Source organism: Gaetbulibacter sp. M235 (assembly GCF_043876835.1).
Lineage (GTDB): Bacteria > Bacteroidota > Bacteroidia > Flavobacteriales > Flavobacteriaceae > Yeosuana.
This window is the reverse complement of record NZ_JBAWJZ010000001.1, coordinates 403,142-460,812: the sequence shown is the minus strand read 5'-3', so window position 1 is coordinate 460,812 and position 57,671 is coordinate 403,142. Positions and strand designations below refer to the sequence as shown.

The following is a 57,671-nucleotide window of genomic DNA, read 5'->3' as shown; positions in this document are numbered from 1 at the left end:
ATGAAGCTAATGGAACATTAGTTAGCTTATACGATAAAATGGCAGAACTTTATATGGCGGAATTTACACAAGATGAAATTAAAGAACTAGTAGCATTTTATAATACTGATTTAGGAAAAAAATTAGCCGAAAAACAATTAGGGCTTACACAAAAAGCTATGATGTTTGGTCAGTCTTGGGGAATGGAAGTGTCGGCCATAGCTCAAAAATACAATTAGTAAAATTCTCACCAGGCAATCAATTAAGATTGCCTAATTTTTTATTTTCAAACACTAATTTAAAATTATGATTAAACGTTTTTTAAGTTTAGAGTGGAAACAGTTTTCAAGAGCATCATACTTTCAAAAGGGGATTGCTATAAAAATATTGTTATTTTTCGCAGCCATATATTTTGGTGGAGCCGCAATTTTTCTTGGAATAGGTATGTTTTTTATCTTAAGAAAAGCAGTTCCAGATGTTGATCCCATTATAACAATAAACAATTTTTTAGTTTACTGGTTTTTATTTGATTTGGTAATTAGGTTTTTTATGCAGCAATTACCAGTTATGAATATAAAACCGTTAATGACGATTCCCATAAAACGAGAAACGGTTATTCATTATTTACTTGGTAAAACAACCCTTTCTTTTTTTAATTTTTTACCGCTTTTCATCTTCTTACCATTTAGCATAGTGCTTTTAGCAGAAGGGTATCCTGTTATTAACGTATTATGCTGGTTTTTGTCAGTAATGGTTTTAACTCTAGCCGTAAATTTTATTAACTTTTTAATTAATAAAAACAACACATTTTTCTATATAATAGTTAGTGTTTTAGCGTTATTTATTGGTTTAGAGATATACCAAATATTTAAAGTTTCTGAACCTATTGGTGTTGCCTTTAATACGTTATATAGTAAACCATATTTAGTCATAATCCCAATAGCTTTAACGTATACGCTTTATAAAATCAATTTTAACGACATTAAAAAAGGGTTTTATTTAGACGGAGCCATTTCTAAAAAAGTAGAGAAAGTTAACAATATTGATTTATCATGGATGAATCGTTTTGGAAGTATTGCCGTTTTTCTTAAAAATGATGTTCGATTAATTCTTCGTAATGCCAGACCAAAACAGGTTTTAATGATGTCATTTTTGTTTTTATTTTACGGGTTAATCTTTTATACCCAAGAAGTATATCAACAAATGCCGGCATTTTTAGCTTTTGCATCTATGTTTGTTACAGGTGGTTTTTTAATGACCTTTGGGCAATTAGTCCCTTCATGGGATAGTGAATATTATAAACTACTTATGAGCCAAAACATTCCATATAAAAAATATTTAGAATCTAAATGGTATTTAATGGTTGTTGCCGTAGCTATTTCGTTTGTATTGAGTACACCTTATTTATATTTTGGATGGAAAATATTTGGTATGATAGCAGCTGGTGCCTTATTTAATATTGGTTTAAATTCATTTATCACCTTATTTGGAGGTGCATTAAATCGAGTTCCTATTGAATTAAATGTTAAAGCGAAAGCATTTAGTAATACCAACGGTTTTAATCCTACTCAAATGCTAATTGCATTACCAAAACTAGGACTTCCAATGTTATTGTTTTATATACCGTATAAGCTAATAAATTTTGAAGCAGGGCTTCTTGTTTTAGCGTTAAGTGGCGTGTTGGGTATTGTTTTCAGAAACTTCTTTTTAAGTAAAATTGAAAGCATTTATCAAAAAGGCAAGTATAAAACCATAGCTGCTTTTGCAGAAAAAAAATAATCAGTCATTAAATTTGTTTAAGTTATGATAACAACATCAAATCTTTCCAAAAAATATAATACCAATCTAGTTTTAAACATTGAATCACTTGACATTCCAAAAGGTCAAAGTTTTGGTTTAGTAGGAAATAATGGTGCCGGCAAAACCACTTTTTTCAGCTTGCTTTTAGATTTAATTCAGCCAACATCAGGATATATTAAAAACAACGAAATTCTTGTTAATGAAAGTGAAGACTGGAAACCTTTTACATCATCTTTTATTGACGAAAGTTTTTTAATAGGTTATTTAACCGCTGAAGAATACTTCTATTTCATAGGAGAATTACGAAATCAAAATAAGGCAGATGTAGATGCATTATTAGCTCAATTTGAAGATTTCTTTCACGGAGAAATTTTAAACCAGAAAAAATACCTGCGCGATTTAAGTAAAGGAAACCAGAAAAAAGCAGGCATTGTGGCAGCTTTAATAGGCAACCCAGAAGTTATTGTTTTAGACGAACCTTTTGCTAATTTAGATCCAACAACACAAATTCGATTAAAACAAATTATAAAAGAGCTTGCCGAAACAAAAGGCGTAACCGTGCTCATTTCAAGTCATGATTTAATGCATGTTACAGATGTTTGCGAACGCATTGTAGTTCTTGAAAAAGGAGAAATTATAAAAGATCTTGCTACTAATGAGGCAACTCTAAAAGAACTAGAAGCTCACTTTGCTAGTTAGCACTTTATCCAAAAGTCGCTAGGTTTTATAGGTTAATCAAAAAAGATGCTTATTTTTACCTTTTACATAATATATGTAAGAGTTTATAGTTATTTATTAGACTAAATAGACAGGTATTGAAAACATCATTCAAATTCATACTAATAATAGTTGTATCTTCTGTTTTTGTAACTAGTTGTTCACAAAAAAAAAACAGTTTTATAAACCGCAATTTTCATGCTGTTACTGCAGAATATAATGCACTTTATAATGGCTATTTAGCTTTAGAAGAAGGCAGAAAAACACTTAATGATGCATACAGTGATAATTATTGGGATATTTTACCCATAGAGCGTATGCAGATTAGTGAAGAGATTATACTTCCTGGTCAATCTAAAAATGAAAATTTCAACAGAGCAGAGGAAAAAGCTGTAAAAGCCATTCAAAAGCACAGTATGAATCTTCAGGGGAAAGAAAGAAACCCGCAAATTGATGAAGCTTACTTGCTTTTAGGAAAAGCGCGATATTTTGATCAACGTTTTGTGCCCGCATTAGAAGCTTTTAACTACATTCTTTATAAATATCCGGCAAGTGATAAAATTAATCAAGCAAAAATTTGGAGAGAAAAAACCAATATCCGCCTTGATAATGATGAGTTGGCAATAAAAAACTTAAAACGTCTTTTAGAAAGAGAAGAGTTAAGCAGTCAGGATTTGGCTGATGCTACATCCATGTTAGCCCAGGCTTATTTAAACACAAAATCTGTCGATAGTGCCATCACGCAATTAGAAATCGCAGCCAATGCAACTAAAAGTAATGATGAGGTTGGCAGATATCGTTTTATTCAAGGGCAGCTTTATAATACATTGGGCTATAAAGACAGCGCTAACATCGCTTTTGATAAGGTTATTGAACTTAACAGAAAAACGCCTCGAATTTATTTGATAAGTGCCCAACTGGAAAAAATCAAAAATTTCGACTATGAACATGGCGATAAAACAGCTTGTTTAGAATTATTAACCAAGCTTGAAGAAGATAGAGAAAACAGACCATTTTTAGATAAAATATATCACCAAATAGGTGAATATCATAGAAATAATAAATCGGAATATTTAGCTGTTTCATATTACAATAAGTCATTACGCACCAACTCCAGAGACAAACAGTTAATGGCTAGAAACTATCAAATTCTTGGAGATATTAGTTTTGATAATTCTATTTATAAAGAAGCCGGTGCTTATTACGATAGTACCATGACTAATTTAGTGGTCGACTCAAAACCATATCGTATTATAAAACGCAAAAAAGATAACCTTGAAGATGTTATTTATTATGAAGGGATTGCTCAGGTTAACGATAGTATTTTAAACTTGGTCAATTTATCAGAAGAAGATAGAATTTCATTTTTTGAAACTTATATTGAAAAATTAAAAGTTAAAGCTGAAGAAGAAAAACAAAAACAAGAAACAGCGAAACAAAATACAGGATTAATCACCGTTAATAATACACCTGGCGGAACAAACCCAATGACTCCAAGAGGTGGTTTACCTAATCAAGAAAGCATGTTTTATTTTTATAATCCAACAACAGTTGCTTACGGTAAAAATGAATTTGTGAAAATTTGGGGAAACAGGGCCTTAGAAGACGATTGGAGATGGTCAAGTAAAGGGAAATCAAATACTAATGCAGCGGTTTCAAACAATGAAGTATTTGCTGACGCAACCGCGGATGAATTATACAACCCAGAATTTTATATTTCAAAAATTCCAACCGAAACAAAAGAAATTGATAGTATCTCTAAAGAAAGAAACTATGCCTATTACCAATTGGGATTGATTTATAAAGAAAAGTTTAAAGAATATGAATTGGCTAAAAGCAAGTTTGAAACAGTTCTTGAAAGCAACCCAGAAGACAGACTAATACTGCCTTCAAAATATAATTTATACAAAATTTACGAATTATTGGGGCAAGCCGATGAAGTATCAATAGCTAAAAACGATATTATTTCAAACTTTCCAGATTCCAGATATGCCACTATTTTAAGTAATCCAGAATTGGCAACTTTAAAAGATGAAAATAGTCCGGAAAATGTATATGAAAGTATTTATCAGCAACACGAAAATCAGGAATATGCTCAGGTAATAGCTAAATGCGAAACGTATATAAACGCTTTTGATGGCGAACCAATTGTTCCTAAATTAGAACTTTTAAAAGCAACTGCTACAGGACGTTTATATGGCTTTGAACCATATAAAAAAGCCATCAATTATATAGCAATAACATATGCCAATACTCCCGAAGGACAACAAGCTCAAGAGATTGAAACTAAAATGTTGCCAAGTGTTCAAAGCAAAGAATTTGTATTAGATAGTGTTGCTAATAATTACAAAGTGGTTTTCCAATTTAACAAAGCTGAAACATCAGAAATAAACACTTTCAAGGATACTTTAAATAAGGTTTTAAAAAACATTAAATATTATGATTTGTCATCATCGGTTGATGTGTACAATCCAGACACAACGTTTGTAATTGTTCATGGATTAAAAAACAAAGTAGTTGCTAAAACTTTTGACCAACTCTTTATTAAAGAAGATAAAAACAAAATTAAAAAACTGTTTTTTGTTATATCCTCACCTAATTACCAAATCATTCAAATCCATAAAAATTTGGAGGATTATTTAAACACTGATAATAACTAAATTAATAGCAAAATTATGTTTACTGATAATAAAAAATCTAAACACATGGAAGAATCAACATCGAGTCAAAATATTATTGCCCAAGGAACCAAAATTAACGGAGATTTTAATAGTGAAGGTGATTTTAGAATAGACGGAACCGTAGAAGGAAATATTAAAACAACTGGAAAAGTTGTTGTAGGTAAATCTGGTTTTATAAAAGGAACATTACAAGGTACCGATGCTCATTTTGAAGGGAAATTTTCTGGAAAGTTAAGCTTATCTGGCATACTAACTTTAAAATCAACTGCACACATTGACGGAGAGGTTGTTGTTGGCAAACTTGCTGTTGAACCTGGCGCTGCATTTAATGTAACATGTATTATGAAAGGAACTGTTAAAGAAATGAATAAAGGTGGACAACAAAGAGAGCAAGAAACCGGGAAAACAGCTTAAAAATGTTGCGGCTCTTTCTGGAATTACAATTCAAATGGGTGTTACTATCTATTTATTTGTGATTTTAGGAAAATGGCTAGACACTAAATTTAACAACGGAGACAAACTTTTTATAATTATCATGACACTATTAGGAGTAGGAATTTCTTTATACGCAGTTATTAAGCAAGTTAATAGAATAAAATATTAATGAGTAATCTTTTTATACGTTTTGCCATAAAGGCAACGGTTGTTTTAACAGTTGCTTTTTGTATTCATGTTGCAGTTTTAAACGTTTTTCAACTACCACTTTTTGAAAATAAAATTGTACTATCATACGTTGTTAACCTGCTATTGGTTGTTATTATTTTTGGACTCTTATATCTTTCCAAAAAAAAATTTAAAGACCAGTTGGGGTTTTTATTTATAGCAGGAAGCGCATTAAAATTCGGTGTGTTTTTTGTTGTTTTCTATCCTTTTTTTAAGCTTGACAATCACATTTCTAAATTAGAGTTTGCCGCTTTTTTTGTGCCTTATGGTTTAGGTTTGATTTTAGAAACAATTAGCCTTGTTAAATGGCTAAATAAGTTAGATTAAAAGTTGCCCAATATCTATCAAATCAAACCTTTGAAATAAAATAAAAATTTATTTTTGTTTTTGAGATAAAACCATACCTTTGCAGGAATTTTTAAGCCACTATTAGTTAGAGTGATATGCGTGTAAAAACATATTTAAAATCAATTACATTATTCCTGTTTTTATTAACCTTTATGTCGTATGGGCAAGAAGGTCATACAGAAGAACAATTACTTGAAGGGACAAAAACTGATAAAGAAGCAGAAATAAAAGAATATATTCTGCATCACTTAAAGGACTCTTATGATTTTGGATTGTATTCATATACAACAGATCAAGGTGAGACTAAGCATGTTGGGTTTCCTTTACCTGTAATACTTTGGGATAATGGTTTAAAAGTGTTTTTATCTTCTAAATTTCATCATGGAGAAGAAGTAGCTGAAGTTGGAGGTAATCATTATAAAGTTTATCATTCAAAAATTTATAAAGTTGATGGCCCGAATGGAGAGATAAATGAAGATGAACACCACCACGCTACCAATGAAAAACCACTAGATTTCTCAATTACAAAAAATGTTGTTTTGATTTTTATGGTATTTGCTATTTTGTTTTTTATGTTTAGTCGCATGGCAAAAGCTTATAAAAGCAACAATGGGTTGCCAAAAGGAATAGGTCGTATCTTAGAACCAATAGTGCTATATGTAAGGGATGAAATTGCAATTCCTAATATTGGTGAAAAGCACTATAAAAAATATATGAGTTATTTGTTAACTGTATTTTTCTTTGTTTGGGTCGTGAATCTTTTTGGTTTAACACCAATAGGAATGAATGTTACCAATAACATAGCTGTAACCTTATGTTTGGCTCTTATTACATATATTATCACAACATTTTCTGGAAACAAAAACTATTGGAAACACATCTTCTGGATGCCGGGAGTTCCTGTTCCTATGAAAATTATTTTAGCACCTATTGAATTATTAGGAACTTTTATAAAACCATTTGCGTTAATGATTCGTTTGTATGCGAACATTACAGCTGGACATATTGTGTTAATGAGTATCATTGGAATGATGTTTATTTTTAATAACTGGATTGGTTCCTCATTATCGTTTGTTTTAGCGTTTGTATTAGCAATTTTAGAACTGTTAGTAGCAGTATTACAAGCCTATATTTTCACTGTGCTTTCTGCCTTATACTTTGGTATGGCGGTTGAAGAGCACCATGATGAAGCACATTAAATAATAAAGAGTGCCATTCCCAATATTGGGAATCAAAATTGAATGTTTAATTTTTAATTATATATATATTATGGGAAATATTCCTGAAATCGTTGGAGCAGGTTTAATCGTAATAGGAGCAGGAATCGGAATCGGTAAGATTGGTGGTTCAGCTATGGAAGCTATTGCACGTCAACCAGAAGCTACTGGAAAAATTCAAACCGCTATGCTTATTGCAGCAGCGTTGATTGAAGGTATTGCCTTTGCAGCTTTATTTGCAAAGTAAAACACACAAAAGAACAGCTTTAACGGTTGGTTATAGCTGTTCTTTAAATTAAACAGAGTTTTTTAGAAATATAATTTATTATGGAAGAATTATTTGGAGGATTTTCTTTAGGGTTGTTTATTTGGCAAGCAATACTCTTTATAGCACTTATTTTATTGCTTAAAAAATTCGCTTGGAAACCTATTTTAGATTCAGTTAACGATAGAGAAGAAGGTATTAAAAATGCATTGGATGCTGCTGAAAAAGCAAAATTAGAAATGCAAAATCTTCAAGCAGACAACCAAAAATTGTTAAAAGAAGCAAGAGCAGAGCGTGAAACTATGTTGAAAGATGCACGCGACATGAAAAATAAAATGATTGAAGACGCTAAAGACGAAGCTAAATCTGCTGCAGGAAAGTTAATTGAACAAGCTCAGGCTGCAATTGAAACTGAAAAGAAAGCAGCAATTGCTGAATTGAAGGCTCAAGTAGCAAGTTTATCAATCGAGATTGCAGAAAAAGTAGTGCGTGAAGAATTATCAAACAAAGACAAACAAGTAAAATTGGTTGAGTCTATGTTAGGTGAAGCAAAATTAAACTAACAATAAATGGCAGGAGCAAGAGCAGCAATACGTTACGCAAAAGCAGTTTTAAGTTTGGCTACAGACAGAAATAAAGCAGAAGCAGTAAATAATGATATGAAGTTAATGGCTAAAACCATTGCAGAAAATATTGAGTTAGGCGATATGCTTAACAACGCTGTAATTAAATCTGAAACCAAAAAAGCAACTTTATTAGCTATTTTTCCTAATCTTAATGAAATTAGCACAAACTTGTTTGATGTTTTAATTTCTAATAAAAGAGTAAACATTTTAAATGATATTGCAATACATTACAGCATATTGTTTGATGTGCTAAATGGAAAACAAGTCGCAAAAGTAACCACAGCAATTCCAATGACTAAAGAGTTGGAAGCAAAAGTGCTTGCTAAAGTGAAAGAGCTAACAAATAAAGAAGTAAAACTTGAAAGCATAATAGATGAAACTATTTTAGGTGGTTTTATCCTTAGAGTTGGAGACAAGCAATATAACGCAAGTGTTTCCGATAAACTTAACAAATTAAAAAGAGAATTTACATTAAATTAATTATAAGATGGCAGAAGTAAAACCAGCTGAAGTATCAGCAATCTTAAAACAACAACTTGCAGGATTTGATGCATCAGCGTCATTAGACGAAGTGGGAACAGTGTTAACTGTTGGTGATGGTATTGTACGTGCTTACGGACTTTCAAATGTTCAATATGGAGAATTAGTTGAGTTTGAAGGCGGTTTAGAAGGTATTGTACTTAACCTTGAAGAAGATAATGTTGGTATAGTATTATTAGGGCCTTCAGTAGGTATTAAAGAAGGATCTACAGTTAAGCGTACTGGTCGAATTGCTTCTATTAATGTTGGAGAAGGAATTGTTGGACGTGTTGTAGATACTTTAGGAACTCCAATTGATGGTAAAGGTGCTATTGCAGGGAAAACTTACGAAATGCCTTTAGAGCGTAAAGCGCCAGGTGTTATTTTCCGTGAGCCAGTAACCGAGCCATTACAAACAGGTATTAAATCTATCGATGCAATGATTCCTGTAGGTCGTGGACAACGTGAATTGGTTATTGGTGACCGTCAAACTGGAAAAACTACAGTTTGTATTGATACCATCTTAAATCAAAAAGAATTTTACGATGCAGGAAAACCTGTATATTGTATATATGTAGCTATTGGTCAAAAAGCATCTACAGTTGCAAACATTGCTAAAACTTTAGAAGACAGAGGCGCATTGGCTTATACAACTATTGTTGCAGCTAATGCATCAGATCCTGCTCCAATGCAAGTTTATGCTCCAATGGCAGGTGCTGCAATTGGTGAGTATTTTAGAGACTCTGGTCGCCCTGCATTAATCATTTATGATGATTTATCTAAACAAGCAGTAGCATACCGTGAGGTGTCATTATTATTACGTCGTCCACCAGGACGTGAGGCGTACCCTGGAGACGTTTTCTATTTACACTCTCGTTTATTAGAGCGTGCTGCAAAAATTATTAATGATGATGATATTGCTAAAAACATGAACGATCTTCCCGATTCATTAAAACCAATGGTTAAAGGAGGGGGTTCATTAACTGCGTTACCTATTATTGAAACTCAAGCAGGAGACGTTTCAGCATATATTCCAACAAACGTAATTTCTATTACAGACGGACAAATTTTCTTAGATGGAGATTTATTTAACTCTGGTGTACGTCCAGCAATCAACGTAGGTATTTCGGTATCACGTGTTGGGGGTAATGCTCAGATTAAATCCATGAAAAAAGTAGCTGGAACTTTAAAATTAGATCAAGCGCAATATCGTGAATTAGAAGCGTTTGCTAAGTTTGGTTCAGATTTAGATGCTGTTACATTAAATGTAATTGAAAAAGGAAAGCGTAACGTTGAGATTTTAAAACAAGCTCAAAATGACCCTTTTAAAGTTGAAGACCAAACGGCTATTATTTATGCAGGTTCAAAAAACTTATTAAGAAATGTGCCTGTTGAAAAAATAAAAGAGTTTGAAAGAGATTATTTAGAATTCTTAAAAGCTAAACATGCAAATGTATTGGCAGATTTGAAAGCAGGAAAATTAACTGATGAAGTTACAGATACATTAACAGCTGTAGCAAAAGATTTATCAAGTAAATATAAAGCATAATTAGATTTTAGTTTGAGTAGTGAGTTATTAACTTGCTACTGAATACTCAATACTAACAACTAACATATGGCAAACTTAAAAGAAATACGTAATAGAATAACATCGGTATCTTCAACGATGCAAATTACCAGTGCCATGAAAATGGTATCTGCTGCAAAGTTAAAGAAGGCTCAAGATGCCATTACTGCTATGCGTCCTTATGCCGATAAATTAACGGAACTATTACAAGGCCTAAGTGCAACTTTAGATGCTGATTCTGGAAGTAAATTTTCTACTCAAAGAGAAGTAAAAAATGTATTAATTGTTCCAATAACTTCAAATAGAGGATTGTGTGGGGCTTTTAATTCTAACATTATTAAACAAACCCAAAGTTTAATTGATAATGAATATGCTGGAAAAAAAGTTTCAATTTTAGCTATGGGAAAGAAAGGAAATGATGCTTTTTCTAAGAAAAAGATTGTTATTGCCAACAATAGTTCTCTTTTTGACAATTTAACTTTTGATAATGTTGCTGAGGTTGCTGAAACTTTAATGGATAAATTTGTTTCTGGAGAGTTTGATAAAATTGAGATTGTTTACAATAAGTTTAAAAACGCAGCAACTCAAGAAGTTATGACAGAACAATTTTTGCCAATTGTTCCAGTTCAAAACGATGCAAATGTGAACTTAGATTATATTTTTGAACCATCAAAGGTTGAAATCGTTGAGCAATTAATTCCTAAGTCATTAAAAACACAGTTATATAAAGGTATTAGGGACTCTTTTGCAAGTGAACATGGTGCTCGTATGACTGCGATGCATAAAGCAACAGATAACGCAACAGAATTAAGAGATCAGCTTAAATTGACTTACAACAAAGCACGTCAGGCTGCTATTACTAATGAAATCCTTGAGATTGTTGGTGGTGCAGAAGCTTTAAATAATTAAAAACTTGCTGAATTTGTTTCAGCGCCCAAATAATTTTAGCCTCACAATTTTGTGAGGCTTTTTTATGGCATCAATTTTGAAATATTATCTTTATTAATATTAAGTAAACTGTTATGAGCTATTTTAAAAAGATTGGTTTCTTCATTATAACGTTTTTTATAGCAATTATAATTTCTCAATGCAGCAGCGCCCAAAAATTACAAACTTCATTGCCTTCCCAAATTGGAGATGTTTATTATCAAAATTGGGTTTCAGGCGTTAAAGAAGGAGGCTCTGGTACAATTATTTATATTCAAATTATTTCAGAATCAAATCAAATTGAATTAGACAATGTTTATTTTCAAGGAAAAGTAGCTAAACTCGAATTAACAGATAACATGTTTGCTGTAGGTCGATTTAATTCAATTATGAAATCTAAAGGTGATACTGTTATGAGTAGTGACCCTAATGCTGAATATGGTAATAAAGTTCCGGAATTACCTAAAAAAGCACCTTTTGTTTTAAAAGATAATCAGTGTGTTATTAGTTATAAAGAAGGAAATAAAATCAAATATTTTAAGATAGATAACATTAGAAAAAAAGAATTACTTGCCTACCCAAGCTCGCCTAATAATAAGGAATAATGTATTTTTGTTTTAGAATTGCTAAAAACGTATTTTTAGCAGAATAAAAACTTACTTACTTGAGCGTTTTAAAAAAGTTTTTTAAAGACACTATCATTTATGGTTTAGCCACGGTTTTACCACGTCTAATGAACTTTTTATTAGTCCCGCTTCATACTGGGAAATTAGAAACATCAAGTTACTCAGACAATACTACTTTTTACGTTTACGCTGCTTTTTTCAATGTGCTACTAACCTATGGAATGGAAACTTCTTTTTTTAGATTTTTCAATAAATCTGAAGAAAAAAACAAGGTGTTTTCTACTACATTTATAAGTTTGGCAATTTCCACCATTTTATTTTTAGTAGTAGTAATCATTTTTAATCAGGAACTTTCCGGGTGGTTAAATATATCACCAAAATATTTTAAAATACTTGTTGGTTTATTGGTGTTAGATACTCTTGTAGTAGCGCCTTTTGCCTACTTGAGAGCCACAGGAAGACCAATAAAATTTGCAGCAATTAAAATAGCTAATATTGTAATTTATGTTTTGCTTAATTATTTCTTTTTATGGGCAATTCCTGAATTTAATATAGATTTTCCTGGGTATGATAAATCAGATTTAGTGCAATATATATTTATCGCCAATTTAATGGCAAGTATTATTACTTTTTTAATGCTGATTCCTTATTTCTTCAAAACAAAATTAGAGTTTAGCATGTCTATTTTCAAACAGCTTTTAAATTATGGATGGCCCATAATGGTTGCTGGGTTAGCTTATGTAATAAATGAAAATTTTGATAAATGGATTCTTCCTTATTTATTGGGAAAAGACATAAATGGAGCTTATAGTGGTTGTTATAAAATAGCCATGTTTATGACCATTTTTATTCAGGCATTTCGTTTGGGCGCTGAGCCTTTTTTCTTTTCTCATTCAAAAGAAATAAATGCAAAACAGACCTATGCTTTAATTATGAAATACTTTGTAATTGTGGGCAGTTTTATGTTGGTTTTTATAATTTCTTATCTGGATATATTTAAAGAGTTATTAGTTAAAGATGAAAGTTATTGGGAAGCCATTACCATCGTTCCAATTGTTTTACTTGCCAACCTATGTTTAGGCATTTATTTTAATTTGGCTATTTGGTACAAGCTAACAGATAAAACTATTTATGGCATGTATTTATCAATAGTTGGAGCAATCATTACCATAGTCTTTAATGTTGTTATGATAAATAAAATAGGTTTTATTGCAGCTGCCTGGGCAACTTTAGCGGCTTATGGAATGATGATGATATTATCTTACGTAATTGGTCAAAGATTTTATACAGTTCCCTATGATATTAAAAGAATTTCTGGCTATTTGATGTTAGCGATAATACTTTCTGTTATCAGTTTAAATACAAATGCTAATTATTATATAAACACCGTTTTAGTTTTGTTATTTTTGGGGAGTTTTGTTTTGTTAGAAAATAGCGAATTAAAAAAATTATTAAAACGATGACATGCAAATAAAAATTATTAATAAGTCTTCACACGATTTACCAAGTTATGAAACAATTGCCTCGGCAGGAATGGATTTAAGAGCTAATATTTCTGAATCAATCACGTTAAAGCCTTTAGCCCGAACCATTGTAAAAACAGGATTGTTTATTGAATTACCAATAGGGCTTGAAGCACAAGTGCGTCCAAGAAGTGGTTTAGCCGCAAAAAAGGGAGTTACAGTTCTTAATTCACCAGGAACAGTTGATGCAGATTATAGAGGAGAAATAGGGGTAATTTTAGTCAATCTTTCAAATGAAGACTTTATTATTGAAAATGGAGAACGAATTGCACAATTGGTCATTGCAAAACACGAACGAGCTGAGTGGGTTCATGTCGAAGAGCTTTCTGAAACTTCTCGTGGAGAAGGTGGTTTTGGAAGTACGGGAGTGAAATAATCCCTCCCCAACCCTCCCAAAGGGAGGGGGAGTTGATAACGAAATTAAAATAAGAAAATAACATAAAAGTTTCTCCCCTTTGGGGAGATCAAGAGGGGATAATATGAAAATAATAGTACCCATGGCGGGAAGAGGTTCTCGTTTAAGACCACATAGTTTAACAGTTCCAAAGCCATTAATACCAGTTGCTGGACAGCCTATAGTTCACAGATTGGTTAAGGATATTGCTAAAGTTTTAAATGAACCAATAGATGAAATAGCCTTTATTTTAGGAGAACCTGCATTTTTTGGAGACGATGTTGTTGAAAGCCTTAAAGAGTTAGCAAACAATTTAGGCGCCAAAGCATCTATTTATCGCCAAGACCAGCCATTGGGCACAGGTCATGCCATTATGTGTGCTAAAGAATCATTATCTGGTCCTGCGGTTATTGCCTATGCAGATACTCTTATTAGAGCTAATTTCACTTTAGATCCTCAAGCAGATGCTGTTATTTGGGTAAAACAGGTAGATAAACCAGAAGCTTATGGCGTTGTAAAACTAAATAATAAAGAAGAGATTGTTGAATTGGTAGAAAAACCAAAAGACTTTATTAGTGATTTAGCTGTTATTGGAATATACTACTTTAAAGATGTTGGCGTTTTAAAACAAGAATTGCAATATGTTCTGGATAATAATATTGTAAATGGCGGAGAATATCAAATTAATGATGGTATTAAAGGCATGATGGCTAAAGGAAAAGTGTTTAAAACAGGGCAGGTTGATGAATGGATGGATTGTGGGAATAAAGCAGTAACAGTTGAAACTAATGCTAGAATGTTAGGGTTTTTACAAGCAGATGGAGACGAACAAATGATAGCATCATCTGTCAAAACAGTAAATTCTAAAATTATAGAACCATGTTTTATTGGTGAAAATGTGGTATTAAATAATTCAACAATTGGCCCAAATGTTTCAATCGGTAATAATTGTAAAATAGAAAATGCTACAATTAAAGACAGCTTAATTCAAACACATACAACCATTAAAAATGCTCATTTAGAAAATGCCATGATTGGCAATCATGTATCTTATGATGGGAATTTTAAAGCAGTAAGTCTTGGAGATTATTCAGTTTTGGAATAACTTTTGAAGAGCCCTTATTAACATATTCAATACATCTTAAATTGAAACATAAAATCTACATACTTCTTTTTTACTTCGGAATGATTTTCTTTCCTCAGAGTAATTTTGCTCAAGTAGATTTTAATAAGAAACCAAATGATGATTTAGGAGATTTAGATGATAAATTTCAAGAATTATTTTTTGAAGCTTTGAAACAAAAAGGCATTGAAAATTATGACCGCTCTGTCGAAGCACTTTTAAAATGTATTGAATTGGACAATTCTCAATCGGTTTTATATTTTGAATTGGGTAAAAATTATATTTACCTTAAAAATTTTGGTGCAGCAGAAGATGCTTTAAAAATGGCCGTAAATAAGCAACCAGACAACGAATGGTACTTAGATGCCCTTTATGGTTTATATGTGCAACAAAACGAGTCTGATAAAGCTATAAAGACCTTAAAGCAACTTGTAAGCTATCATCCTGATTATAGAGAGGATTTGGTAGCCTTATACATTTCAACAAAAAAGTATAATGATGCCTTAAAATTGTTGGATGAAATAGATGAAGAATTAGGGATTTCACCATCAAGAGATTACATGCGTAATCAAATTTATGCTGCAACGGGACGCAAGAAAGATCAAATTAAGAATTTAGAAAAACGTGTTGATGATAATCCAGATAAAGAGGCTAATTATTTGGCGTTAATTTACAGGTATAGTGAGAATAATGAAAACGAAAAAGCCTTTGAAACAGCAAAAGAATTACTAAAGGTCAACCCTAAATCGCAATTGGTTCATTTAGCGCTTTATAAGTTTTATTTAGAGGATAATGATGCTGAAAAAGCCATAGAATCTATGAAAATAGTTATTAAAAGTCCTCAAATAAAACCAGAATCAAAACTTAAAGTGCTTTCAGATTTTGTTGCTTTTGTTGGAAAAAATCCTCAGTATGAACCTGCATTAGTAGAAGCAACTACCTTAGCTGGCGACACTAAAAATTCTAAATCCGATATTGAAATTGCTCAATATTATTTATCTCAAGGTGATAAATTACATGCGCTTCAATATTATGAACAGGCTTTATCTATTGAAAGTGATAACTTTGCTGTTTTGCGTAATGTTTTGTTGTTGCATATAGATTTAAAACAGTTTGATTTGGCTGTTGAACAAAGCAATAATGCACTCAATAAATATCCGTCTCAACCAATTATTTATTTAATTAATGGCGTTGCTTTAAATGAATTAAAAAGAAGTAAAGAAGCTGCCAATATTTTAGAAGCAGGATTGGATTTTATTATTGATGACACTAAAATGGAAATAGATTTTTATAACCAATTAAGTATTGCTTATACATTGTTGAACAATGCTTCTAAAGCAAAAATGTTTAGTGATAAAGCTAAACAATTAGAAACCCCAAATTAAAAAGAGTTTATGCGATATAAAAATCATTTTACAGTTGTCATATTATTTTTTGTTTTTATTTTGTTTAGTTGTAAATCTTCTAAAATTTTAAATTCAAGCACAAGCAATTTAAGTTTAACCACTAAACAACTTATTAAAGAAAACACCCAAAAAGCGGCATCATTTAAAACATTATCAGCTCGTGTGAAACTTGACATTTCCCAAGGTGATAAAGAAAATGGTTATACCATTAATATGCGCATAGAAAAGGATAAGAAAATTTTATTAATGTCATCGCCTATTACGGTTGTAAAAGCATTAATAACACAAGATAAAATAAGCTATTACAATAAATTGGATAACACGTATTTTGAAGGGGATTTTAAATATTTAAGTGATTTATTGGGAACAGAGTTAGACTTTCAAAAAGTTCAAAATTTATTGTTAGGTGAAGCTTTATTTGGTTTAAAAGACAACGCATTTGATTTGTCTGTTAATGAAAAAGAATACATACTTCAGCCCAAGAATCAAAATGCTCTTTTTGAATTATTTTACTTGATAAATCCTTCACATTTTAAAATATCATCACAACAAATTTCCCAGCCACAAGAGCAAAAACATCTTCAAATTGATTATATATCGTATCAAAAAGTCGATAAACAAATTATACCGGAACATATAAAAGTAATTGCGGTTGAAGCTACAGAAGAAATGATTTTAGAGATGGAATTTAAAGCAGTATCTTTGAATGAAGATTTACGTTTTCCTTTTAAAATTCCATCAGGACTTCAAGAAATTAAGCTTTAATGAATAGTAAAAAACACATAGTTAAATTTGTATTGGGTTTACTGTTGTTTGTTGGCTCATTTGGGTTTTCTCAAAGCAAAAAGCAACAAGAACTTGAAGAACGCAGGCAAGAATTACGACAAGAAATCCAGAAAATTAATCAGCTTCAACAAGAAAACAAGTCTAAAGAGAAGTCTCAATTATCATTAATTGAAAACTACAATTATAAAATTAATGTACTTAACAATTTAATTTCTGTTACCAATCAGCAAGCAAATTTATTAACCAGGGAAATTAATTCAAATCAAAAGAAGATAACTAAACTTCGTGATGAATTGAAGGCACTTAAAGCAGATTATGCTGCAATGATTGTGAAGTCATACAAAAGCAAAAATCAGCAAAGTAGAATCATGTTTTTATTGTCTTCAAACAATTTTAGGCAAGCTTACAAGCGCTTACAATACATGAAGCAATATTCTGATCATCAAAAACAACAAGGGCAGGAAATAAAGTCTAAAAGTGAAGAACTTCAAAGCATTAATGCGAGTTTGTTAAAACAAAAAGACGATAAGCAAAAGTTAATAGCTGAGAACAGAGTTGTACAAAAAACGTTGGAAGACGAGCGCAAGCAACATGAAATACTCATGGCTTCAATTAAGAAGAATATTAATGTTTATGCTGCACAAATTAGGACGAAACAACAAGAAGCAGACAGAATTGATAAGGAAATAGATAGAATTATTAGAGAAGCAATAGTAAAGTCGAATAAAAAAGCGGGAAAACCAGCCACATCAACTGGATTTTCTTTAACGCCTGAAGAGAAAGTATTAGCGTCGAATTTTGCTTCAAACAAAGGAAAATTGCCTTGGCCAGTTGAAAGAGGACTTGTAACATTGAGATATGGATCGCAGCCTTCGCCTATTGATAAATCACTGACCATTAGAAGTAATGGTGTGAGAATAGCTACTGAAAAAGGAGCAAAGGTAAAAGCCGTTTTTAATGGTGAGGTAAGCAGTATAATTGTTATAAAAAATGCTAATCCAATAGTAATGATTCGTCACGGAAATTATATAACTGCCTATAAAAATCTTTCTAAAGTCTATGTAAAAGAAGGCGATAAAGTAACTACAAAACAAGAGATTGGAGAAGTTTTTACAAACCCTTCAAATGGTGAGACCATTCTAAATTTCATTATTTACCAAAACCTTAATACATTAAATCCATCAGAATGGATTTACAAGATGTAATTAAATAAATAAGGCCTTTAATTCGGTAGCATCATTTGGTTTCATTTTACCTGCTAACAGTAAACTTAATTGTTTTCTTCTTAAAGCAGCATCATAACGTTCTTTTTCAAGGTTAGTTTCTGGAGTCACTTCAGGAACAGCGATTGGTTTTCCAGTTTCATCAACGGCAACAAATGTATAAATCGCTTCATTAGCCTTAGTTCTGGCGCCAGATTCTCTGTCTTCAATCCAAACATCTATAAACACTTCCATTGAGGTGTTAAATGCTCTGGAAACCTTAGCCTCGACTGATACAACACTACCTAACGGAACGGCTCTGTTAAATGCCACATGATTTACGGAAGCGGTAACAACAATACGTCTGGAATGTCTTCTTGCCGAAATACTAGCTGCTCTGTCCATGCGTGCTAATAATTCACCACCAAACAAGTTATTTAAGGGATTAGTTTCTCCAGGAAGAACTATATCGGTCATTATTGTTTTAGATTGTTCTGGTGTCTTTGCTTCCATCATGTTATTTTTTATGATTGCGCAAATGTAGCTTCTTTTTAAAGATTAAAAAAACAATGTGTTTGAATAAAGCCGATATATGATTTTATAAAAAAGAAGAAAAATAAATTGGAAAAAATTGTTAATTTTCAACTTTAACAATAGCTATCTTACCGTTATATGTTAAGTTAGCTTTTGATTGTAATGCTTGTTTTGCCGTTTCAAGAGAGTCGAACTTTTTGTAAAAAACAAAATATTTATTACTCACAGAATCAAAGAAAAAACCAACATCATTAATACTACTTGCTTTTAATTCATCAATAAAAACATCTCTTTTTTCAGTATCTGAGTAGGCTCCAAGAACTAGATAATAACCACTCTCAACCGTTTTAATGTTTTTAATGATTTTTATAAGATTAGGGCTTTCTGCAAAATCTAAATTATTTGATTTTTTTGTTTCAGAACTAGAAGGATTGTTTTCATTATCTGAAGAATTATTATCCTGATTTGTTGCTACAGCTTTTGTTTGCTCCTTTTTATAAGAGATTGTTCCAAAACTATCTTTTGAATCTGAATCTACTTTCAGCCAAGCGTCTTTATTACTGTTTTGTCTAATGGTGTGCAGTGCTTTTAGGGCTTCTTCGGCAGTCTCATAACTGCCATAAGCAACTTCATGTAAACCATACTTATTAACACCAAGTTTTCTTGCTTTAAATCCTTCGGCAACCAATTGCTCAATTTTTTTATCGCAGTTCTCTTCAACTCTAAAAGCACCAGCAACGACATGATAGTTGCCAGCCTGTTTAGTTACATTAAAAGTAACTGCCGGTAGCGGATTTTCTATAACAAAAGTGGCCTGTTGAATTTTATTATCAAGTTGATGTAGGGCTTCTTCTTGTGCTAATTGATTATGGGTTTCAATTTTATTTACGTAATAATTTGAAGCCACAAAACCACCTAAAGTTAAAGCAATGACTGCAACAGCTGCATATCTAAAATATGGAATAGACTTGCGTTTTTCTGGAGTAAAAACAATAGGCACATCTTTTTCAATAGCTTCAACAGTTTCTTTATAAACTTCGCGTGTTATTGCAGGTGATACAAATTGAGATAGCCCAAATGCATCAGTTAAATAATTATGATGATAAGATGGTTCAAATTGTATTTTGCCTTCATTGTTAAATACAACCTCGCCAATATTATTAAATGTAAGTGTTTCCCCTTGAGTTAAAAGTGCTTTTAGAATTTTAACTCGCTTTTGAATTTTTTCATTGGCTACTTCAAAAGGAATTTTTTCAACATCAGCAATATAATGGGCCAATAAACCATCATTTTTTTGAATTTGTTCATTAAATGATATTGTTTTATTTGGTGGATAAAACGTATTGGTTGATACATTAATAGTAGCCGAAGCACGTTGTGTTAAAAACGCACCAAACTCAGGTACAGTAACACATTCATATCTATAAAGTAAGTCGCTGATGTAGGTCTCTAATTGCATAAAAACAAAGTTAAAAAATTATGATGATGGATAACATTTTGTTAAAACTATTTATTAACATCATAAAAAATTACTTACTTGTATCCTTTAAATCAAAGTTTTAGAATGACAGAAAATAACCTACTAAATGTTTTGGCTTTACAACATGTAACCAATATTGGTGATATTACCGCTAAAAAACTCATTTCACATTGCGGATCAGCCGAGGCGGTTTTTAAAGAAAAGAAACATAATCTTCTTAAAATTGAAGGTATTGGGAGTTCAATTATTAACGATGTGTTTGAACCAATTCATTTTAAAGCGGCAGAAGAAGAACTTCATTTTATAAATAGCAATAATATCACCTGTTTATATTTTAATGAAGAGGACTATCCAGATAAACTTAAACATTGTTTTGATGGTCCCGTTTTATTATTCCAATCAGGAAATATAAACTTAAAACAGCAACATATTATCAGTATTGTAGGAACCAGAAAAATTACAACTCAAGGAATGGCGTTTTGTGATAATTTGGTTGAACAACTTACGCCATATAATCCTGTAATTGTTTCAGGGTTTGCTTACGGAACAGATATAACGGCGCATAAGGCCGCGCTAAAAAATAATTTGCAAACCATAGGATGTTTGGCCCATGGATTAAATCAAATATATCCAAAAGTGCATAAAAAATATATGGTTGATGTTGAAAACAATGGCGGGTTTTTTACTGATTTTTGGAGTAGCGATGCTTTTGACAAAAACAATTTTTTAAAGCGGAACAGAATAATTGCAGGTTTAAGTGAAGCTACAATAGTCATTGAATCAGCAGAAAGAGGAGGAAGCCTGGTAACCGCAGATATTGCCAACTCCTATAATCGTGATGTATTTGCGGTTCCTGGTAGAACAACAGATTCTCAAAGCATTGGATGTAATAATTTAATTAAATATCAAAAAGCACAAATACTAACAAACCCAGTAGATATTCCTTATGTTTTAAACTGGCAGCTAGAAACTTCTGTAAAACCAAGTATTCAGAAACAATTGTTTGTAGAGCTTGATGACCAAGAAAAAATAATTTACAACTACCTTAAAGAGAATAATAAGCAACAACTTGATACCATAGCTTTAAGTTGCCAAATGCCCATTTTTAAAGTAGCAAGTGTATTATTGAATATGGAATTAAAAGGAGTTATTAGACCTTTGCCGGGGAAATTATTTGAGCTTATTTAGTTTTTTATATTCAACAAAAAAGTGAATAATAATCCCTATAATTATCAGAACTCCAATCAACACAATCCAATTGTTACCTTTATCGGACAGAAAATGTGATATAATCATAAATACTTGAGAAAGAGTCATTAAAACCGTAAACCAAACAAGTTTTTCATATTTAATACCCAACTTTTTCTCGCACTCTTTTCAAAACATCATTAGCTACCAATTTAGCTTTAGAAGCTCCAATAGCTAATGCTTTGTCAATTTCATCTAAGTTATTAATGAAGTAGTTGTAACGTTCTCGTTGTACGGCAAACTTATCAGTAATAAGCTCAAAAACAGCTTGCTTTGCATGACCATAACCATAATTACCGTTTTCATAATTGGCCTTCATAACTTCAATTTGCTCCTTGTTTGCCAGCAAACTATAAATAGCAAAACAGTTACAGGTTTTCCAATCTTTAGGATCTTCAAGAGGTGTACTATCTGTTTGAATAGACATAATCTGTTTTCTTAACTTCTTATCATCTAAAAAGATATTGATGATGTTTCCTCTACTTTTACTCATTTTTTCACCATCAGTTCCAGGAATCAGCATATTGTTTCCTTGAATTTTCCCTTCTGGCAACACAAAAGTGTCTCCCATTTTGGCATGAAAACGAGAAGCAACATCTCGTGTCATTTCTATATGTTGTAATTGGTCTTTTCCAACAGGAATAATATTGGCGTCGTACAATAAAATATCGGCAGCCATAAGCATTGGGTAGGTAAACAAACCAGCATTTACATCTTCAAGTCTATCTGCTTTATCTTTAAAACTATGTGCCAAAGTTAATCGCTGATAGGGAAAAAAGCAGCTTAAATACCATGATAATTCAGTTACTTGAGGCACATCACTTTGTCTGTAAAAAACGGTTTTTTCAATATCTAAACCAAAAGCTAACCAAGTAGCCGCTGTAGAATAGGTGTTATCACGTAATTCGTCAGCATCTTTAATTTGCGTAAGTGTGTGTAAATTTGCGATAAACAAAAAAGAATCGTTTTCAGGATTGTTAGCCATCTCAATAGCTGGTATTATGGCTCCTAAAATATTGCCTAAATGTGGTGTTCCTGTGCTTTGTATTCCTGTAAGTATTCTTGCCATAATGTACCTCACATGTGTGAGAATCTTATTAAAATTAAATGAACCCTTTTTATTGGAGCAAAGGTAATTTTTTTAGTAGAATTGCTCAATACAAATGTGTATTTTTGGGAAACATGAAGATTTTTAAATATATTTTTTGGATTTTTTACCGCATTTGGTTTTACATAATTGTGGCGATTCCAATTATAATTTTGTTTCCAGTGCTTATAATTTCTATTTTAAAAGAATCATGGTATCCTTTCTTTTTTAAATTAGCTCGCATTTGGGCCAGATTTATTTTAATTGGCATGGGGTTTAAAGTAAAAATTGAAACCCAACAAATTCCAGAAAAAGATAAAAGCTATATGTTTATTGCCAACCATACCTCCATGGCAGACATTATGCTTATGCTGGTTTGTATAAAGAATCCATTTGTATTTGTTGGAAAAAAAGAATTGGCTAAAATCCCACTTTTTGGGTTTTTCTATAAGAGAACTTGTATTTTGGTGGATAGAAATTCTGCAAAAAGCAGACAAGCTGTTTTTTTAAGAGCTCAAAGGCGATTAAAATCTGGGTTGAGCATTTGTATTTTCCCAGAAGGAGGCATACCCGAGGAACATGTTTTGCTTGATGAGTTTAAAGATGGTGCTTTTAGACTTGCCATTAACCATCATATACCCATTGTGCCATTAACATTTGCTGATAATAAAAAGCGTTTTTCATATACTTTTTTTAGTGGTGGACCAGGAAGAATGCGAGTAAAAATCCATGAATTTTTAGAAACGAAATCATTAAGTATTAATGATACCAAAAGTTTAAACTCTAAAGCAAAAGAAATTATTTTAACCCAACTTTTGGTTTATTCAAAATAAAAACTGCTCTTGGGGAAGAGCAGTTTTCTTGATATTTCTTCAAGAGTTTTAAAGAAATATCGAGGCCTAACCAAAAACCTAAAACTTAAATCCAATTCCGGTATAAACACCTATAAAATAGGGTTTAAAATTGCCAGAAGTATTATTAAAAGTATTGATTTGATATTTAAACAAAGGTTCTAAATTCAAATCTATTTTTTTAGTTATTTTATAATTTATTCCTAAACCAAAATTAGCACTATAACTCACTTTGTTCAAGTTTGAAGCTTCACCAATTTTAGTTCGACGGCCTTCAAATTCAGAAAATAATTCATTGTTGCTTAATATGAATGAACTAAAACCACCAATAACATTAAATCCAAATTTTTTATTGATAATCGCGTATTCAATTTCTAACGGAATTTCAATATATCCTAAAGATTGATTAATTGATGTGTTTGAAGTTTTAATAAAGGCTTCATTATTTGCATTACTTAAACTTTCACCACTTATAAGAGAAATATTATCTGGATTATCGCCAGTATTAATGTTTTTTAAAGCACTAACACTTGGAGTTAGTCCAACTGACTCAAAAACAACTACATTATTGGTGTTGTAACCTAAATTCACCTTGTTAATACCAGAACGAATGCTGAGTTTGTTATTAATAGCATAACTGGCACCAATACCATAACTCATTGTAACCTCACCATTTTTTGCATTATCATTAAACTGAGCGTCTATGGATGAGCCTTTACCAAGACTATTAAAATAAACAGGAGCTGCATTAGTGGCTATACTCCATTTGTTTGATTTTTTCTCATTTTCATCTTTGTTTGCTTCAGCAATAGCCTCTTCAATAGATGGTTTATTTTTTTCTGATATTTTGTTTGTTAAAGCATTATCATCATCTTGGTTACTATTTTCTGCAATTACAGAAGTGTTATTTTTTACTGAATTTTTAAGCTCAGCTGTTTTATCAGTTTCTGAAATCGCTTCATTATCTTTATTTTTAATTAATTCTTTTCCATTTGAATTATTTGTCACTTTATTGTTTTCATGAGCTATTATTTGATTTGTCGAAGCTTTATTATTATTGATTATACTGTTCGTTTTATTTTTTTGATTTTGATTTTTTGATGAATTATTACTTGTTATAATGTTTTGATCATTGTTTACAGGTTGATTGTTTATTTTGTTTTTGTCCCCTTCAGAAGCAATAGTTGTATTTTTAATAGAATCTCTATTTTCATTAAAATCAATAGTATTATTTGGACTCAAAGATTTTGTCGAAGGTTCGTCTTTTGTGTCAACAACTTGGATAGAAGGTGTTACGTTTGTGTTTTTAAAATATTCTCTGTCAATGGTAAAAAATAATAATAGTAAAGCCGCTACTCCAGCATAACGCCACCATATTGGTATAACTCTTCGTTTCTTTTTGTTTTTATTAAGTTTGGCTTCAATATTTTGCCAAACAGCATCACTTGGTGAGACTTCAAAATCTTTAAAGCCTTCTTGAAACAACCTGTCAATATGTTTTTTTTCTTTCATTATAACGATTGTAAGGTTCTTGTTGTTTTATAATCCTCTATGGTTCTCATCAATATCTGTCTAGCACGAGCTAGATTAGATTTTGAAGTACCTATATTAATATCTAGCATGGTTGCTATGTCGTTATGAGAGTAACCATCAAGCACATATAAGTTAAAAACAAGCCTATATCTGTCTGGTAACCCTTGTATTATTTGTAAAAGATAGTCTAGAGAAATAGACTCGTCGTCAATTTCTATTTCAACATCATCTACAATGTCTTCATTAATAATATCAAAAACTTTTTCATTACGGTAACGCTGTAAAACGGTATTAACTGTAACTCGTTTTAACCAACCTTCAAAAGAGCCTTTGTGTTTATATTGTCCAATTTTTTTAAAAATAGTTAAAAAGGCATCTTGCAAATTGTCTTCTGCTTCTGCATAGTTTCTCGAATACTTCAAGCATATTGAAAATAGTTTACTCGAAAAGAGTTTATACAATTCGCTTTGTGCTTGGGTATCATTAATCTTACAATTTTCTATGAGCTGCCTCAAACTCAAATTAATATCGGTTTTAATTAATAATTTATTTAATTTATAACGGGCACTTCAATTATTAAATATTGGTCAACATCATTTTCGTCAACTCCTTGCCAAAATTTAAAAATGTAACTGCCATTTCCTGTTACAACAAAATTAAAGGTGGCTTCTACCAATTCATCTTCAAGATCTGTACAATTATTATCAATATAATCATAATTTATAACAGCTACTGTACGCTCATTGTTGTTTTTTAAATAGTAGAATTCTTTAAATGTGTGACATGTTGAAGGTTTTAAATAACTAACTGTAATAGGATATGTTTCTCCTAAAGTAAACGATTCAGGAATATCTACACTTTCAATTGGTAAAATTTCTAAATTGTAATCAACAGTTTTGTCATCCAAACTACAGGAAGCAAATAAAATTAGAAATAAACTTAATAAGATTAACTTTTTCATTGCAATATTGTTTAATATGATTTTTTATCCAATAGATGCGAAGAAGAAGAAAAGGTTGCGTATAAAAATGAAAAACCCCAATGATTTGGGGCTTTTTTTTAACTATTTTGAAGCTTTTAAAATAGCTTTAATTTTATTTTCCAGTTCATCTTGAAGTTCTGGATTATCTTGAATGAGAGCTTTAACAGCATCTCTACCTTGTCCTAGTTTTGTTTCTTCATAACTAAACCAAGAACCACTTTTCTTTATGATTTCATGTTCAACAGCAATATCTAAAATTTCCCCAACTTTTGAGATGCCTTCACCATACATAATATCAAATTCTGCAGTTTTGAAAGGTGGTGCCACTTTGTTTTTTACAACTTTAACCTTTGTTTTGTTACCAGTAACATTGCCATCGGTTTCTTTAATTTGTGTTGAACGTCTTATATCCAATCGTACAGATGCGTAAAATTTTAATGCGTTTCCTCCTGTTGTGGTTTCAGGGTTTCCGAACATCACTCCAATTTTTTCTCGCAATTGGTTAATAAAAATAACAGTACAATTTGTTTTGCTAATAGAAGCTGTTAATTTTCTTAAAGCTTGAGACATCAATCTGGCATGCAAACCCATTTTAGAGTCTCCCATTTCACCTTCAATTTCGCTTTTCGGAGTTAAAGCGGCAACAGAGTCAATCACTACAATTTCTATAGCACCAGAACGTATTAAATTATCTGTAATTTCAAGCGCTTGCTCACCGTTGTCGGGTTGAGACATAATTAAATTATCAATGTCTACACCTAATTTTGCAGCGTAAAATCTATCAAAAGCATGCTCGGCATCAATAAAAGCAGCAATACCACCAGCTTTTTGAACTTCAGCAATGGCATGCAATGTTAAAGTTGTTTTTCCTGATGATTCTGGCCCGTAAATTTCAATAACTCTTCCACGTGGATATCCACCAACTCCTAACGCAATGTCTAAGCCAAGAGAACCAGATGGAATCGCTTCAACGTCTTGAATGGCAGCATCGCTCATTTTCATTACGGTTCCTTTACCATACGCTTTATCTAATTTATCTAAAGTAAGTTTAAGTGCTTTTAATTTTGCTTCTTTTTCAGTGCTCATTTTTAATTTTTTTTTCTGTAGTTATGTATGCTAAAATAATACTTCTTTTGTCACAATACAATTTTATCACGCAACCTTTTTCCACATTTTGTATCTAATAAGAAACATGGGAAAATTTTTGCTATGAATAGAACCAATTTTAAAATTTGAACTCATAATTTTAAATTAAAAAATAGGTTTTCTAATATATGGTGACCTTATATTAGAGTCCCAATGTTGACTAATTCAAATAAACAAGAAAGCACTTTATAGCTATAAAGTGCTTTTTTTATGAGATATAGCTAAGGTTTTTTAAAAAAATGTACCTTTGCCATTTATTTCATTTCCCTTCCCTTTGGGAAGGTTAGGATGGGAATTCTTTAACCTTAAAACGTTAGTATAGCATGCAACTGTACAATAAATTAAGCGCAAAAGAAAGAGCAGAATTAATTGACCAAGCAGGAAAAAGTCGATTAACACTTTCTTTTTATCAATATGCCAAAATTGGCAATCCTCAAGTTTTTAGAGATCACTTGTTTATTACTTGGAATGCTTTAGATGTTCTTGGTAGAATTTATGTGGCTCATGAAGGCATTAATGGGCAGTTATCGCTTCCAGCAGACAGATTTAATGAATTTAAAGAACACCTTGATAGTATTTCTTTTCTACAGGGTATTCGGTTAAATGTTGCCATTGAGCAAGACAACAAATCATTTTTAAAGCTAAAAGTAAAAGTGCGCGATAAAATTGTTGCTGATGGATTGAATGATGACACTTTTGATGTAACCAATAGAGGCATTCATTTAGCGGCGGAACAATTCAATAAAATTATAGAAGATGAAAAAACCATTTTGGTTGATATGCGTAATCATTACGAAAGTGAGATAGGTCATTTCAAAAATGCCGTTACACCAGACGTGGATACATTTAGAGATTCGTTGGACATTATTGAAGAAGACTTAAAAGACCATAAAGAAGATAAAAATTTGGTGATGTATTGCACCGGCGGCATTCGTTGTGAAAAAGCCAGTGCCTATTTCAAACACAAAGGATTTAAAAATGTTTATCAGTTGGAAGGCGGTATTATTGAATACACCAGACAGGTAAAAGAGCAAAATCTTGAGAATAAGTTTTTAGGCCAGAATTTTGTGTTTGATGATCGAAGAGCTGAACGAATAAGCCCAGATATAGTTGCTAAGTGCCATCAATGCGGAGAACCTTTTGATGTACATACCAATTGTGCAAATGATGCATGCCATTTATTATTTATTCAATGTGATACGTGTAAACTTGAGATGGATAATTGCTGTTCTACAACTTGTAAAGAAATACATGCTTTGCCTTATGAAGAACAAAAAGCCTTAAGAAAAGGACAAGGCAATAGTAATGATATTTTCAAAAAGGGAAGAGCTGACCATTTGCCATATAAAAAGGATTTAAGAAATATTTTCGAAACGCTTAAAATCAGTAAACAAGAATAGAAGATGATGCAGAGAATAGAATTAATGGCACCTGCTGGAAATTTTGAATCGTTACAGGCAGCCTTAGATAATGGAGCGGATTCTGTCTATTTTGGTGTCGAACAACTAAATATGCGTGCAAGAGCATCTATAAATTTCACTTTAGATGACTTGCCAGAAATTTCAAAGCGTTGCAAAGCTAAAAAGGTAAGAACCTATTTAACGCTTAACACAATTATTTACGATCACGACTTATCCATTGTAAAAACCTTAATAAATAAAGCTAAAGAAACGGGAATTACGGCTGTAATCGCCATGGATCAAGCTGTTATTATGGCGGCGAGAGAAGTTGGGATGGAAGTGCATATTTCAACTCAAATAAACATTACCAACATTGAAACGGTTAAGTTTTATGCTTTGTTTGCCGACACTATGGTTTTAAGTAGGGAATTGAGCTTAAGACAAGTTAAAAAGATTACCGAACAAATAGAAAAAGAGCAAATTAAAGGTCCCTCAGGAAAATTAATTGAGATAGAAATTTTTGGTCATGGAGCCTTATGTATGGCAGTTTCTGGGAAATGTTATATGAGTTTACATTCATATAATTCTTCAGCAAATAGAGGCGCTTGCAAACAAAATTGCAGAAAAAAATACACTGTAATTGAACAGGAGACGGGTTTTGAAATGGAGATTGATAATGAGTATATCATGTCTCCAAAAGATTTGTGTACCATTGATATTTTAGATCAGGTTGCAGATGCAGGTATTAAAGTCTTAAAAATCGAAGGTAGAGGAAGAGCTCCAGAATATGTAGCCAAAGTTATTTCGTGTTATCGTCAGGCTATTAACAGTTTAGAAACAGGAACCTATCAAAAGGAAAAAGTAATTGATTGGATGCTTGAGCTTGAAAAAGTATATAATCGTGGTTTTTGGAATGGGTATTATTTAGGTCAAAAACTAGGAGAATGGAGTATAGGTTCTGGCTCTCACGCTACTCAAAAGAAAGTTTACATAGGCAAAGGCACACACTTTTTCCCAAAACCACAAATTGGCGAATTTAAAATTGAAGCTTACGATATTTCAATAGGAGATACTATTTTAATTACAGGACCAACAACAGGAGCAAAAGAACTTGAAGTGAACGACATGATGGTGAACGACAAAAAATTGGCTAAAGGGGCTAAAGGTGATTTAGTTACAATTCCATTAGGTTTTAGAATTAGACCTTCAGATAAATTGTATAAAATTGTAGAAAATAAAGTGGAGGTGTAATGGTTGTTATCACATTACAGCGTAAAAAATGTATAGGTTGCAATTACTGTGTTGAATTAGCGCCAAAACAATTTCAAATGTCAAAAAAAGATGGAAAATCCGTTTTATTAAAAGCTAACGATAAAAAAGGATTTTTCACTTTGAAATCAAATGAGAACGCCATTTTTGACGAATGTGAAAATGCTTCAAAGGCTTGTCCTGTTAAGATTATTAGTGTTAAAATGATTTAGTATTGATGATAATAAAACTTCTATTTTAAAGTACACATAATAATCTTATCTTTACCTTTTAAAATAATTATAAACCTTCATTCGTAATAATTTTTATTAACGAATTCAATATAAAAAAATATGGCTTGTAACAGTTGTTCAACTGAAGATGGCAGTCCACCAAAAGGATGTAAAAACAATGGCACTTGTGGCACCGATAGTTGTAATAAACTCACGGTTTTTGATTGGCTAGCCAATATGTCGCTTCCTAACGGAGAAAAACCTTTTGATTGGGTTGAGGTTCGTTTTAAAAACGGAAGAAAACACTACTATAAAAACACTGAAAATTTAACATTAAGTATTGGTGATGTTGTAGCAACACAAGCGCAATCTGGTCATGATATTGGAATGGTTACCCTAACGGGCGAGTTGGTACGTGTTCAAATGAAGCGTAAAAACTTTTCCCAAGAAGGCGATGAAATTTTAAAAATTTACAGGAAAGCTGGACAAAAAGATATAGATATTTGGTCGGATGCCAGAGACAAGGAAGAGCCTATGAAGGTTAAAGCTCGTCAATTTGCTATCGACTTAAAATTGGCAATGAAAATTTCAGACATTGAATTTCAAGGAGATGCCAGTAAAGCCACTTTTTATTATACGGCTGAAGATAGAGTAGATTTTAGAGAGCTTATTAAGCTTTTTGCAAAAGAGTTTAGAACCCGAATAGAAATGAAGCAAGTAGGCTTTCGTCAAGAAGCTTCAAGACTTGGCGGTATTGGCTCATGCGGACGAGAATTATGCTGTTCAACATGGTTAACAGACTTTCGTTCAGTAAGTACATCAGCAGCAAGATATCAGCAGTTATCATTAAATCCCCAAAAACTAGCTGGACAATGTGGTAAATTAAAATGCTGCTTAAATTATGAGCTAGATACTTATTTAGATGCGTTGAAAGGTTTTCCTAAAACAGAAATTAAACTTCAAACAGAAAAAGGCACTGCTGTTTGCCAAAAAACAGATATTTTTAAAGGCCATATGTGGTATGCTTATGAAGGCGAATGGATGAATTGGCATAAAATTACTACCGACCAAGCCAATGAAATTATTAGTCTGAATAAAAAAAATAAAAAGGTTGCAAGCTTAGAAGAATACGCTTCAGAGTTGATGGAAGATACTAAAACCGAATTCGAAAACGTTGTTGGTCAAGATAGTTTAACACGTTTTGATAGTCCAAAACCTAATAATAAACGTAAAAATAAAAGGAACAATAAAAATAAGAGAAAACCTCAAAACGCTAAAAATGATGCGAAATAGTGTATTGTTATTTGTTTTAGTCTTTTCTTTTATTGTGATATCTTGTGATTCAAAGCGAGTTTATGATCAATATAAATCTGTCCCTAACGGATGGAATAAAGATTCAATAATTTCGTTTAAAATAAATCCGCCAGATTCAATTAAACCTTATAATTTATTTGTGAATTTAAGAAACACTAATAATTACAAGTACAGTAATATATTTTTAATTGTTGAAATGGTTTTTCCTCACGGCAAAACGATTAAAGATACTTTGGAATATAGAATGGCCGACCCAAGCGGAAAATTATTAGGCACAGGTTTAATGGATATTAAAGAAAACAAACTTTGGTACAAAGAAAAAGTTGTGTTTAAAGAAGCAGGAGAATACACAGTAAATATTCAACATGCAATGAGAGAAAACGGCAAAGTAAACGGCGTTGTTTCACTTGAAGGCATTACCGATATTGGTTTTAGAATTGAAAATTCAATAAGCAATTAATTTTAAGTATGGCAAAGGCAAAACAAACAGAAAACACTCAAGAGTTTGATAAATATGTACGTTGGTTTTGGATGTTGTTTTCAGCAGGAATTCTATTTATAATTCTAGTTTTTTCATTAGCATCATGGGGAGTTTTTGGAGAACTTCCAGACCATACACAATTAGAAAACACCGACACAAATTTAGCTACAGAAATAATTTCATCTGACGGAAAAACATTAGGTAAATTTTATTTAAATGATAACCGTACACCAATAGGTTTTGATGAATTGCCAAAACATCTGGTAGATGCTTTAATTGCTACCGAAGACGCCAGATATTATGAACATTCGGGCATTGATGCCAGAGGAACTTTAAGAGCTGTTTTTAAATTAGGTAAAGGTGGTGGAGCAAGTACCATTTCACAACAATTGGCAAAACAATTATTTCATGGCGAAGGGTCGAAAAATACTTTAGGACGATTAACCCAAAAAATAAAAGAATGGATTATTGCCATTCGTTTAGAACGTCAATATACCAAAGAAGAAATCATAGCTCAATATTTTAATATTTATGACTTTGGAAACAATGCCGATGGTATTAGAAGTGCTTCAAGAATTTATTTTGGTAAAGAACCTAAAGATTTAGATTTAAAAGAATCTGCCATGTTGGTTGGGATGTTTAAAAATTCATCCCTATATAATCCTAGGCCAAATAAAAACCCAATTGGAGTTAGAAACAGACGAAATGTAGTCTTGGCTCAAATGGAAAAGTACGATTATATAACTGAGCAAGTAAAAGATTCACTACAAAAAACGGAATTAGATTTAAACTATAATCCGGAATCTCATCGTGAAGGAATAGCCACTTATTTTAGAACCTATTTAGATGGTTTTATGAAAGATTGGATAAAAAATAATCCAAAACCAGACGGAACAAAATGGAGCTTATACAATGATGGGTTAAAAGTTTACACAACGATTGATTCAAGAATGCAACAATACGCCGAAGATGCTGTTCAAAAACACATGCCTAGGTTGCAAGCTGAATTTTTTAACCAGAATACACCTAGCAGAAACCCTACAGCACCATTTTTAGAACTTGACCAAAGTGAAATCGATGCTTTGATGAATCGTTCCATGAAACAGTCTGAACGTTGGAGAAAGATGAAATATGATTTAGACAAGTCAGACGCAGAAATAAAAGCATCTTTTTACAAGCCAACGGAGATGAGTATTTTTTCTTGGAAGGGAGAAATAGATACTATCATGAAACCTATAGATTCTATGCGATATTATAAATCATTTTTGCATACGGGCTTAATGTCTATGGATCCACAAACGGGGCATGTAAAAGCTTGGGTTGGTGGGATTAATTATAGGCATTTTCAATACGATCATGTAAAAGCAGGTAGTCGTCAAGTAGGGTCAACTTTCAAACCTTTTGTGTATGCCGCAGCCATTGATCAGTTACATTTATCGCCTTGTAATATTCTTCCAAAGTCGCAAATAACCATTGAAGCTGGAAAATATGGAAATCCTGAATCATGGTCTCCAAAAAATTCAGATGGTGATTATGGTGGATCAATGACTCTAAAAGATGCCTTAGCAAATTCTGTTAATACAATTACCGCCAGGGTTATGGATAAAGTTGGTCCACAGCCAGTGGTAGATTTAGTAAAGAAATTAGGGGTTGAATCTGAAGTGCCTCCAGTACCTTCAATAGCATTAGGAACGGCAGATTTAAGCGTGTATGAAATGGTTGGGGCTTACGCCACCTTTGCAAATAAAGGGGTTTATACAAAACCGGTAATGGTTACCACTATAGTTGATAAAAATGATACCGTTTTATATCAATTTACACCAGAAACCAGAGATGTTTTAAGTGAAGAGACGGCTTATGTAACCGTAAAACTTATGGAAGGTGTAACGCAATCAGGTTCTGGGGCCAGATTAAGAAGAACAGGAGAGCCTTATGGTGTTTATAAAGAAATTATAACAGGTTATCCTTATGGATTTACAAATCCAATTGCAGGTAAAACAGGAACCACACAAAACCAAAGTGATGGTTGGTTTATGGGTATGGTGCCTAATTTGGTGACTGGTGTTTGGGTTGGCGCTGAGGATAGAGCTGCTCATTTTAGAACCATTACCTATGGTCAAGGAGCCGCTATGGCATTACCAATTTGGGGTTTATACATGAAAAGCTGTTATGCAGATAAAGACTTAAATGTTTCTATTGAAGACTTTGATGTGCCTGTTGATCTTTCTATAAATGTAGATTGCACGAATGTTTCTGCAGAAAATGCTGATGGAACAAAGGTTAAGGATGATATTCCAGACGATTTAGATTTTTAAATTGTTTTTGCAAACTCAACAAAGAAATCAACTGATTCAGGATTCTTCATAGAATCTATATTAATCGATTTTTCAAAAGGCATTTTAAGTAAAATCTTTTTAATGGGAGCTTCCATTTTTTTTCCGCTTATGGTATAAGGTATATCTGGAACTTCAATAATCTCATCGGGCACATGCCTTGGTGTATATTCTTTTTTAAGCTGATTATTTATATCTGATTTTATTTCATTGGTTAATTTAAATGAGGGCTTCATCTTTACAAATAAAGGCATATAATGTAGTCCGCCTTCAAGCTCTAAATTCACAATAAGGGAATCTTCAATGGACTTTATTTTATTTATGCATCTATAAATCTCACTCGTGCCAATTCGAATTCCGTGACGGTTTAATGTTGCGTCAGATCTGCCATAAATGACAATTCCATGAGTTTTGGAATTAATTTTTATAAAATCACCATGTCTCCATTTTCCTGGATAATATTCAAAATAGCTTTCTTTATAGCGTTTGTTGTTATCATCGTTCCAAAAATATATTGGCATTGAAGGCATTGGCTCATCTATCACCATTTCACCTAAATCGTCTTCAATGGGTTGTCCGTTATCATCATAAGCATATAATGAAACACCCAAAGTCTTACATTGAATCTCTCCTGAATGAACAGCATAAAAAGGTGTGCCACCTACAAAGGCAGTACATACATCGGTTCCGCCGGCCATAGAACATAACCATACATCAGACTTTATATTTTTATAAACATACTCAAAAGCTTCAAAAGGTAAAGGGGCTCCTGTAGAACTTATTGAGCGCAATGTATTTAGGTCATATTGATTTTTTGGAGTTATGTTATTTTTCATGCTTGCTACCAAAAAAGGTGCGCTGGTACCAAAATGAGTTATCTTAATTTTTTCTGAAAACTCCCAAAGCTTGTTGAAATCTGGATACGTTGGACTGCCATCATACAATACTATGGATGCACCCATTAATAAAGCAGATTGTAAAAAATTCCACATCATCCATCCTGTTGTAGTGTACCAAAAATAACGTTCCTCTTGATGTACATCATTATGGAAAGCCATGTATTTTAAGTGTTCTAATAAAACACCACCGTGAGAATGAACAATGGCTTTAGGCAAGCCTGTGGTTCCTGAAGAATATAAAACCCAAATAGGATGATTAAAATCTACAGGTTCAAAAACCAGTTCATCTTCAAAAGTTTCAAAAATAGAATTGATGCTTATAAAATCTTTTGGGAAAGCAGATATATCATTTTTATTTAAATAAGGTAAAACGATAACTTGTTTTAAAGTAGGCAATGCTTTTGCAATATTTATAGCAATGCTGGTTTTATCATGAGGTTTTCCGTTATAAAAATAGCCGTCAACAGTTATAAGAACTTTAGGTTTAATTTGAGCAAATCTATCTATAACACTTTCAGTTCCAAAATCTGGCGATGTACTGGACCAGATGGCACCAATAGAATTTGCTGCTAAAAAAGAAATAGTCGCTTCAGGGACATTTGGTAAAAAAGCAACCACACAATCTCCTTTACCAACACCTATTGATTTTAAGTACGAAGCCATAGATGCTACTTTATCCTTTAAAGCCTTCCAGGACAATTCTAAATAATCACCTTGTTCGTTGCTAAAAATGATTGCTGGTTGGTTGTGGTGAGCATATCTAAAAATGTGTTCGGAATAGTTAAGTTTGGCACCATTAAACCATTTAAAATCTGGCATGGTGGTCATTGTTAAAACAGCATCGTAATTGCTATATGAAATGACATTGAAATAATCCCAGATGCTTTTCCAAAAATCACTGGTATTATTAACAGACCATTGCCATATGTCTTCATAAGAATTAAAGTTAAGTCCAAGTCTATTTTTCAACCACTTTTGATAATCATATAAATGGCTATTTGATTTAAAAGATTTAGAACCCTCCCAAAGTTTATTGTCTGACATTATTATGTGAATTAATGTTTAAATATAAGCAATCTTAAAAGAATTCAATATTTGAATAGTGTAATTAAAGCAAAATAAAGACGTTTAAGAAATTACTCGTTAAGTAGTAAAAACCTTTAATAAGTTAAAAAATATTGCATTTTATCGAAATTTATAAGTTTTTTGACGATAAAATAAAAATTTCACTACTTTTATAATCCTCAAATAAACCAATTTAAAAACTAATAGATTCCCAAATCTACCATAAACTAACAACTTATGAATTTTGCAGCAAATCTACCTGAACTACCTACAAATACTGAGAGTAAATTCAAAGAGACTTTACGTGAGAATTTACGATTTTTAAAAAGTTTAGTGTATTTAACCAAGAAAATATTCATGCTATAAACCTAGGGTTTAGCATAAAGTATTTTTTAAGCCTTTTATATATAAATAATTTCGTCTGAGGTCAAAATAGAATCGCCTCTTAGGCGTAAAAATATTTGAGCTACGGCAATCGTATCTTTTTGGCAATAGGTTATAATACGGTCTATTCCATTTTCTTCGTAATAAACGCGATATACTTCACTACCATCAATATCATCTTTTGGTGAAGGAATTCCTAAAACGTTAGTCAATAATTTTAAAGACGTATAGGTTTTATAATCGCCAAATTTCCACAATTCCAATGTGTCTAAATGAGGTACTTCCCAAGGTTTTTTCCCAAATAAGTTTAGCTTATAAGGAAGCTCAATTTGATTAATTATCATTCGTCTAGCAATATAAGGGAAATCAAATTCTTTACCATTATGGGCACAAAGCAAATGTTTGGGTTCACTAAAATGTGAAATAAGCAGGTTTTTAAAATCTTTTAAAATTTTAGTTTCGCCTCCATAAAATGATGTCACTCTAAAGTTTCTAATATCGCCTCTAAAAGTAAAATAACCAACGGAGATGCAAATTATTTTTCCAAATTCTGCCCAAATACCAGCACGTTCGTAAAAGTCTTCCGCTGTTTCATCTTCTTTTCTTTGATATTGAGATTTATGTTCCCATAAGGCTTGTTTGGATTCATCTAAATCTGAAAATGATTGGGTTTCCGGAACAGTTTCAATATCCAAAAACAATATATTTTCAAGATTTAGTTTTGAGATCATTTTTGCAGCATTTTATAAGCTTCGTCTATATAAGTAGTAATATCTTCTGTAAATGAAGCAACTTCAACATTTGAGCCTTTTGAATGGCCAAGCCTTACTATAATTACGTTATCATTAGGTTCTACAATTACATATTGTCCAAGATGGCCACGCATCATAAAAAAATCTTTCCCGTTTTGGTGTTTTAACCACCACCCATAACCATATTCTGGGCTTTCTTTGAAACGAGGCGTTACAGATTTTGCTACAAATGCTGAATCTAGAATTTGTTTACCATTCCACTTTCCATAGTCTTTAAAAAGTTTTCCATAGCGAGCAAAATCTTTAGCATTACTAGCAATACAGCAATAGGCCTTTACCAAATCGTGTTCTTTACTATCTACTTGCCATAAAGTTTCGTTTTCACATCCTAATGGTTTCCAAAAGCTTTCTTCCAAGTACTTATACATTTTTTTGCCTGTAGCTTTTTCAATTACTATGGCTAACATTTGTGTATCACCACTAGCGTATTTATAAACTTTACCAGGTTCATCAACTACTTTTAATCCAAGTATTACTTTTTCCAAATCATCATCAAAATAGGCGCGAGTCGTGATGGATAAAGGCGAATAGTAAGCTTCATCCCAATTTGTGCCAGAGCACATACTGGATAAATCCCCAACGGTCATTTTAGCCGCTAAGCCTTCACTAAATTCTGGAAGAAAATCACTAACAGGTTGGTCTAAACTTTTAATATAGCCTTCTTGAATGGCTTTCCCCATGAGTCCTGACACGTAACTTTTTGCCATGGAAAACGAATTGCTTTTTGAATTCTCACCAAATCCATCGTAATAGTTTTCAAACCAAATACTATCATTTTTTATAATAACATAAGCAATTGTTCCGTTTGTTTTATTTATCTGATTAAGAGCTTCGGTTTCTTTTACAGTGTTATAATCTTTATGGTTTGGCCAAGGTTGAGGTGTTCCGTTTTCTACTGGCTCATTATCAAATTTTTTATAATCTTCTAAATAAGCTGTTGAGTGACCTGTAAGATATATGGTTCTAACAGCTTTTAACAAATAATCTGTATCTGTTATATATAACGTAACAACTAATAATCCAAATAAAATGATAATCCATTTCAAGAATTTTTTTAAGAATTTCATATAGTAAGTTTAGTTTTATTGAATTAAATATAGGAAATTTTTTATGTATTTCTGCTTTTCGTAGAATGGAAAAACAAAAATCAAAATAATGATTCTTGCTTATAAGGACTTTCATGTTCTAACAACCATTGCTTTCTGTGTAATCCGCCAGCATAACCAGTTAAACTGCCATCACTTCCTATAACTCTATGGCAAGGAATGATAATCCAAATAGGGTTTTTTCCATTAGCATTGGCAACTGCTCTGATAGCTTTTACATCGCCCAATTGTTTAGATAAATCTAAGTATGAAATTGTTTTCCCAAAAGGAATTTGCTCTAGTAATTTCCACACTTTTTTTTGAAAGGAAGAGCCTTCTGGATTTAATTTTAAGTCGAAAATTCTGCGGTCTCCTTTAAAATATTCATTAAGTTGAATGACACAATCTTCAAGAGATTCTGGAATAATATCAGTTATTTTTTCTTCAGAATTTAGTACGGACACAGATACGATTCCATTTTCATCACCAACTATTTTTGTAAAGCCTAAAGGAGAGTTTATAATACAAGAATCCATGTTAATTAAGTTTAGCTTTGTAAAACACTTCTTGTAATGCCGACCTTATATTAAGACTGTATAAGTTTCTATGCGTTCTTGTTGGGTAAACTCTGTTAGACAAAAAAATAAAGACCAATTCATTTTCCGGGTCGGCCCAAATAAAGGTACCGGTAAAACCCGAATGACCAAAACTAGGAGCACTAACTTCAGGTGCTGGATAGGCGTCTTTAAGGCTTAAAGTGTCATTTCCTATAGAAGGTTTATCAAATCCTAAACCACGGCGATTATCATTTTCAGGGTATTGAATTCTGGTAAATTCATTTACTGTTGAAGGTTTAAAAAACTGTTTTCCACCATAAAACCCTTTTTGAAGTAACATTTGCATATAAGTTGCTAAGTCTAAAGCAGAACTAAATAAACCTGCATTTCCTGAAACACCGCCTAAAAGCGCGGCATTTTCATCGTGAACCCAACCTTTTGTTAGTGTTTTTCTAAAAATAGAATCATATTCTGTTGGGACAATTGGATTTTTAAATGATTTAGTTGATGGAAGATATCCCAATGTTTTACATCCTAAAGGTTTGTAAAAATTATTTTGTAGATATGTTCTGTAATCTTCTCCAGTAATATTTTCAATAAGTTGCGGATAAATTAAAGAAGCTAAACCAGAATAATTATAAACTTTTTTATCACTTACTCTTGAACGCTTTATTTCTCGGAACACTTTTCTTTTAAACCTGTTTTTAACGTAAATGTTTTCATAGGCTTGATTAGAAAATCTCTTGCTAGACTTATCATGTACAAACCTTTTTTTAGGTTCTCCGTTTTTTAAAACATCACTTAAAAAAACAATGTATGGTTTTAAACCAGATTGATGTGCCAATAACTCACGAAGGGTAATGTCTTTTTTATCTTTTTTGTGCTTCCAGGATTTCCAATAAGTTGAAAAAGGAACATCAAGATTTAATTTTCCTTCTTCATATAGTTTCATTAAAGCAGGTAACGGGCCAACAATTTTGGTTACAGAAGCTAAATCATAAACATCATCTAAACCAACTTTTTGAATGCTATCAAACGTATGAAACCCATAAGCTTGATGAAAAATAATTTTATTTTGCTTTGCTACTAACAATTGAGCTCCCGGAAATGCTTTTTGTGTGATTCCCAGCGTCATTATGGAATCTACTTTTGATTGAATATATTCAGAATTTAAACCGACAGATTCAGGAGTATCATATTGTAATTGAGCCTGAGTTAAAAGAGAACATAAAAACAAACAAACAAAAAGATTCTTAAACATGCTATAAATTTTTTCTAAAGCTAAGAAATAAGTTTCACAACATCCTTAGCAAAGTAAGAAGCAATGATATCGGCTCCAGCACGTTTAATGGCTGTTACTTGTTCCATCATTACAGCGTCATGATTTAACCAGCCTTTTTCTGCAGCAGCTTTAATCATGGCATATTCACCAGAGACTTGATAAACAGCCACCGGAACATCAACGGCATCTCGTATTTCTCTTACAATATCCAAATAGCATAAACCTGGTTTTACCATCACGATGTCAGCACCTTCGTCAATATCCATTTCAGTTTCTCTAATAGCTTCAATTCTATTTGAATAATCCATTTGATATGTTTTTTTATCTTTTGGCACATCGACCATATCAACTGGAGCTGAATCTAAAGCATCACGAAACGGTCCATAAAAAGCAGATGCATATTTAGCCGAATAACTCATAATGCCAGTATTGATGAAGCCTTCGTCTTCAAGCGCTTCTCTAATGGATAAAATTCTGCCATCCATCATATCACTTGGAGCCACAAAATTAGCTCCAGCTTTGGCGTGAGACACACTCATTTCTGCCAAAAAAGAAGAAGTTTCATCATTTATAATCATACCATTTTTTACAATTCCATCATGCCCATAAGATGAATATGGATCTAAAGCAACATCGGTCATCACCAACATATCTGGGCAGACATTTTTTACTGTTTTAATAGCACGTTGCATCAATCCGTTCGGGTTTAAAGCTTCTTTTCCTTGGTTATCTTTTAATTTGTCTGGGACTTTAACAAAAAGCAAAACTGATTTCAATCCTAATTTCCACAGTTCTTTAACTTCCTTTTCCAATAAGTCTAAACTGTAACGGAAGTAATTTGGCATTGAAGGAATTTCATCTTTTACACCTTTGCCTTCAGTAACAAAAAGTGGTACTAAAAAGTCATTTGGAGTGATTATGGTTTCTCTAACCAAAGAGCGAATGGCTTCATTGGTTCTTAAACGTCTATTTCTTCTTAACGGATACATAGTTTTATTTTAGGAAGTTAAAAATACAAAGTAAAAAGTTTTTAAAACCTTACTTATATCATAATTTAAACCCAATTTTTAGGTTGTTTAAGTACATTAATTAATTTTTCTTCATCACTGTCTTTTTCAGGATGATGATCATAAACCCATTGTACATGTGGAGGCAAACTCATTAAAATACTTTCAATACGCCCGTTGGTTTTTAGCCCAAATAAAGTACCTTTATCGTGAACCAAATTGAATTCCACATAACGGCCGCGACGAATTTCCTGCCAAGTACGTTGTGCCTCTGTATAAGGTAAATTTTTTCGTTTTTCAACTATTGGAACATAGGCTTCAAGAAAACTATTCCCAACTTCGGTCACAAAGTTGTACCAATTTTCCATGTTCATAGCTTCTGAAGTTTTACAATAATCAAAAAATAAACCACCTATTCCACGAGCTTCGTTTCGGTGAGCATTCCAAAAATAAGTATCACACTTTTTCTTAAAATCGCTATAAAAATTAGAGTTATGTTTATCGCAGGCTGTTTTACATGTTTTGTGAAAGTGAACAGCATCTTCCTCAAATAAATAATAAGGCGTTAAATCTTGTCCGCCACCAAACCAACTATCTACTAAATCCCCATTTTGGTTATACATTTCAAAATAACGCCAATTGGCATGAACAGTAGGAACCATTGGATTCTTAGTATGCAATACTAAACTTAAACCACAAGCAAAAAAATTGGCGTCTTTAACACCAAAATAAGCTTGCATGGTTTCTGGTAATTTTCCGTGAACTGCAGAAATATTTACACCACCTTTTTCAAATACATTGCCGTTTTCAATAACCCGTGTTCTTCCACCACCACCTTCAGGTCGTTCCCAAAGATCTTCTTTAAATCGAGCTTTTTCATCAACTGCTTCAAGTTTTGAAGTAATGGAATCTTGTAAATTTTGTATGTATTGGTAAAATTTATCTTTCATTTACTTTAAATCTTAAAATAAGGTAACCAATTATTGCTGAAATTAAAGAACCTATTAAAATGCCAATTTTAGCTGAATCAATATAAGATGGATCACCTGAAAACGCAAGACTTGCAATAAAAATGGCCATAGTAAAACCAATACCAGCTAAGAAAGACACACCAATTATTTGCCAATTACTAATGTCTGACGGGACTTCAATAAGTTTAATTTTTTTGGCAATTAGAATAATCGAAGTAATACCTATACTTTTTCCTAAAACTAAACAAACGACGATATTAATCACTAAGGCTGTTTCCAAAGGAACGGAACTATTTATCATAACACCTGCATTTGCTAAAGCAAAAACAGGAATGATAAAATAAGCTACCCAATCATGTAAATTATGTTCTAAGTGTTGAAGAGGTGATTGATATTTATTTGTCCAATCTTCTAAATCATCTATTTGTTGAATTTGTTCATGAGAAAGAATGGGTGTTTTTGTTTTTTTTGCCTCTTTAATATTATTTGTAATGGTTATCAAATTATCTATAAACTCTGGAGTTTTAATTTTTTGTCTTATGGGTACTGAAAAGGCTAATAAAACACCTGCTAAAGTAGGATGAATGCCTGATTTTAAAAATAATATCCAAATGACTATTCCTAAAACAATTAATGAAAACTTAGAATAATACCCTTTGTATGATAAAAAATATAAAACAACTAAAAGCAGCAATGCAATGCCTAATAAACTCATTTTTATGCTTCCGCTATAAAATAATGCTATGACTAATACTGCACCTAAATCGTCAACAATAGCAAAGGCGGTTAAAAATATTTTTAGGCTTAAGGGCACTTTATTTCCTAAAATTTTTAAGATGGCTAAAGAAAAAGCAATATCAGTAGCCATAGGGATACCCCAACCTTTTAAAGTATCTGGGTTTTGATTAAGAACAATAAAAAAAAGTACGGGAATAATCATTCCTCCTAAGGCACCAAAAAGAGGAAACGCTATTTTTTTTACTGAATTCAGTTCACCAATTAGAAATTCTCTTTTAATTTCTAAACCAATTAAAAAGAAGAAAATAGCCATTAAACCATCATTAATCCATAATATTAATGGTTTGCTTAACTCAAAACTTTCAGATGTGAACCCAATTTTATAGTCCCAAAGCGCATGATAGCTTTCTGAAAAAGAGGAATTGGCCCAAACAATTGCGGAGATTGTTGCCAGTAATAAAAGTATTCCACTAAAGCTTTCTATTTTTACAAATTTTTGGAAAGGAGAAAGAATGTTATCTGTTGCCATTTTTTTGATTTAATTATTAGGCCTTTAACTCATACAATTCCATATCTATAGGAGATTGACCCGTTGGTGTAAATTCGTTTTTTAAAGTTTTTATCCAAACAAAGTTACTTTTTTCGGCTACTTTTATACTAGCTAAATTGCTTTTATGTGAAATAATTTGAAGTTTTTCAAGGCTTAACTCTTTAAAACAAAATTTGGAAGTCGCTTGTATAGCTTCAGTCATCCATCCTTTATCTTCAAATGTTTTTCCTATGCAATAAGCAAATTCACCCTTTTTTTTATCCCAATTAATTGCCTTTAAAATAATGAGTCCAGCGATACCTTTTGAGGTTTTGTCTTTAATCGTAAAAGTATATTCCACTTTAGAAGTCATTAACTCATTCCGTCTTAAAATATATGTTTTTGTACTTTCTAAAGTTCTGTTTTCTGAAAGAGTTTTTGGTAAGTAAAGTTTAAAACGCTCGGTATTTGATACCAATAATTTATTAAGATTAAGGGCATCATTAAATTTTAATGATTCAATGTAAAATGTATCCGAACTGTAAATCATTCAATATCTGGTTGACTAAAAGCTGGTACTGAAAGTAAGAAAAATATTAAAACTAACCTATTGTTATACTGAAACTTAGATTGTTATTTATATTCTTTTACGGCATCAATAAATGCTCTGGCATTTTCTATTGGGACATTTGGTAAAATACCATGGCCTAAGTTTACAATATACTTGTCTTTACCAAACTCATTTATCATTTGATGAACCATTTTCTTTATGTCTGACGGAGGTGATAATAAACGAGCAGGGTCAAAGTTACCTTGCAGCGTAATGTTCCCGCCAGTTAAGTAACGTGCATTTTTTGGCGAACAAGTCCAGTCAACTCCTAAAGCAGAGGCGTTTGATTTTGCCATTTCTCCTAAAGCAAACCAACATCCTTTAGCAAAAGCAATTACCGGAGCATCATCTTTTAAAGCTTCAATAATTTGATTGATATATTGCCATGAAAATTCTTGATAATCTACTGGCGATAACATGCCTCCCCAAGAGTCGAATATTTGAACGGCATCAACACCAGCTTCTACTTTCGCTTTTAAATAAGCAATGGTCGTATCTGTGATTTTTTGTAATAATTGATGAGCAGCAACTGGATTAGTAAAACAAAATTCTTTTGCTTTATCATATGTTTTACTTCCTTGACCTTGAACAACATAACATAAAATTGTCCATGGTGAACCAGCAAAACCAATTAATGGCACTTCATTGTTTAACAATTCTTTTGTGGCTTTTATGGCTTGCATAACATAATCTAATTCCACATAAACATCTGGAACAACAACGTTGTCAACACCTTTTTGGTCGCGAACTGGATTTGGAAGATATGGTCCAAAGTTTGGTTTCATTTCTACCTCAATATTCATAGCTTGTGGAATCACTAAAATATCACTAAATAATATAGCGGCATCCATTCCAAATCTACGAATTGGTTGTACTGTAATTTCACTTGCAAGCTCAGGAGTCCTGCATCTTGTGAAGAAATCATATTTATCACGAAGTGCTATAAATTCTGGTAAGTATCTTCCAGCTTGACGCATCATCCAAACTGGTGGGCGTTGAACAGTTTCTCCTTTTAAAGCTCTTAAAAATAAATCGTTTTTTATCATATGTTTTGTTGTTCCTTGGTTGTATAAAGGCTTGTTGGTTTTTAAAATTTAAATAGTCTGGTAAAAAAAATCAAACGTAATGTTCGTTCACCAATTCAATAACACTTTCCACAGTTGGTACTTTTGCAATACGAACATCCTTAAAGTGTTTTTTAGCTTCTTCGGCTGTTGTATCACCTATACAGAAAGCTATTTTTTTGGCTTTATTTTGCAAGATATAACTCTGAACGGTTGATGGGCTGTAAAACATAATACCTTCGGTAGATTCGTCAACTTTTAGTGATGAATAAACAGTTTTATAGGCTTCTACTTCATTAACAGTAATATTATTGTCTTCTAATATTTTTGGTAAATCGTCCAAACGTAAATCACTACAGAAATAGGTGATTTCTGTACCTTCCATATAGTCTACTAAATAGTTAGCCAGATTTTTAGCACTGTTTTCTGAGTGAGCTACTTTTCCAATTTTTTGTTCAATTAATTGCTTAGTTCTCCTACCAACACAATAAATGTTTTTGAACTTTAATTCATCAGAAGAAAAATTAGTGGTTAGCGCTTCAACAGCATTTTTACTTGTAATGATAACATTATTAAGATTAGATTTTAAAACTGTTTTAGGAATTCTATTGAGACTTACTTTTATAAAATCTGAACTTTTGACGTTTATTTTATGACTTAATAAATGTCTTTGGCCTTCGGTTAATGTCTTTGTAGAGTAAACGGTAGTTTGTTTGTTTGTTCTTTGTAATTCATCCATTAAGCGTTTTCCACCACGTTCAATCACAAAATTAGCGCAAAAAGCAGCCATATCATGATGTTCGCCTAATTTTTTAACACGTGTAACATCTATTCTTTTAGAGCCATCAATACTTAATAAAGTACCTTTAAAAACAACTTCTTCATTTTTTATTTGTGCAATAGCTCCAATAGGCGCTGTACATCCGCCTTCTAACCTGTTTAAAAATTCACGTTCAATACTTGTGCAAATTTCTGTTTCTTCATGATTTAATTCAGCACAGGCATTTACTGCAAATTCATTTTCTTTTAAAGCGGTAATCATAACTGCTCCTTGTGCTGGCGCAGGAATCATCCAATCTAAATTAATAGCTTCTTCGGGTCTAATACCAATTCGTCCTAAACCAGCAGCTGCAAAAATAGCTCCGTTCCAATCTTCATTGTCTTTTAATTTTTGCATGCGCGAATTCATGTTTCCACGTAAATCAACAATAGTATGAGTAGGATACCTGTTTAACCATTGGGCTCGACGACGTAAGCTTCCAGTAGCGATAACGGCTTCTTTTTGGGCCAAAAACTCTTCATTGTTTTTAAACACCAAAGTATCGTTAATATTCCCTCGTTTTATTACTGCAGCCTGTACAATGCCTTTTGGTAAAACTGTTGGAACATCTTTTAAAGAATGAACCGCAATATCAATATCATGATTTAGCATGGCAATATCCAAGGTTCTGGTAAAAATGCCTGTAATGCCAAGTTCGTATAATGGTTTATCCAATACTAAATCTCCTGTAGATTTCACAGGAACTAATGATGTTTTATAGCCTAGTTTTTCTAGTTGGTCTTGTACTGTTTTTGCTTGCCATAGTGCTAATTCGCTATCGCGAGTACCAATTCTTATAATTTCAGACATCTATTAAATTTTCTAATTGGAACACTTTTTTTATAAGTTCAAGGCTATCATCAGTAGAAATATTATCGTCTTTTAAATGATGGGCAAAATGATTGGTTATTTTTTGAATGATATTATTGCTGATCAATTCTGCTTGTTCTTCATTAAAATTGGCGCTTTTTTTACGTTGTGCTTCTAGTTCAGCATTCTTGAAATCTAAAAGCTTACTTTTTAAAGCTTTAATGGTTGGAGCAAATTTTCTTGTTTCAAGCCAATCGTTAAATTCTTTTTTAACATCTTCAATAATAGCTTCGGCAAAAGGAATATGTTCTTTTCTTTTTTCATGGGTTTCATCAGTAATTTTTGATAAATCATCTAAATGAACAAGATTCACATTTGGTAAGTCTTCAACATTGCTATCTACATTTTTTGGAATTGATAAATCTAAAATAAGAAGCGGTTTTTTTGTTTGAACAATATGTTTGTCAATCGTTGGTCTTTGAGCACCAGTTGCAACAATTAAAATATCTGATTGAGTAATTTCTTCTTGTAAGTTCGCGTAATCTTTTACAACCAAGTTTAGTTTTCCTCCAATATTTTCGGCAGTATTTTTGGTTCTATTAATAAGTGTAATGCGCTCATTTTTAGTATGTTTAACTAAATTTTCACAAGTATTTCTCCCTATTTTACCAGTGCCAAATAACAAGATATTTTTATTTGAAATATCTTCTACATTGTTAAATATATATTGAACAGAAGCGAATGATACAGATGTTGCGCCAGATGATATTTCGGTTTCAGTTTTAATACGTTTACTTGCTTGAATAACCGCATTAACAAGACGTTCTAAAAAAGGGTTTAATAAATTTAATTTTTTTGAAACAACAGCACTTTTTTTAATTTGGCTAATAATTTCAAAATCACCTAAAATTTGACTATCTAAACCAGAGCCAACACGAAACATATGCGAAATAGCATCAGAATTTTTGTAGATATAAGCCACTTTTTGAAACTCTTCTATGGTTCCTTTAGTGTTTTCACAAAGCAATTGTATGAGTTGAAATGGATGTTGTGCAAAACCGTAAATTTCTGTTCTATTACAGGTTGAGGTAATAACCAAACTCTCAATACCATTCTCTTTGGCTTGATTAAGTAGATTAATTTTTGAATTTTCGTCTAAACTAAAACGCCCTCTAATATCGGCATCAGCTTTTTTATAGCTTAATCCTAAAGCATAGAAGGAACTGCTTTTAGAAATATTATATTGTTGCATTACGAGACTTCAAAATTTGAATAACAAATGTATGTATGTAAATTTAAAAAAAACAACGCCAAAAGAACTTTAAGTATCGATTATAGGTTTTTAAACATTTTTTTTAATAATTTATGATATTTATCATATTTTTACCCTAAAATCAATGATTTTAAAAACAATAAATTAGAATGAATCTAAATAATATTAATAATATTGGTTCTCAATCAGACAAAAAAAATGTCGCTGAAAGGTATTTTGATGAAACATATATTGATGATCATTTTTTGGTTTTAAGCTATAAAAATGAAGAAGATAGACCAGTTAATTTGCGACGTGAAGTTCATAATGATTGTTTGCAGTTTCATTTTAGTTTAAAAGGTTCAAGTAAATTCATTTTTAATGAAGGAACTTACACATTAAACATACTTGAAGAAAATTCTTTGCTATTATATAACCCTCAACGGAGTTTGCCTATTAATATTGAAATAAATCCAAATTCCTGGATTGTTTCGGTTTTAATTTCAATCAAGAAATTCCACGCCTTATTTTCACAAGAGGCTGATTATATTTCTTTCCTAAATGAAGATAATAGAGATAAAAAGTATTATAAAGATGGAGAGATCTCTCCATCAATGGCAATAGTTTTAAATCAGTTAATAAACTACAACCTAAACCATTCAATAAAGCACTTGTATTTTAAAGGAAAAGCTTATGAAATTTTGAGTTTGTATTTTAACAGAAATGAAGAAGCCGATATTGAGCAATGTCCTTTTTTAGTTGATGAAACAAATGTGATTAAATTAAGAAAAGCTAAAGATATTATTATTTCTCAAATGGCAGAACCACCTAGTTTGCAAGAGTTAGCCGATGATATTGGTTTAAGTTTAAAAAAATTAAAAGAAGGATTTAAACAGATATATGGTAATACCGTTTTTGGTTTTTTAGTTGATTATAAAATGGAAGTTGCCAGAAAAATGTTAGAATCTGGGGACGATAATGTCAATGAAGTTGGTCTAAAAGTAGGCTACAGTACATCTAGTCATTTTATTGCAGCTTTTAAAAAAAAATATGGAACAACTCCTAAAAAATACATTTCTTCTTTGAATTAGAATTGAGAACTTACAATAATTTATAAAACGGTATGATATGAATTACTTAACTCCAGAAATTGAAGCTTTATCAAAAAATTTAAATGTTAAATCTTTAGTTCGCCCAACAATTTCATGTGGCATTTTTCAGGATTGTGAGCATAACCAAGAAAACTCAAATTTATATTCACAAAATAAAACAGAAAAATGAGAGTTGATTTTTAATTCAATAACTTGGTTCAATTCTATAAAAATATTTAAAACCTTTAAATAAATTACTCCTTACCTTAGCAAAAAATTTATAATGAAAAAAGGAATTCTTTTAGTAAATCTTGGTTCTCCCGAAAGCACAGATCCCAAAGACGTGAAAAAATATTTAGGTGAATTTTTAATGGACGAACGTGTTATAGATGTGCCTTTATGGGCAAGAACTTTGCTTGTAAAAGGTATAATTTTAAACACTCGCCCAAAAGCTTCTGCCGCAGCTTATAAAAGGATTTGGTGGGAAGAAGGCTCTCCTCTTATTGTTTTATCTGAAAGATTGCAAGCTAAAGTTCAAAAACAAGTTGATATTCCTGTTGGCTTGGCCATGCGTTACGGAAGCATGTCTATACATAAGGGGCTCCAGAAATTGGTAAATAAAGGAGTTGAACACATCCTTATGATACCTTTGTATCCACAATTTGCAATGGCAACTACTGAAACGATTAATGTTTTAGCTTATGACATTCAAAAAGAACATTTTCCTAATCTAAAAATAGAATCTTTACCAGCTTTTTATAACGATCCAGAATATATTGAAGTGCTTTCAAATTCAATAAAAGCTCATTTAGAAGGGAAGAATTATGAGCATTTATTATTTTCATATCACGGTGTTCCGGAAAGACATATTAGAAAAAGTGATGTAACAAAATCGCATTGTAAAATAGATGGAAGTTGTTGCGTTACACCTTCAAAAGCACACGAGTTTTGTTACAAACACCAATGTTTAGAGGTGACAAGAATGGTAGGAGAAAAATTAAACCTTAAAGAGGGAACTTTTTCAACATCTTTTCAATCACGTTTAGGTTTCGATCCATGGTTGCAACCTTATACAGACAGAACCATAGAGCGATTAGGAAAACAAGGTATTAAAAATATGGCAATTGTAACACCTGCATTTGTTAGCGATTGTTTAGAAACTTTAGAAGAAATAGCTATGGAAGGACAAGAAATATTTCATGAAATGGGAGGTAGTGAATTCACAACCATTCCCTGTTTAAATGATGATGATTCTTGGGTTAACTTATTAGCAAAATGGATTAAAAACTGGGCTTAAGCCATAAAAATATGGCAAAAATATCTTCGAAAGATTTAGGGCTACAACCAATCAATAAATTACTTATAAAACAAGCAGTACCTGCATCTATTGGAATATTAGTGATGTCACTTAATATTTTAGTAGATACCATTTTTGTTGGAAATTGGATTGGCTCAATTGCTATTGCAGCCATTAACGTTGTGCTTCCTGTTTCCTTTTTTATTGCCGCTTTAGGTATGTCAATTGGTATTGGTGGGTCATCAATAATTTCAAGAGCGCTTGGAGCTTCAAACAAGGAAAAAGCTTTAAAAACACTTGGCAATCAAATATCACTTACATTATTGCTAACCATAACCTTGGTGGTTTTAGGTTTATTGTTTGCAGACAATATCATAGTATCTTTTGGTGGAAAAGGCGCCATGTTTGTTCCTGCTAAAATATATTATACCATTGTACTTTATGGTGTTCCTTTTTTAGCACTTTGCATGATGGGAAACACCGTTATTAGAGCAGAAGGCAAACCAAAATTTGCAATGTACGCTATGATGATACCATCAATTGGTAATTTAATTCTAGATTATATTTTTATTAATGTGCTAGACTTAGGAATGGAAGGAGCAGCTTGGGCAACATCTATTTCATATGTTTTTTGTTTTGCGTACATATTTTGGTTTTTCTCATCAAAACATTCTGAATTAAAAATAAACCTGTCTCATTTTGGGTTAAATCCAAAACTAGTATACGAAATTGGTTCCCTTGGTTTTGTGACATTAGCTAGACAAGCTGTGGTGAGTATCACCTATTTGTTTATGAATAATATTTTGTATGATTTGGGTGGAGAAACATCGGTAACTTCATATGCAATTGTTGGAAGAATGCTCATGTTTGCTATGTTTCCCGTTTTAGGTTTAACGCAAGGGTTTTTACCAATAGCTGGGTTTAATTATGGAGCTCAAAATTATGCAAGAGTAAGAGAAACCATCAATACTGCTATAAAGTATGCAATGATTATGGCTACTTTAGTTTTTATTTTATTAATGGTTTTTCCTGAAGAGATTACCAGAATGTTTACCTCAGATATGAATGTTATTAATCAAACACCTAACGATATGCGTTGGGTATTTGCCGCTACTCCAATAATAGCGATTCAACTTATAGGTGCTGCGTATTTTCAAGCTATTGGGAAAGCAACTCCTGCTTTGCTTTTAACATTGTTGAGACAAGGTCTGTTCTTTATTCCTTTAATTTTAATTTTGCCCAAGTTTTATGGTGAGCTAGGAGTTTGGATGTCTTTTCCTATTTCAGATGTGCTTTCTACTATTGTTACAGCTTACTTATTAAACAAGGAAATTAGAAAAGATTTAATTCAATAATGATTATTTTTATCTCATTAAAGAGTTTTTAAAATGGAATTTTACAATTATATAAAATCGTTTCATCTTATTTTCGTCATTACCTGGTTTGCAGGATTATTTTATATTCCTCGACTATTTGTGTATCAAATAGAATCTTTTCATAAACCATCTCCCGAAAAAGAAATTTTAGGCAAACAACTTAAGTTAATGGCAAAGCGTTTATGGTTTATTATTACATGGCCTTCGGCAATACTTGCTACTATTTTTGCTGTTTGGTTACTTATTTTACAACCTTATTGGCTGGAACAACCTTGGATGCATGTAAAATTGTTATTTGTAATTCTTCTTATAATGTATCATCTTAAAACGCATCAATACTATAAACAGTTACAAAATGATGACATTAAAAAAACATCCAGTTTTATGCGTATCTGGAATGAAGGAGCCACTTTTATACTTTTTGCGGTTGTTTTTTTAGTAATTCTAAAAAATGCCATTAATTGGATTTATGGAATTGTAGGTTTAGCTGTGTTGGGAATACTCATTATGTTAGGGTTTAAAGTTTATAAGAATATTAGAACAAAAAATCCTGATGCCTAAGAAATAGGATTGGTTCAATTATTGCTATATTTATTAATCTTAAAAACATTGAATAGTTTGATGTTTTTGATTCAAAATATCAGTGCATGAATTTAAAACGATTGTCTTTACGAACACGTATTTTTATAGGAATGATACTATTGGTTCTTTTGGCGTCTGTACTAATAGCATCTGTGGCAATTTATCAATACAAGGAAGAAACCAAAGATTATCACATACAAAGACTTGAACGTAAAGAAAAAGCCATACTAAGCCATATAAATTTTGTTTTAAGAGAAACGTCATACCCTGTTACAACAGAAAAAATTCCGTTAATATTTAAAGACGAAATTTATGAAATTGCCGAAGTCCATTCGCTGCAGTTAAATTTATACGACCTTGATGGAACACTTTTAAAAACATCAAGAGCGACCCTTACTTTAGACACCATTCAGGTTTGTATAAGACCAGAAATTTTAAACGAATTATCTAATAAAGTTTCAGACCAAGGTGAGCATAAGTATATTGAGAAAAGTGTTGTAAATGGTGAAACTTTTCAATCCTCATATTCATATATAACCGATCAAAAATCTAAACCATTAGCCATATTAAATCTGCCTTATTTAGAAAATGATGAGTTTCTTTCTAAAGAGCTAAATGAATTTTTACTCCGGTTATTATATGCCTATTCATTTGTATTGCTTATGGCCGTTGCGATTGCTTTTATTTTATCAAAGTATATTACAAAATCATTAAAAACCATAAGCGATAAAATTATTACTACACGCTTGGAAAAAAGTAATGAACGTATTGAAATTGGAGATACTAGTGAAGAAATTTCCAGTTTGGTTAATTCTTACAATAGTATGATTGATGAATTAAGGGATAGCGCCGTAAAATTAGCTACTTCTGAACGTGAACAGGCATGGCGTGAAATGGCAAAACAAGTAGCCCATGAAATTAAAAACCCACTGACACCAATGCGTTTAACGGTTCAAAATTTTCAACGAAAATTTGATCCAACAGATGAGAATATTAACAAGAAGGTTGATGAATACAGTAAAACCTTGATTCAGCAAATTGATACGATGAGCTCAATAGCTTCAGCCTTTTCAAACTTTGCAAAAATGCCTGCACAACAAAATGAAACTTTAAATGTTGTTAAGGTGGTGAAACTTGCTTTAGAGATTTTTAATGAAGATTATATTATATTTTCATCCGATTCCGAAGAAATCATAGCAAAATTTGATAGAACTCAGCTTATACGTGTAGTTACCAATTTGGTTAAAAATGGAATTCAGGCAATTCCTGAAGACAGAGACCCTAAAATTACAGTAAATGTGAAGTCGCTAGATAATAATGTTGTAATCACGGTATCTGACAATGGTTCTGGAGTTTCAGAAGAGAATAAATTTAAAGTGTTTGAACCTAAATTTACTACCAAGACAAGTGGAATGGGACTTGGTTTGGCTATGGTAAAAAATATAGTAGAAATGCAAAAAGGAACGATTTCTTTTGTTTCTGAAACAGATAAAGGAACAACTTTTAAAGTTACTATTCCTAAAGAACAACTTTTTTAAAACTTAAAATTCAGTAATCATGATTCATTATGAAAATATCTTAATATCAAATCATAACGATTTTTCAATTATTACCATAAACCGTCCTACTAAATTAAATGCTTTAAATAAAGCAACTATTAAAGAACTGCATCAAGCATTTAAAGAAGCCGATGAAGATTCAAGTATTAAAGTTATTATTGTAATCGGAAGTGGCGAAAAAGCATTTGTTGCAGGAGCAGATATTAGTGAATTTGCTAACTTTTCTGTTGAAGAAGGTGGGAAATTAGCAGCAAAAGGGCAAAAATTGCTATTTGATTTTATTGAAAACCTGTCAACACCAGTTATTGCTGCTGTTAATGGCTTTGCTCTTGGCGGTGGTTTAGAATTAGCTATGGCTTGTCATTTTAGGGTTGCAAGTGATAATGCTAAAATGGGTTTGCCAGAAGTATCGCTTGGCCTTATTCCTGGTTACGGTGGCACCCAAAGATTACCAAATTTAGTAGGTAAAGGGCGCGCCATGGAAATGATTATGACGGCTGGTATGATAGATGCTAAACAAGCCTTGTCCTATGGTTTGGTAAATCATGTTACACCTCAAGAAGAGTTATTGCCATTTTGTGAAAAATTGGCACAAAAAATATCTCGAAATTCTTCTGTAGCGATTTCTGCTGCTATTAAGGCTATTAATGCTAATTTTATTGATGGCGTTAATGGTTTTGAAGTTGAAATTGAAGAATTTGGAAACTGTTTTGGAACAGAAGATTTTGTTGAAGGCACTACCGCTTTTTTACAAAAAAGAAAAGCAGATTTCCCAGGAAAATAGACTTTTAATTTGGTGCAAAAAAAAAGTGAGTATGGGCTACTCACTTTTTCTAACAAACTAAACTAATTAATACATCATTTATATTTGATGCGTTTTTTATCAACTAAAAAATTCTTTGTAAAAGTAATAGCGTTTTGCTTTATTTAAAACATCAATATTGACGTATTTCTATGCTATTTTAACACTGTTAAAAAATTTAACAAATTATTTTTTAACAAATAACATATATTTCAATGTTTTTAAAATATTGATATTAAATTAAAAAGGTGAGATTAAAACATTAATACTCGCCTTTTAACAAACTAAACTAAACTAAATTTTTAAAACTATAATGTTATTTATAGTGTGATATATTCATAATATTCTCTTCCATTTGAGTTTAAAACTATTGTATAATCTCCTTTATAATTTGACGATAGTTTATATACTTTTTGAATACTTTTTGTGTCTTTAATTTTTTCTGAATAAATTAACTCAGATGTGTCTTTGTAATATATTTTAATATCTAATGGCTCATTATTTAATGCTAATTTAGAAACATATAAATAATTACCTTTTGCAGTAACATATGGTTTGTGGATTGTTGTTTCATTTTCACTAAATAAAACCTTATTTGATTCTACTGTAAAAGGATAGAATTTAATTTCTAAATCTTTTTCAAGTTCAAATACATAAGAACCATTTGGCAAAGCTGTTAAATCGAAACCTTTTGAATAATCTCCAGAGTCTTTAATATACTCTTTGTAAAGAATAATACCATTCAAATCTTTAATCAATAATTGATTTCCAGATTTTACATCTTTTATACTGAAAGTTGTTTTATTTTCATTTTTAGGATTGTTACTTAATCCATTGTTTGCATTACTATACATTGCAGCAAGCATTACTGCAGATAATATTATTTTTCTTAATGTTGTTTTTCTATTTTTCATGATTTGGTTTTTTCATAACGTTTTATAGTGCAAATGTATATCTGATATGGAGCTAATAAAACAACAATTTTGGCTAATTTATATGCTATATTATCACTATGACATATGTTAATTTAATGTTAAGTTAATTTAGCATAGACGTGAGTTAAAAAAATATATGTTTTTTGAAACCTGATTTTTCTTTGTAACACATTAAGAAAGTTATTTTGAATATTAACACAGCTCTATAATTGAGTTTAATACAAAAAAAGAGAGCCACACATTTGTGGCTCTCTTTAACAACTTGTTTTTTTGCTTAAAGATTAAATCGCTCGTAGTAAGTTCTATTGTTAGAAGTCAAAACAACTCTGTAGTTTCCGGTAGCATGTTTCAAAAGCTTATAAGCTTTTCCTATAGTTTTAACATCTTTAATAGTTTCCGAATAAATTAAACTTTCATTGCTATCATTACCATCATAATATATTTTAATATCTAATGGCTCACCATTTAATGCTAATTTATTGATGTATATGTAATTATTTTTCTTAAATACATATGGTTTGTAAATGGTTGTTTCTTTTTCTTTAATAAAATTTACTTTATTTGATGCAACTTTGAAAGGAATGGTTTTAATTTCCATATCTTTTTCTAATTGAAACACATAATCTCCATTTGGAAGCTCGGTCAAATCAAAAGATTTTGAATATAAACCGGATTGTTTTATTAATTCTTTATATAATATAAATCCGTTTAAATCTTTTATTATTAAACTTTGACCTTCACTTACATCATTAATGGTAACAATCGTTTTTGCAATTTCTTTTTCTTTTTTAGGAATAAAAGAAGAACCTACATTGGCATTACTTAATAAGGCAGTACACATAACTACCATTATTACACTCTTGTTAATTACTTTTTTCATGACTTGGTTTTTAACGTTCAACAAAGCTAAATTATGGTATATTTATGTGTGAAAAAACAACCATCTTGCTCAATTTGTGTGTTATATTAACTGTTAAACAATAGTTAATAAAATGTTAAGTTAAAATAGCATATGTTTTAGTTAATAGAACACAATGTTTCAGAAATTTATGTTATATCTTTGTAAAAAAATTAATTATGCTTAACAAGAAACCTACATTTGAAAAAGTTAGCCCTAGCTTTGGTAGTTCTTTATTAGTAAAACAACATACAGAAAAGAGGGAAAACAATTGCGCCTTTTGGCATTTTCACCCAGAGATTGAACTGGTTTATGTAAACAAAGGCAAAGGAAAAAGACATATTGGAAATCATCTATCATATTTTAATAACAGTCAGCTTATATTGTTGGGATCAAATCTCCCACACAATGGATTTACAGATAGGCTTACCGCTAATGGTACAGAAACTGTAGTACAGTTTAAACCAGATTTTTTAGGAGAAGGCTTTTTTAATGCTCCAGAAATGAGCAGAATAGCCTCGCTATTTGAAAGAGCAAAAAAAGGAATTCTTTATAGACCAGAAGCCAAAAAGATTGTTGGCCCAAAAATTGAAAGCTTACCTGAACTTGAAGGATTTGAAAGAATTTTAAAACTTCTTGAAGTTTTAAATGATTTAGCAGAGTCTGAAGACTATACGTTGTTAAATGCTGATGGATTTGCATTTGAAACAAAACCACAGGACAGCTCTAAAATTGATGTTATATTTAAGTTTGTTAACAATAACTTTCAAAATCATATTAGTTTAGATGAAATTGCTGATAAGGTAAGTATGACAGTTCCTGCTTTTTGTAGATTCTTTAAAAAAGCAACTGGAAAAACCTTTACCGAGTTAGTAAACGAATACAGAGTTGTTCATGCAACCAAGTTATTAAACGAAAGCCAGTTAAGTATTGCTGATATTTGTTTTGAGTGTGGTTTTAATAACTTTTCTCATTTCAACAAGCAGTTTAATGATATAACAGGTAAA

Annotated in this window: 57 protein-coding genes (2 of these 57 running past the window's edge); 36 read left to right on the top strand and 21 right to left on the bottom strand. The window is 31.6% G+C overall.

What is annotated here, in order from left to right; genetic code table 11:
- The 20 genes from V8G69_RS02135 to V8G69_RS02040 form a co-directional block, all read left to right on the top strand.
- Positions 1–218, top strand: the 3' portion of a protein-coding gene (locus tag V8G69_RS02135) for a DUF2059 domain-containing protein (RefSeq protein WP_394880065.1). The gene continues 184 nt to the left of window position 1, outside the view; only the last 218 of its 402 coding nucleotides appear in the window; the start codon falls outside the window, past its left edge; the stop codon is at positions 216–218.
- A 67-nt stretch (positions 219–285) separates the two neighbouring features.
- The gene (locus V8G69_RS02130) at positions 286–1,758 is read left to right on the top strand and encodes a DUF5687 family protein (RefSeq protein ID WP_394880064.1); all 1,473 of its coding nucleotides are present in this window, start codon (positions 286–288) and stop codon (positions 1,756–1,758) included.
- Positions 1,759–1,782: 24 nt separating this feature from the next.
- Positions 1,783–2,478 carry an ABC transporter ATP-binding protein gene (locus V8G69_RS02125; RefSeq protein WP_394880062.1) on the top strand — a complete coding sequence of 232 codons (696 nt, stop codon included), beginning with the start codon at positions 1,783–1,785 and terminating at the stop codon, positions 2,476–2,478.
- 116 nt (positions 2,479–2,594) lie between these two features.
- Positions 2,595–5,156: a hypothetical protein gene (locus V8G69_RS02120; RefSeq protein WP_394880060.1), complete on the top strand. Its 2,562-nt coding sequence runs from the start codon at positions 2,595–2,597 to the stop codon at positions 5,154–5,156.
- Between the two features lie 15 nt (positions 5,157–5,171).
- Positions 5,172–5,591 carry a polymer-forming cytoskeletal protein gene (locus V8G69_RS02115; RefSeq protein WP_394880058.1) on the top strand — a complete coding sequence of 140 codons (420 nt, stop codon included), beginning with the start codon at positions 5,172–5,174 and terminating at the stop codon, positions 5,589–5,591.
- Positions 5,551–5,781: an AtpZ/AtpI family protein gene (locus V8G69_RS02110; RefSeq protein WP_394880057.1), complete on the top strand. Its 231-nt coding sequence runs from the start codon at positions 5,551–5,553 to the stop codon at positions 5,779–5,781. Before V8G69_RS02115 ends, V8G69_RS02110 begins: the two co-directional genes overlap by 41 nt.
- On the top strand, positions 5,781–6,167 hold the full coding sequence (locus V8G69_RS02105) for a hypothetical protein (protein WP_394880055.1): 387 nt from the start codon (positions 5,781–5,783) through the stop codon (positions 6,165–6,167). The genes V8G69_RS02110 and V8G69_RS02105 overlap by 1 nt, the downstream gene beginning before the upstream one ends.
- A gap of 116 nt (positions 6,168–6,283) precedes the next feature.
- Positions 6,284–7,387: a F0F1 ATP synthase subunit A gene (gene atpB, locus V8G69_RS02100; protein WP_394880054.1), complete on the top strand. Its 1,104-nt coding sequence runs from the start codon at positions 6,284–6,286 to the stop codon at positions 7,385–7,387.
- A gap of 70 nt (positions 7,388–7,457) precedes the next feature.
- Positions 7,458–7,652, top strand: a complete 195-nt coding sequence (gene atpE / locus V8G69_RS02095) for an ATP synthase F0 subunit C (protein WP_394880052.1) — start codon at positions 7,458–7,460, stop codon at positions 7,650–7,652.
- Positions 7,653–7,732: 80 nt separating this feature from the next.
- Positions 7,733–8,233, top strand: coding sequence for a F0F1 ATP synthase subunit B (locus tag V8G69_RS02090; protein ID WP_394880051.1), 501 nt, complete (start codon positions 7,733–7,735; stop codon positions 8,231–8,233).
- 6 nt (positions 8,234–8,239) lie between these two features.
- Positions 8,240–8,776 (top strand): ATP synthase F1 subunit delta, encoded by a 537-nt coding sequence (atpH, locus tag V8G69_RS02085; RefSeq protein ID WP_394880050.1) that lies wholly within the window; start codon positions 8,240–8,242, stop codon positions 8,774–8,776.
- Between the two features lie 7 nt (positions 8,777–8,783).
- Positions 8,784–10,364 carry a F0F1 ATP synthase subunit alpha gene (atpA, locus tag V8G69_RS02080; RefSeq protein WP_394880049.1) on the top strand — a complete coding sequence of 527 codons (1,581 nt, stop codon included), beginning with the start codon at positions 8,784–8,786 and terminating at the stop codon, positions 10,362–10,364.
- A gap of 66 nt (positions 10,365–10,430) precedes the next feature.
- On the top strand, positions 10,431–11,291 hold the full coding sequence (gene atpG, locus V8G69_RS02075) for an ATP synthase F1 subunit gamma (RefSeq protein ID WP_394880048.1): 861 nt from the start codon (positions 10,431–10,433) through the stop codon (positions 11,289–11,291).
- Between the two features lie 113 nt (positions 11,292–11,404).
- Positions 11,405–11,914: a hypothetical protein gene (locus V8G69_RS02070; RefSeq protein WP_394880047.1), complete on the top strand. Its 510-nt coding sequence runs from the start codon at positions 11,405–11,407 to the stop codon at positions 11,912–11,914.
- Positions 11,915–11,973: 59 nt separating this feature from the next.
- On the top strand, positions 11,974–13,398 hold the full coding sequence (locus tag V8G69_RS02065) for a lipopolysaccharide biosynthesis protein (protein WP_394880046.1): 1,425 nt from the start codon (positions 11,974–11,976) through the stop codon (positions 13,396–13,398).
- A gap of 1 nt (position 13,399) precedes the next feature.
- Complete coding sequence (dut, locus tag V8G69_RS02060; RefSeq protein WP_394880045.1) at positions 13,400–13,834, top strand: dUTP diphosphatase; 435 nt, start codon at positions 13,400–13,402, stop codon at positions 13,832–13,834.
- Between the two features lie 103 nt (positions 13,835–13,937).
- Positions 13,938–14,957, top strand: a complete 1,020-nt coding sequence (locus tag V8G69_RS02055; RefSeq protein ID WP_394880044.1) for a sugar phosphate nucleotidyltransferase — start codon at positions 13,938–13,940, stop codon at positions 14,955–14,957.
- A gap of 41 nt (positions 14,958–14,998) precedes the next feature.
- A complete protein-coding gene (locus tag V8G69_RS02050) occupies positions 14,999–16,360 on the top strand; it encodes a tetratricopeptide repeat protein (RefSeq protein ID WP_394880043.1) in 1,362 nt (453 codons plus the stop codon).
- A 9-nt stretch (positions 16,361–16,369) separates the two neighbouring features.
- Positions 16,370–17,146, top strand: coding sequence for a DUF4292 domain-containing protein (locus V8G69_RS02045; protein WP_394880042.1), 777 nt, complete (start codon positions 16,370–16,372; stop codon positions 17,144–17,146).
- Positions 17,146–18,372 carry a murein hydrolase activator EnvC family protein gene (locus tag V8G69_RS02040; protein ID WP_394880041.1) on the top strand — a complete coding sequence of 409 codons (1,227 nt, stop codon included), beginning with the start codon at positions 17,146–17,148 and terminating at the stop codon, positions 18,370–18,372. The genes V8G69_RS02045 and V8G69_RS02040 overlap by 1 nt, the downstream gene beginning before the upstream one ends.
- On the opposite strand, the gene V8G69_RS02035 is transcribed toward V8G69_RS02040, so the two are convergent.
- Entirely contained in the window at positions 18,373–18,882 is a 510-nt protein-coding gene (locus V8G69_RS02035; protein ID WP_394880181.1) for an acyl-CoA thioesterase, read from the bottom strand.
- A gap of 121 nt (positions 18,883–19,003) precedes the next feature.
- Positions 19,004–20,362 (bottom strand): SPOR domain-containing protein, encoded by a 1,359-nt coding sequence (locus tag V8G69_RS02030; protein WP_394880040.1) that lies wholly within the window; start codon positions 20,360–20,362, stop codon positions 19,004–19,006.
- A 105-nt stretch (positions 20,363–20,467) separates the two neighbouring features.
- On the opposite strand from V8G69_RS02030, the gene dprA reads away from it, so the two are divergent.
- Positions 20,468–21,571, top strand: a complete 1,104-nt coding sequence (dprA, locus tag V8G69_RS02025; protein WP_394880039.1) for a DNA-processing protein DprA — start codon at positions 20,468–20,470, stop codon at positions 21,569–21,571.
- Positions 21,572–21,731: 160 nt separating this feature from the next.
- Here the strand turns inward: dprA and trpS are convergent, their stop codons facing one another.
- Positions 21,732–22,700, bottom strand: a complete 969-nt coding sequence (gene trpS, locus V8G69_RS02020) for a tryptophan--tRNA ligase (protein ID WP_394880038.1) — start codon at positions 22,698–22,700, stop codon at positions 21,732–21,734.
- A gap of 113 nt (positions 22,701–22,813) precedes the next feature.
- On the opposite strand from trpS, the gene V8G69_RS02015 reads away from it, so the two are divergent.
- A complete protein-coding gene (locus tag V8G69_RS02015) occupies positions 22,814–23,551 on the top strand; it encodes a lysophospholipid acyltransferase family protein (protein ID WP_394880037.1) in 738 nt (245 codons plus the stop codon).
- A 78-nt stretch (positions 23,552–23,629) separates the two neighbouring features.
- Here the strand turns inward: V8G69_RS02015 and V8G69_RS02010 are convergent, their stop codons facing one another.
- From V8G69_RS02010 to recA, 4 genes are all read right to left on the bottom strand, one after another.
- Positions 23,630–25,081 (bottom strand): hypothetical protein, encoded by a 1,452-nt coding sequence (locus tag V8G69_RS02010; RefSeq protein ID WP_394880036.1) that lies wholly within the window; start codon positions 25,079–25,081, stop codon positions 23,630–23,632.
- Entirely contained in the window at positions 25,081–25,623 is a 543-nt protein-coding gene (locus tag V8G69_RS02005; protein ID WP_394880035.1) for an RNA polymerase sigma factor, read from the bottom strand. Before V8G69_RS02005 ends, V8G69_RS02010 begins: the two co-directional genes overlap by 1 nt.
- A 29-nt stretch (positions 25,624–25,652) precedes the next feature.
- Positions 25,653–26,063 carry a hypothetical protein gene (locus V8G69_RS02000; RefSeq protein ID WP_394880034.1) on the bottom strand — a complete coding sequence of 137 codons (411 nt, stop codon included), beginning with the start codon at positions 26,061–26,063 and terminating at the stop codon, positions 25,653–25,655.
- 102 nt (positions 26,064–26,165) lie between these two features.
- Positions 26,166–27,170 (bottom strand): recombinase RecA, encoded by a 1,005-nt coding sequence (recA, locus tag V8G69_RS01995; protein ID WP_394880033.1) that lies wholly within the window; start codon positions 27,168–27,170, stop codon positions 26,166–26,168.
- Between the two features lie 383 nt (positions 27,171–27,553).
- Here recA and V8G69_RS01990 point away from each other — a divergent pair, with 383 nt between their 5' ends.
- The 6 genes from V8G69_RS01990 to V8G69_RS01965 all read left to right on the top strand — a co-directional run bounded on the left by V8G69_RS01990 (position 27,554) and on the right by V8G69_RS01965 (position 34,221).
- The gene (locus V8G69_RS01990; RefSeq protein WP_394880032.1) at positions 27,554–28,630 is read left to right on the top strand and encodes a rhodanese-related sulfurtransferase; all 1,077 of its coding nucleotides are present in this window, start codon (positions 27,554–27,556) and stop codon (positions 28,628–28,630) included.
- A 6-nt stretch (positions 28,631–28,636) separates the two neighbouring features.
- Complete coding sequence (locus V8G69_RS01985; RefSeq protein ID WP_394880180.1) at positions 28,637–29,881, top strand: peptidase U32 family protein; 1,245 nt, start codon at positions 28,637–28,639, stop codon at positions 29,879–29,881.
- Positions 29,881–30,111 (top strand): ferredoxin, encoded by a 231-nt coding sequence (locus tag V8G69_RS01980; protein WP_394880031.1) that lies wholly within the window; start codon positions 29,881–29,883, stop codon positions 30,109–30,111. The genes V8G69_RS01985 and V8G69_RS01980 overlap by 1 nt, the downstream gene beginning before the upstream one ends.
- A gap of 120 nt (positions 30,112–30,231) precedes the next feature.
- On the top strand, positions 30,232–31,404 hold the full coding sequence (locus V8G69_RS01975) for a stage 0 sporulation family protein (RefSeq protein ID WP_394880030.1): 1,173 nt from the start codon (positions 30,232–30,234) through the stop codon (positions 31,402–31,404).
- Entirely contained in the window at positions 31,394–31,885 is a 492-nt protein-coding gene (locus tag V8G69_RS01970; protein WP_394880178.1) for a gliding motility lipoprotein GldH, read from the top strand. Before V8G69_RS01975 ends, V8G69_RS01970 begins: the two co-directional genes overlap by 11 nt.
- 8 nt (positions 31,886–31,893) lie before the next feature.
- The gene (locus tag V8G69_RS01965; RefSeq protein ID WP_394880029.1) at positions 31,894–34,221 is read left to right on the top strand and encodes a penicillin-binding protein 1A; all 2,328 of its coding nucleotides are present in this window, start codon (positions 31,894–31,896) and stop codon (positions 34,219–34,221) included.
- On the opposite strand, the gene V8G69_RS01960 is transcribed toward V8G69_RS01965, so the two are convergent.
- From V8G69_RS01960 to hemA, 12 genes are all read right to left on the bottom strand, one after another.
- Positions 34,218–36,182, bottom strand: a complete 1,965-nt coding sequence (locus V8G69_RS01960; protein ID WP_394880028.1) for an acetoacetate--CoA ligase — start codon at positions 36,180–36,182, stop codon at positions 34,218–34,220. The genes V8G69_RS01965 and V8G69_RS01960 overlap by 4 nt on opposite strands.
- A 422-nt stretch (positions 36,183–36,604) precedes the next feature.
- Complete coding sequence (locus V8G69_RS01955) at positions 36,605–37,318, bottom strand: 3'-5' exonuclease (RefSeq protein ID WP_394880027.1); 714 nt, start codon at positions 37,316–37,318, stop codon at positions 36,605–36,607.
- Positions 37,315–38,466: a serine hydrolase domain-containing protein gene (locus tag V8G69_RS01950; protein ID WP_394880026.1), complete on the bottom strand. Its 1,152-nt coding sequence runs from the start codon at positions 38,464–38,466 to the stop codon at positions 37,315–37,317. The genes V8G69_RS01955 and V8G69_RS01950 overlap by 4 nt, the downstream gene beginning before the upstream one ends.
- Positions 38,467–38,546: 80 nt before the next feature.
- Positions 38,547–39,020: a methylated-DNA--[protein]-cysteine S-methyltransferase gene (locus tag V8G69_RS01945; RefSeq protein ID WP_394880025.1), complete on the bottom strand. Its 474-nt coding sequence runs from the start codon at positions 39,018–39,020 to the stop codon at positions 38,547–38,549.
- A 1-nt stretch (position 39,021) separates the two neighbouring features.
- Positions 39,022–40,302 (bottom strand): serine hydrolase domain-containing protein, encoded by a 1,281-nt coding sequence (locus tag V8G69_RS01940; protein ID WP_394880024.1) that lies wholly within the window; start codon positions 40,300–40,302, stop codon positions 39,022–39,024.
- Between the two features lie 20 nt (positions 40,303–40,322).
- Positions 40,323–41,312: a porphobilinogen synthase gene (gene hemB / locus V8G69_RS01935; protein ID WP_394880023.1), complete on the bottom strand. Its 990-nt coding sequence runs from the start codon at positions 41,310–41,312 to the stop codon at positions 40,323–40,325.
- 65 nt (positions 41,313–41,377) lie between these two features.
- Positions 41,378–42,280 (bottom strand): oxygen-dependent coproporphyrinogen oxidase, encoded by a 903-nt coding sequence (gene hemF, locus V8G69_RS01930; RefSeq protein ID WP_394880022.1) that lies wholly within the window; start codon positions 42,278–42,280, stop codon positions 41,378–41,380.
- Complete coding sequence (gene nhaA / locus V8G69_RS01925; protein ID WP_394880021.1) at positions 42,270–43,568, bottom strand: Na+/H+ antiporter NhaA; 1,299 nt, start codon at positions 43,566–43,568, stop codon at positions 42,270–42,272. Before nhaA ends, hemF begins: the two co-directional genes overlap by 11 nt.
- Before the next feature lie 16 nt (positions 43,569–43,584).
- The gene (locus V8G69_RS01920; RefSeq protein WP_394880020.1) at positions 43,585–44,118 is read right to left on the bottom strand and encodes a GNAT family N-acetyltransferase; all 534 of its coding nucleotides are present in this window, start codon (positions 44,116–44,118) and stop codon (positions 43,585–43,587) included.
- A gap of 83 nt (positions 44,119–44,201) precedes the next feature.
- Complete coding sequence (gene hemE, locus V8G69_RS01915; RefSeq protein WP_394880019.1) at positions 44,202–45,224, bottom strand: uroporphyrinogen decarboxylase; 1,023 nt, start codon at positions 45,222–45,224, stop codon at positions 44,202–44,204.
- Between the two features lie 70 nt (positions 45,225–45,294).
- On the bottom strand, positions 45,295–46,872 hold the full coding sequence (gene hemC, locus V8G69_RS01910; protein ID WP_394880018.1) for a hydroxymethylbilane synthase: 1,578 nt from the start codon (positions 46,870–46,872) through the stop codon (positions 45,295–45,297).
- Complete coding sequence (gene hemA / locus V8G69_RS01905; RefSeq protein ID WP_394880017.1) at positions 46,865–48,124, bottom strand: glutamyl-tRNA reductase; 1,260 nt, start codon at positions 48,122–48,124, stop codon at positions 46,865–46,867. Before hemA ends, hemC begins: the two co-directional genes overlap by 8 nt.
- A 170-nt stretch (positions 48,125–48,294) precedes the next feature.
- On the opposite strand from hemA, the gene V8G69_RS01900 reads away from it, so the two are divergent.
- From V8G69_RS01900 to V8G69_RS01870, 7 genes are all read left to right on the top strand, one after another.
- Positions 48,295–49,215 (top strand): helix-turn-helix transcriptional regulator, encoded by a 921-nt coding sequence (locus tag V8G69_RS01900; RefSeq protein WP_394880016.1) that lies wholly within the window; start codon positions 48,295–48,297, stop codon positions 49,213–49,215.
- Positions 49,216–49,252: 37 nt separating this feature from the next.
- On the top strand, positions 49,253–49,405 hold the full coding sequence (locus V8G69_RS01895) for a hypothetical protein (RefSeq protein WP_394880015.1): 153 nt from the start codon (positions 49,253–49,255) through the stop codon (positions 49,403–49,405).
- 93 nt (positions 49,406–49,498) lie between these two features.
- Positions 49,499–50,512, top strand: coding sequence for a ferrochelatase (gene hemH, locus V8G69_RS01890; RefSeq protein ID WP_394880014.1), 1,014 nt, complete (start codon positions 49,499–49,501; stop codon positions 50,510–50,512).
- 11 nt (positions 50,513–50,523) lie between these two features.
- Positions 50,524–51,867 carry an MATE family efflux transporter gene (locus V8G69_RS01885; RefSeq protein ID WP_394880013.1) on the top strand — a complete coding sequence of 448 codons (1,344 nt, stop codon included), beginning with the start codon at positions 50,524–50,526 and terminating at the stop codon, positions 51,865–51,867.
- A 33-nt stretch (positions 51,868–51,900) separates the two neighbouring features.
- Entirely contained in the window at positions 51,901–52,449 is a 549-nt protein-coding gene (locus V8G69_RS01880) for a CopD family protein (RefSeq protein ID WP_394880012.1), read from the top strand.
- A gap of 86 nt (positions 52,450–52,535) precedes the next feature.
- On the top strand, positions 52,536–54,008 hold the full coding sequence (locus V8G69_RS01875) for an ATP-binding protein (protein ID WP_394880011.1): 1,473 nt from the start codon (positions 52,536–52,538) through the stop codon (positions 54,006–54,008).
- A gap of 22 nt (positions 54,009–54,030) precedes the next feature.
- Positions 54,031–54,813: an enoyl-CoA hydratase/isomerase family protein gene (locus tag V8G69_RS01870; protein ID WP_394880177.1), complete on the top strand. Its 783-nt coding sequence runs from the start codon at positions 54,031–54,033 to the stop codon at positions 54,811–54,813.
- 338 nt (positions 54,814–55,151) lie between these two features.
- On the opposite strand, the gene V8G69_RS01865 is transcribed toward V8G69_RS01870, so the two are convergent.
- Both V8G69_RS01865 and V8G69_RS01860 read right to left on the bottom strand, forming a co-directional pair.
- Entirely contained in the window at positions 55,152–55,745 is a 594-nt protein-coding gene (locus tag V8G69_RS01865) for a hypothetical protein (RefSeq protein WP_394880010.1), read from the bottom strand.
- A 295-nt stretch (positions 55,746–56,040) separates the two neighbouring features.
- Complete coding sequence (locus tag V8G69_RS01860; RefSeq protein ID WP_394880009.1) at positions 56,041–56,646, bottom strand: hypothetical protein; 606 nt, start codon at positions 56,644–56,646, stop codon at positions 56,041–56,043.
- A gap of 197 nt (positions 56,647–56,843) precedes the next feature.
- On the opposite strand from V8G69_RS01860, the gene V8G69_RS01855 reads away from it, so the two are divergent.
- Positions 56,844–57,671 carry the 5' portion of an AraC family transcriptional regulator gene (locus tag V8G69_RS01855; protein ID WP_394880008.1) on the top strand. It continues 66 nt past the right edge of the window, so the window shows 828 of its 894 coding nt (coding positions 1–828); the start codon lies at positions 56,844–56,846; the stop codon falls past the right edge of the window.

What these genes read in the sequence shown, in the direction of transcription:
- V8G69_RS02125 (WP_394880062.1), top strand. Translation starts at nt 1,783, where the DNA reads ATGATAACAACATCAAATCTTTCCAAAAAATATAATACCAATCTAGTT.
- V8G69_RS01865 (WP_394880010.1), bottom strand. Translation starts at nt 55,745, where the DNA reads ATGAAAAATAGAAAAACAACATTAAGAAAAATAATATTATCTGCAGTA.
- hemH (WP_394880014.1), top strand. Translation starts at nt 49,499, where the DNA reads ATGAAAAAAGGAATTCTTTTAGTAAATCTTGGTTCTCCCGAAAGCACA.
- atpB (WP_394880054.1), top strand. Translation starts at nt 6,284, where the DNA reads ATGCGTGTAAAAACATATTTAAAATCAATTACATTATTCCTGTTTTTA.
- V8G69_RS01860 (WP_394880009.1), bottom strand. Translation starts at nt 56,646, where the DNA reads ATGAAAAAAGTAATTAACAAGAGTGTAATAATGGTAGTTATGTGTACT.
- V8G69_RS01960 (WP_394880028.1), bottom strand. Translation starts at nt 36,182, where the DNA reads ATGTCAGACAATAAACTTTGGGAGGGTTCTAAATCTTTTAAATCAAAT.
- V8G69_RS02040 (WP_394880041.1), top strand. Translation starts at nt 17,146, where the DNA reads ATGAATAGTAAAAAACACATAGTTAAATTTGTATTGGGTTTACTGTTG.
- atpE (WP_394880052.1), top strand. Translation starts at nt 7,458, where the DNA reads ATGGGAAATATTCCTGAAATCGTTGGAGCAGGTTTAATCGTAATAGGA.
- V8G69_RS01875 (WP_394880011.1), top strand. Translation starts at nt 52,536, where the DNA reads ATGAATTTAAAACGATTGTCTTTACGAACACGTATTTTTATAGGAATG.
- V8G69_RS01980 (WP_394880031.1), top strand. Translation starts at nt 29,881, where the DNA reads ATGGTTGTTATCACATTACAGCGTAAAAAATGTATAGGTTGCAATTAC.
- V8G69_RS02105 (WP_394880055.1), top strand. Translation starts at nt 5,781, where the DNA reads ATGAGTAATCTTTTTATACGTTTTGCCATAAAGGCAACGGTTGTTTTA.
- V8G69_RS02055 (WP_394880044.1), top strand. Translation starts at nt 13,938, where the DNA reads ATGAAAATAATAGTACCCATGGCGGGAAGAGGTTCTCGTTTAAGACCA.
- V8G69_RS02070 (WP_394880047.1), top strand. Translation starts at nt 11,405, where the DNA reads ATGAGCTATTTTAAAAAGATTGGTTTCTTCATTATAACGTTTTTTATA.
- hemF (WP_394880022.1), bottom strand. Translation starts at nt 42,280, where the DNA reads ATGAAAGATAAATTTTACCAATACATACAAAATTTACAAGATTCCATT.
- V8G69_RS02010 (WP_394880036.1), bottom strand. Translation starts at nt 25,081, where the DNA reads ATGAAAGAAAAAAAACATATTGACAGGTTGTTTCAAGAAGGCTTTAAA.
- dprA (WP_394880039.1), top strand. Translation starts at nt 20,468, where the DNA reads ATGACAGAAAATAACCTACTAAATGTTTTGGCTTTACAACATGTAACC.
- nhaA (WP_394880021.1), bottom strand. Translation starts at nt 43,568, where the DNA reads ATGGCAACAGATAACATTCTTTCTCCTTTCCAAAAATTTGTAAAAATA.
- V8G69_RS01940 (WP_394880024.1), bottom strand. Translation starts at nt 40,302, where the DNA reads ATGTTTAAGAATCTTTTTGTTTGTTTGTTTTTATGTTCTCTTTTAACT.
- V8G69_RS01975 (WP_394880030.1), top strand. Translation starts at nt 30,232, where the DNA reads ATGGCTTGTAACAGTTGTTCAACTGAAGATGGCAGTCCACCAAAAGGA.
- V8G69_RS02130 (WP_394880064.1), top strand. Translation starts at nt 286, where the DNA reads ATGATTAAACGTTTTTTAAGTTTAGAGTGGAAACAGTTTTCAAGAGCA.
- trpS (WP_394880038.1), bottom strand. Translation starts at nt 22,700, where the DNA reads ATGGCAAGAATACTTACAGGAATACAAAGCACAGGAACACCACATTTA.
- V8G69_RS02045 (WP_394880042.1), top strand. Translation starts at nt 16,370, where the DNA reads ATGCGATATAAAAATCATTTTACAGTTGTCATATTATTTTTTGTTTTT.
- atpA (WP_394880049.1), top strand. Translation starts at nt 8,784, where the DNA reads ATGGCAGAAGTAAAACCAGCTGAAGTATCAGCAATCTTAAAACAACAA.
- V8G69_RS01985 (WP_394880180.1), top strand. Translation starts at nt 28,637, where the DNA reads ATGCAGAGAATAGAATTAATGGCACCTGCTGGAAATTTTGAATCGTTA.
- recA (WP_394880033.1), bottom strand. Translation starts at nt 27,170, where the DNA reads ATGAGCACTGAAAAAGAAGCAAAATTAAAAGCACTTAAACTTACTTTA.
- V8G69_RS02030 (WP_394880040.1), bottom strand. Translation starts at nt 20,362, where the DNA reads ATGCAATTAGAGACCTACATCAGCGACTTACTTTATAGATATGAATGT.
- V8G69_RS01950 (WP_394880026.1), bottom strand. Translation starts at nt 38,466, where the DNA reads ATGAAATTCTTAAAAAAATTCTTGAAATGGATTATCATTTTATTTGGA.
- V8G69_RS02115 (WP_394880058.1), top strand. Translation starts at nt 5,172, where the DNA reads ATGTTTACTGATAATAAAAAATCTAAACACATGGAAGAATCAACATCG.
- hemE (WP_394880019.1), bottom strand. Translation starts at nt 45,224, where the DNA reads ATGATAAAAAACGATTTATTTTTAAGAGCTTTAAAAGGAGAAACTGTT.
- V8G69_RS01955 (WP_394880027.1), bottom strand. Translation starts at nt 37,318, where the DNA reads ATGATCTCAAAACTAAATCTTGAAAATATATTGTTTTTGGATATTGAA.
- V8G69_RS02090 (WP_394880051.1), top strand. Translation starts at nt 7,733, where the DNA reads ATGGAAGAATTATTTGGAGGATTTTCTTTAGGGTTGTTTATTTGGCAA.
- V8G69_RS02015 (WP_394880037.1), top strand. Translation starts at nt 22,814, where the DNA reads ATGAAGATTTTTAAATATATTTTTTGGATTTTTTACCGCATTTGGTTT.
- V8G69_RS02035 (WP_394880181.1), bottom strand. Translation starts at nt 18,882, where the DNA reads ATGGAAGCAAAGACACCAGAACAATCTAAAACAATAATGACCGATATA.
- atpG (WP_394880048.1), top strand. Translation starts at nt 10,431, where the DNA reads ATGGCAAACTTAAAAGAAATACGTAATAGAATAACATCGGTATCTTCA.
- V8G69_RS01965 (WP_394880029.1), top strand. Translation starts at nt 31,894, where the DNA reads ATGGCAAAGGCAAAACAAACAGAAAACACTCAAGAGTTTGATAAATAT.
- V8G69_RS01990 (WP_394880032.1), top strand. Translation starts at nt 27,554, where the DNA reads ATGCAACTGTACAATAAATTAAGCGCAAAAGAAAGAGCAGAATTAATT.
- V8G69_RS01895 (WP_394880015.1), top strand. Translation starts at nt 49,253, where the DNA reads ATGAATTACTTAACTCCAGAAATTGAAGCTTTATCAAAAAATTTAAAT.
- V8G69_RS01900 (WP_394880016.1), top strand. Translation starts at nt 48,295, where the DNA reads ATGAATCTAAATAATATTAATAATATTGGTTCTCAATCAGACAAAAAA.
- V8G69_RS01970 (WP_394880178.1), top strand. Translation starts at nt 31,394, where the DNA reads ATGCGAAATAGTGTATTGTTATTTGTTTTAGTCTTTTCTTTTATTGTG.
- dut (WP_394880045.1), top strand. Translation starts at nt 13,400, where the DNA reads ATGCAAATAAAAATTATTAATAAGTCTTCACACGATTTACCAAGTTAT.
- V8G69_RS02000 (WP_394880034.1), bottom strand. Translation starts at nt 26,063, where the DNA reads ATGAAAAAGTTAATCTTATTAAGTTTATTTCTAATTTTATTTGCTTCC.
- V8G69_RS01885 (WP_394880013.1), top strand. Translation starts at nt 50,524, where the DNA reads ATGGCAAAAATATCTTCGAAAGATTTAGGGCTACAACCAATCAATAAA.
- atpH (WP_394880050.1), top strand. Translation starts at nt 8,240, where the DNA reads ATGGCAGGAGCAAGAGCAGCAATACGTTACGCAAAAGCAGTTTTAAGT.
- hemB (WP_394880023.1), bottom strand. Translation starts at nt 41,312, where the DNA reads ATGTATCCGTTAAGAAGAAATAGACGTTTAAGAACCAATGAAGCCATT.
- V8G69_RS01880 (WP_394880012.1), top strand. Translation starts at nt 51,901, where the DNA reads ATGGAATTTTACAATTATATAAAATCGTTTCATCTTATTTTCGTCATT.
- hemC (WP_394880018.1), bottom strand. Translation starts at nt 46,872, where the DNA reads ATGTCTGAAATTATAAGAATTGGTACTCGCGATAGCGAATTAGCACTA.
- hemA (WP_394880017.1), bottom strand. Translation starts at nt 48,124, where the DNA reads ATGCAACAATATAATATTTCTAAAAGCAGTTCCTTCTATGCTTTAGGA.
- V8G69_RS01920 (WP_394880020.1), bottom strand. Translation starts at nt 44,118, where the DNA reads ATGATTTACAGTTCGGATACATTTTACATTGAATCATTAAAATTTAAT.
- V8G69_RS01945 (WP_394880025.1), bottom strand. Translation starts at nt 39,020, where the DNA reads ATGGATTCTTGTATTATAAACTCTCCTTTAGGCTTTACAAAAATAGTT.